At 49.9% G+C, this 56,614-nt stretch carries 58 protein-coding genes and 2 pseudogenes (2 of these 60 only partly in view); 31 read left to right on the top strand and 29 right to left on the bottom strand.

Translation table 11 applies throughout. The features are described from left to right. Positions 1 to 164: the 5' portion of a BCCT family transporter YeaV gene (gene yeaV / locus ACJHW7_RS09375; RefSeq protein WP_001537023.1), read on the bottom strand. Its footprint begins 1,447 nt before the window's first position; the window shows 164 of its 1,611 coding nt (coding positions 1–164); it begins with the start codon at positions 162 to 164; its stop codon lies off the left edge, out of view. Positions 165 to 414: 250 nt separating this feature from the next. After that, positions 415 to 1,500 (bottom strand): multifunctional D-malate/3-isopropylmalate/tartarate dehydrogenase, encoded by a 1,086-nt coding sequence (dmlA, locus tag ACJHW7_RS09370; RefSeq protein ID WP_021556887.1) that lies wholly within the window; start codon positions 1,498 to 1,500, stop codon positions 415 to 417. Between the two features lie 102 nt (positions 1,501 to 1,602). Between dmlA and dmlR the strand changes: the two genes are divergently transcribed. From dmlR to ACJHW7_RS09345, 5 genes are all read left to right on the top strand, one after another. Beyond that, positions 1,603 to 2,526 (top strand): DNA-binding transcriptional regulator DmlR, encoded by a 924-nt coding sequence (gene dmlR, locus ACJHW7_RS09365; RefSeq protein WP_001061578.1) that lies wholly within the window; start codon positions 1,603 to 1,605, stop codon positions 2,524 to 2,526. A 126-nt stretch (positions 2,527 to 2,652) separates the two neighbouring features. Next, positions 2,653 to 3,291, top strand: coding sequence for a leucine efflux protein LeuE (leuE, locus tag ACJHW7_RS09360; RefSeq protein WP_000457207.1), 639 nt, complete (start codon positions 2,653 to 2,655; stop codon positions 3,289 to 3,291). A 172-nt stretch (positions 3,292 to 3,463) separates the two neighbouring features. Further along, the gene (yeaR, locus tag ACJHW7_RS09355) at positions 3,464 to 3,823 is read left to right on the top strand and encodes a DUF1971 domain-containing protein YeaR (protein ID WP_000939317.1); all 360 of its coding nucleotides are present in this window, start codon (positions 3,464 to 3,466) and stop codon (positions 3,821 to 3,823) included. 3 nt (positions 3,824 to 3,826) lie between these two features. Continuing rightward, positions 3,827 to 4,009, top strand: a complete 183-nt coding sequence (locus ACJHW7_RS09350; RefSeq protein ID WP_000513737.1) for a DUF1869 domain-containing protein — start codon at positions 3,827 to 3,829, stop codon at positions 4,007 to 4,009. Between the two features lie 147 nt (positions 4,010 to 4,156). After that, entirely contained in the window at positions 4,157 to 4,405 is a 249-nt protein-coding gene (locus ACJHW7_RS09345; protein ID WP_000512153.1) for a GlsB/YeaQ/YmgE family stress response membrane protein, read from the top strand. Positions 4,406 to 4,463: 58 nt separating this feature from the next. Here the strand turns inward: ACJHW7_RS09345 and yoaJ are convergent, their stop codons facing one another. Genes yoaJ through dgcP form a run of 3 tightly spaced genes read right to left on the bottom strand, consistent with a single transcriptional unit; the run spans position 4,464 to position 5,697 of the window. Beyond that, a complete protein-coding gene (gene yoaJ, locus ACJHW7_RS09340) occupies positions 4,464 to 4,538 on the bottom strand; it encodes a protein YoaJ (protein WP_001386836.1) in 75 nt (24 codons plus the stop codon). Positions 4,539 to 4,540: 2 nt separating this feature from the next. Continuing rightward, positions 4,541 to 4,639 (bottom strand): YoaK family small membrane protein, encoded by a 99-nt coding sequence (locus ACJHW7_RS09335; RefSeq protein ID WP_001219350.1) that lies wholly within the window; start codon positions 4,637 to 4,639, stop codon positions 4,541 to 4,543. A gap of 32 nt (positions 4,640 to 4,671) precedes the next feature. Then, positions 4,672 to 5,697: a diguanylate cyclase DgcP gene (dgcP, locus tag ACJHW7_RS09330; RefSeq protein WP_001383245.1), complete on the bottom strand. Its 1,026-nt coding sequence runs from the start codon at positions 5,695 to 5,697 to the stop codon at positions 4,672 to 4,674. A gap of 182 nt (positions 5,698 to 5,879) precedes the next feature. Between dgcP and yoaF the strand changes: the two genes are divergently transcribed. Continuing rightward, the gene (yoaF, locus tag ACJHW7_RS09325) at positions 5,880 to 6,134 is read left to right on the top strand and encodes a DUF333 domain-containing lipoprotein YoaF (protein WP_000691930.1); all 255 of its coding nucleotides are present in this window, start codon (positions 5,880 to 5,882) and stop codon (positions 6,132 to 6,134) included. Between the two features lie 21 nt (positions 6,135 to 6,155). Here yoaF and ACJHW7_RS09320 read toward each other — a convergent pair whose 3' ends face one another. Then, positions 6,156 to 6,503, bottom strand: coding sequence for a DUF488 domain-containing protein (locus tag ACJHW7_RS09320; RefSeq protein WP_001025381.1), 348 nt, complete (start codon positions 6,501 to 6,503; stop codon positions 6,156 to 6,158). A gap of 55 nt (positions 6,504 to 6,558) precedes the next feature. Next, positions 6,559 to 7,740, bottom strand: a complete 1,182-nt coding sequence (nimT, locus tag ACJHW7_RS09315) for a 2-nitroimidazole transporter (RefSeq protein WP_000128483.1) — start codon at positions 7,738 to 7,740, stop codon at positions 6,559 to 6,561. A 96-nt stretch (positions 7,741 to 7,836) separates the two neighbouring features. Here nimT and nimR point away from each other — a divergent pair, with 96 nt between their 5' ends. Beyond that, the gene (nimR, locus tag ACJHW7_RS09310; protein ID WP_032154046.1) at positions 7,837 to 8,658 is read left to right on the top strand and encodes a DNA-binding transcriptional regulator NimR; all 822 of its coding nucleotides are present in this window, start codon (positions 7,837 to 7,839) and stop codon (positions 8,656 to 8,658) included. On the opposite strand, the gene ACJHW7_RS09305 is transcribed toward nimR, so the two are convergent. Further along, complete coding sequence (locus ACJHW7_RS09305; RefSeq protein ID WP_000460707.1) at positions 8,615 to 9,061, bottom strand: DUF441 domain-containing protein; 447 nt, start codon at positions 9,059 to 9,061, stop codon at positions 8,615 to 8,617. The genes nimR and ACJHW7_RS09305 overlap by 44 nt on opposite strands. Positions 9,062 to 9,230: 169 nt before the next feature. Between ACJHW7_RS09305 and yoaI the strand changes: the two genes are divergently transcribed. Beyond that, positions 9,231 to 9,335, top strand: coding sequence for a small membrane protein YoaI (yoaI, locus tag ACJHW7_RS09300; protein ID WP_000999630.1), 105 nt, complete (start codon positions 9,231 to 9,233; stop codon positions 9,333 to 9,335). Here the strand turns inward: yoaI and yeaK are convergent, their stop codons facing one another. From yeaK to yeaG, 5 genes are all read right to left on the bottom strand, one after another. Beyond that, entirely contained in the window at positions 9,336 to 9,839 is a 504-nt protein-coding gene (yeaK, locus tag ACJHW7_RS09295) for a mischarged aminoacyl-tRNA deacylase (RefSeq protein ID WP_000138043.1), read from the bottom strand. It abuts the gene before it with no gap. Between the two features lie 42 nt (positions 9,840 to 9,881). Further along, on the bottom strand, positions 9,882 to 11,372 hold the full coding sequence (gene dgcJ / locus ACJHW7_RS09290) for a diguanylate cyclase DgcJ (RefSeq protein ID WP_001295489.1): 1,491 nt from the start codon (positions 11,370 to 11,372) through the stop codon (positions 9,882 to 9,884). Positions 11,373 to 11,552: 180 nt separating this feature from the next. Beyond that, positions 11,553 to 13,028 carry a GGDEF domain-containing protein gene (locus ACJHW7_RS09285; protein ID WP_000616406.1) on the bottom strand — a complete coding sequence of 492 codons (1,476 nt, stop codon included), beginning with the start codon at positions 13,026 to 13,028 and terminating at the stop codon, positions 11,553 to 11,555. 146 nt (positions 13,029 to 13,174) lie between these two features. Beyond that, positions 13,175 to 14,458, bottom strand: a complete 1,284-nt coding sequence (locus ACJHW7_RS09280; RefSeq protein ID WP_000219686.1) for a YeaH/YhbH family protein — start codon at positions 14,456 to 14,458, stop codon at positions 13,175 to 13,177. 112 nt (positions 14,459 to 14,570) lie between these two features. After that, positions 14,571 to 16,505 (bottom strand): protein kinase YeaG, encoded by a 1,935-nt coding sequence (yeaG, locus tag ACJHW7_RS09275; RefSeq protein ID WP_001019882.1) that lies wholly within the window; start codon positions 16,503 to 16,505, stop codon positions 14,571 to 14,573. A 435-nt stretch (positions 16,506 to 16,940) separates the two neighbouring features. On the opposite strand from yeaG, the gene mipA reads away from it, so the two are divergent. Next, complete coding sequence (gene mipA / locus ACJHW7_RS09270) at positions 16,941 to 17,687, top strand: scaffolding protein MipA (RefSeq protein ID WP_000163771.1); 747 nt, start codon at positions 16,941 to 16,943, stop codon at positions 17,685 to 17,687. Between the two features lie 89 nt (positions 17,688 to 17,776). After that, positions 17,777 to 18,631, top strand: a complete 855-nt coding sequence (gene yeaE, locus ACJHW7_RS09265) for a methylglyoxal reductase YeaE (protein ID WP_001186346.1) — start codon at positions 17,777 to 17,779, stop codon at positions 18,629 to 18,631. A gap of 50 nt (positions 18,632 to 18,681) precedes the next feature. On the opposite strand, the gene ACJHW7_RS09260 is transcribed toward yeaE, so the two are convergent. Next, the gene (locus ACJHW7_RS09260; RefSeq protein ID WP_001537012.1) at positions 18,682 to 19,566 is read right to left on the bottom strand and encodes a D-hexose-6-phosphate mutarotase; all 885 of its coding nucleotides are present in this window, start codon (positions 19,564 to 19,566) and stop codon (positions 18,682 to 18,684) included. Between the two features lie 83 nt (positions 19,567 to 19,649). Next, positions 19,650 to 20,645, bottom strand: coding sequence for a glyceraldehyde-3-phosphate dehydrogenase (gene gapA, locus ACJHW7_RS09255; RefSeq protein ID WP_000153502.1), 996 nt, complete (start codon positions 20,643 to 20,645; stop codon positions 19,650 to 19,652). A 341-nt stretch (positions 20,646 to 20,986) separates the two neighbouring features. Between gapA and msrB the strand changes: the two genes are divergently transcribed. From msrB to ACJHW7_RS09205, 10 genes are all read left to right on the top strand, one after another. Beyond that, positions 20,987 to 21,400, top strand: coding sequence for a peptide-methionine (R)-S-oxide reductase MsrB (gene msrB / locus ACJHW7_RS09250; RefSeq protein WP_001284618.1), 414 nt, complete (start codon positions 20,987 to 20,989; stop codon positions 21,398 to 21,400). Positions 21,401 to 21,441: 41 nt separating this feature from the next. Beyond that, complete coding sequence (locus ACJHW7_RS09245) at positions 21,442 to 21,714, top strand: YeaC family protein (protein WP_001046791.1); 273 nt, start codon at positions 21,442 to 21,444, stop codon at positions 21,712 to 21,714. Between the two features lie 369 nt (positions 21,715 to 22,083). Beyond that, positions 22,084 to 23,160, top strand: a complete 1,077-nt coding sequence (locus tag ACJHW7_RS09240; protein ID WP_000645221.1) for a zinc-binding dehydrogenase — start codon at positions 22,084 to 22,086, stop codon at positions 23,158 to 23,160. A 26-nt stretch (positions 23,161 to 23,186) separates the two neighbouring features. Further along, positions 23,187 to 24,566: an MFS transporter gene (locus tag ACJHW7_RS09235; RefSeq protein WP_000435292.1), complete on the top strand. Its 1,380-nt coding sequence runs from the start codon at positions 23,187 to 23,189 to the stop codon at positions 24,564 to 24,566. Positions 24,567 to 24,582: 16 nt separating this feature from the next. After that, positions 24,583 to 25,626 carry an NAD(P)-dependent alcohol dehydrogenase gene (locus ACJHW7_RS09230; RefSeq protein WP_000798120.1) on the top strand — a complete coding sequence of 348 codons (1,044 nt, stop codon included), beginning with the start codon at positions 24,583 to 24,585 and terminating at the stop codon, positions 25,624 to 25,626. Positions 25,627 to 25,646: 20 nt separating this feature from the next. After that, on the top strand, positions 25,647 to 26,483 hold the full coding sequence (locus tag ACJHW7_RS09225) for a ketose-bisphosphate aldolase (protein ID WP_021556885.1): 837 nt from the start codon (positions 25,647 to 25,649) through the stop codon (positions 26,481 to 26,483). 4 nt (positions 26,484 to 26,487) lie between these two features. Further along, on the top strand, positions 26,488 to 27,435 hold the full coding sequence (locus tag ACJHW7_RS09220; protein WP_072847810.1) for a sugar kinase: 948 nt from the start codon (positions 26,488 to 26,490) through the stop codon (positions 27,433 to 27,435). Between the two features lie 9 nt (positions 27,436 to 27,444). After that, positions 27,445 to 28,425, top strand: coding sequence for an NADH-dependent methylglyoxal reductase (gene ydjG, locus ACJHW7_RS09215; protein ID WP_000723731.1), 981 nt, complete (start codon positions 27,445 to 27,447; stop codon positions 28,423 to 28,425). Positions 28,426 to 28,561: 136 nt separating this feature from the next. Continuing rightward, complete coding sequence (locus ACJHW7_RS09210; protein ID WP_000719088.1) at positions 28,562 to 29,320, top strand: DeoR/GlpR family DNA-binding transcription regulator; 759 nt, start codon at positions 28,562 to 28,564, stop codon at positions 29,318 to 29,320. A gap of 117 nt (positions 29,321 to 29,437) precedes the next feature. Further along, complete coding sequence (locus ACJHW7_RS09205) at positions 29,438 to 30,796, top strand: MFS transporter (RefSeq protein ID WP_000438810.1); 1,359 nt, start codon at positions 29,438 to 29,440, stop codon at positions 30,794 to 30,796. Positions 30,797 to 30,888: 92 nt separating this feature from the next. On the opposite strand, the gene pncA is transcribed toward ACJHW7_RS09205, so the two are convergent. The 3 genes from pncA to sppA form a co-directional block, all read right to left on the bottom strand. Further along, positions 30,889 to 31,530, bottom strand: coding sequence for a bifunctional nicotinamidase/pyrazinamidase (gene pncA / locus ACJHW7_RS09200; RefSeq protein WP_001135075.1), 642 nt, complete (start codon positions 31,528 to 31,530; stop codon positions 30,889 to 30,891). Positions 31,531 to 31,540: 10 nt separating this feature from the next. Further along, positions 31,541 to 32,557, bottom strand: a complete 1,017-nt coding sequence (gene ansA / locus ACJHW7_RS09195) for an asparaginase (RefSeq protein ID WP_001170162.1) — start codon at positions 32,555 to 32,557, stop codon at positions 31,541 to 31,543. Between the two features lie 153 nt (positions 32,558 to 32,710). Then, entirely contained in the window at positions 32,711 to 34,567 is a 1,857-nt protein-coding gene (gene sppA, locus ACJHW7_RS09190) for a signal peptide peptidase SppA (RefSeq protein WP_021556883.1), read from the bottom strand. 160 nt (positions 34,568 to 34,727) lie between these two features. Between sppA and ACJHW7_RS09185 the strand changes: the two genes are divergently transcribed. From ACJHW7_RS09185 to ACJHW7_RS09170, 4 genes are all read left to right on the top strand, one after another. After that, positions 34,728 to 35,279, top strand: a complete 552-nt coding sequence (locus ACJHW7_RS09185; protein ID WP_000339283.1) for an NAD(P)H nitroreductase — start codon at positions 34,728 to 34,730, stop codon at positions 35,277 to 35,279. 116 nt (positions 35,280 to 35,395) lie between these two features. After that, complete coding sequence (selD, locus tag ACJHW7_RS09180) at positions 35,396 to 36,439, top strand: selenide, water dikinase SelD (RefSeq protein WP_001298241.1); 1,044 nt, start codon at positions 35,396 to 35,398, stop codon at positions 36,437 to 36,439. A gap of 4 nt (positions 36,440 to 36,443) precedes the next feature. Further along, the gene (gene topB / locus ACJHW7_RS09175) at positions 36,444 to 38,405 is read left to right on the top strand and encodes a DNA topoisomerase III (protein ID WP_021556882.1); all 1,962 of its coding nucleotides are present in this window, start codon (positions 36,444 to 36,446) and stop codon (positions 38,403 to 38,405) included. Positions 38,406 to 38,531: 126 nt separating this feature from the next. Beyond that, positions 38,532 to 39,572 carry a DUF1266 domain-containing protein gene (locus ACJHW7_RS09170; RefSeq protein ID WP_021556881.1) on the top strand — a complete coding sequence of 347 codons (1,041 nt, stop codon included), beginning with the start codon at positions 38,532 to 38,534 and terminating at the stop codon, positions 39,570 to 39,572. A 116-nt stretch (positions 39,573 to 39,688) separates the two neighbouring features. On the opposite strand, the gene gdhA is transcribed toward ACJHW7_RS09170, so the two are convergent. After that, positions 39,689 to 41,032, bottom strand: a complete 1,344-nt coding sequence (gene gdhA, locus ACJHW7_RS09165) for an NADP-specific glutamate dehydrogenase (RefSeq protein ID WP_000373043.1) — start codon at positions 41,030 to 41,032, stop codon at positions 39,689 to 39,691. Between the two features lie 235 nt (positions 41,033 to 41,267). Here gdhA and ACJHW7_RS09160 point away from each other — a divergent pair, with 235 nt between their 5' ends. Continuing rightward, on the top strand, positions 41,268 to 41,540 hold the full coding sequence (locus ACJHW7_RS09160) for a YnjH family protein (protein WP_000085233.1): 273 nt from the start codon (positions 41,268 to 41,270) through the stop codon (positions 41,538 to 41,540). Here the strand turns inward: ACJHW7_RS09160 and nudG are convergent. After that, positions 41,506 to 41,913 carry a CTP pyrophosphohydrolase gene (nudG, locus tag ACJHW7_RS09155; protein ID WP_000781877.1) on the bottom strand — a complete coding sequence of 136 codons (408 nt, stop codon included), beginning with the start codon at positions 41,911 to 41,913 and terminating at the stop codon, positions 41,506 to 41,508. The two genes, ACJHW7_RS09160 and nudG, sit on opposite strands and share 35 nt — an antisense overlap. A gap of 86 nt (positions 41,914 to 41,999) precedes the next feature. Here nudG and ACJHW7_RS09150 point away from each other — a divergent pair, with 86 nt between their 5' ends. Further along, positions 42,000 to 42,620, top strand: a complete 621-nt coding sequence (locus tag ACJHW7_RS09150) for a CDP-alcohol phosphatidyltransferase family protein (RefSeq protein ID WP_001307836.1) — start codon at positions 42,000 to 42,002, stop codon at positions 42,618 to 42,620. A gap of 8 nt (positions 42,621 to 42,628) precedes the next feature. On the opposite strand, the gene ynjE is transcribed toward ACJHW7_RS09150, so the two are convergent. The 9 genes from ynjE to xthA all read right to left on the bottom strand — a co-directional run bounded on the left by ynjE (position 42,629) and on the right by xthA (position 50,975). Beyond that, positions 42,629 to 43,936, bottom strand: a complete 1,308-nt coding sequence (gene ynjE, locus ACJHW7_RS09145; RefSeq protein WP_001307835.1) for a thiosulfate sulfurtransferase YnjE — start codon at positions 43,934 to 43,936, stop codon at positions 42,629 to 42,631. Positions 43,937 to 44,002: 66 nt separating this feature from the next. Continuing rightward, a complete protein-coding gene (locus ACJHW7_RS09140) occupies positions 44,003 to 44,656 on the bottom strand; it encodes an ATP-binding cassette domain-containing protein (protein WP_004972005.1) in 654 nt (217 codons plus the stop codon). Then, complete coding sequence (locus ACJHW7_RS09135; RefSeq protein ID WP_021556880.1) at positions 44,656 to 46,191, bottom strand: ABC transporter permease; 1,536 nt, start codon at positions 46,189 to 46,191, stop codon at positions 44,656 to 44,658. Before ACJHW7_RS09135 ends, ACJHW7_RS09140 begins: the two co-directional genes overlap by 1 nt. Further along, entirely contained in the window at positions 46,164 to 47,330 is a 1,167-nt protein-coding gene (locus tag ACJHW7_RS09130) for an ABC transporter substrate-binding protein (RefSeq protein ID WP_001536993.1), read from the bottom strand. The genes ACJHW7_RS09135 and ACJHW7_RS09130 overlap by 28 nt, the downstream gene beginning before the upstream one ends. A gap of 9 nt (positions 47,331 to 47,339) precedes the next feature. Beyond that, the gene (locus ACJHW7_RS09125; protein WP_000524072.1) at positions 47,340 to 47,888 is read right to left on the bottom strand and encodes a carboxymuconolactone decarboxylase family protein; all 549 of its coding nucleotides are present in this window, start codon (positions 47,886 to 47,888) and stop codon (positions 47,340 to 47,342) included. Further along, complete coding sequence (locus ACJHW7_RS09120; protein WP_021556879.1) at positions 47,888 to 48,595, bottom strand: TVP38/TMEM64 family protein; 708 nt, start codon at positions 48,593 to 48,595, stop codon at positions 47,888 to 47,890. The genes ACJHW7_RS09125 and ACJHW7_RS09120 overlap by 1 nt, the downstream gene beginning before the upstream one ends. 14 nt (positions 48,596 to 48,609) lie before the next feature. Continuing rightward, on the bottom strand, positions 48,610 to 49,287 hold the full coding sequence (gene ydjY / locus ACJHW7_RS09115; RefSeq protein WP_001536989.1) for a lipoprotein YdjY: 678 nt from the start codon (positions 49,285 to 49,287) through the stop codon (positions 48,610 to 48,612). A 4-nt stretch (positions 49,288 to 49,291) separates the two neighbouring features. Beyond that, positions 49,292 to 50,002 carry a TVP38/TMEM64 family protein gene (locus ACJHW7_RS09110; protein WP_021556878.1) on the bottom strand — a complete coding sequence of 237 codons (711 nt, stop codon included), beginning with the start codon at positions 50,000 to 50,002 and terminating at the stop codon, positions 49,292 to 49,294. 166 nt (positions 50,003 to 50,168) lie between these two features. Further along, positions 50,169 to 50,975, bottom strand: coding sequence for an exodeoxyribonuclease III (xthA, locus tag ACJHW7_RS09105; RefSeq protein ID WP_000673927.1), 807 nt, complete (start codon positions 50,973 to 50,975; stop codon positions 50,169 to 50,171). A gap of 445 nt (positions 50,976 to 51,420) precedes the next feature. Here xthA and astC point away from each other — a divergent pair. The 5 genes and pseudogenes from astC to astE all read left to right on the top strand — a co-directional run. Continuing rightward, positions 51,421 to 52,641, top strand: a pseudogene (gene astC, locus ACJHW7_RS09100) (succinylornithine/acetylornithine transaminase). Continuing rightward, positions 52,638 to 53,672 carry an arginine N-succinyltransferase gene (gene astA, locus ACJHW7_RS09095; RefSeq protein WP_021556876.1) on the top strand — a complete coding sequence of 345 codons (1,035 nt, stop codon included), beginning with the start codon at positions 52,638 to 52,640 and terminating at the stop codon, positions 53,670 to 53,672. Before astC ends, astA begins: the two are co-directional and overlap by 4 nt. Continuing rightward, a pseudogene (gene astD, locus ACJHW7_RS09090) lies at positions 53,669 to 55,181 on the top strand (succinylglutamate-semialdehyde dehydrogenase). Before astA ends, astD begins: the two are co-directional and overlap by 4 nt. Next, positions 55,178 to 56,521 carry an N-succinylarginine dihydrolase gene (gene astB / locus ACJHW7_RS09085; RefSeq protein WP_021556874.1) on the top strand — a complete coding sequence of 448 codons (1,344 nt, stop codon included), beginning with the start codon at positions 55,178 to 55,180 and terminating at the stop codon, positions 56,519 to 56,521. The pseudogene astD and the gene astB overlap by 4 nt, the downstream one beginning before the upstream one ends. Continuing rightward, positions 56,514 to 56,614, top strand: partial view of a succinylglutamate desuccinylase gene (gene astE, locus ACJHW7_RS09080; RefSeq protein WP_000368529.1) — the beginning only. It continues 868 nt past the right edge of the window; the window shows 101 of its 969 coding nt (coding positions 1–101); the start codon lies at positions 56,514 to 56,516; its stop codon lies off the right edge, out of view. Before astB ends, astE begins: the two co-directional genes overlap by 8 nt.

Here is a 56,614-nt window from a genome sequence, read left to right as displayed (position 1 = left end):
ACCTGTACGGCGGAACCTAACGTACGCGTAACAAAAGTGTATATTGCGTTGGCCGCGTCGGCCGATTGTTGTGGGAAAAGGCTTAATGCAGCTGCGATGAAAAGAATGGCCACCAGGCTGATGCTTATCAGCGGCACATCTTTTTTCTTAACATTGCTCATCATGAGTCATCTCCTGGGCATAAAAGCCCGTCTCTGGCTTTTGCCAGTTGTAATTATTTGCAGGGTAATGAGTTGTATGTTGTGTTTAACAAATTGATTATTTGCATGTTACATAAATTAAACAATTAAGAATACGGAAAGCCATAAAACACGAAACGGAAACAATAAAAGGTGAAATGACGCAGGTTATTAACTGCAAAGAACGAATAAAAAAACCGCGTCAGTGACGCGGTTCAAATAAACTGGTTTGACCTTAACGCAAAATAATTTTGCAAATCGCGTCGGCAACCTGTGGCGTGGTGGCACTGCCTTTCATATCCGGTGTTTTCGGCCCGTGAGCAATCACTTCTTCAATCGCTGCCAGAATACCGTTATGCGCTTGCTGGAAACGCTCATCGCCATTGCCGAGAAAATCGAGCATCATTGCACCGGCCCAAATTGTGGCGATAGGGTTAGCAATATTTTTCCCGTAGATATCCGGCGCGGAACCGTGGACAGGCTCGAAGAGCGACGGGAAAGTGCGTTCCGGATTCAGGTTGGCGGATGGGGCAATGCCAATGGTGCCGGTGCAGGCCGGGCCAAGATCGGAAAGGATATCGCCAAACAAATTGGACGCCACCACCACATCGAAGCGTTCCGGCTGCATCACAAAACGCGCGCAGAGAATATCAATATGCTGCTTGTCACAGCGGATCTCCGGGTAATTCTCGGCCATTGCTTCCACTCGTTCATCCCAGTACGGCATGCTGATGGCTAAACCGTTTGATTTAGTGGCAGAAGTTAGCGTCTTACGTGGGCGGCTTTGCGCAAGTTCGAAGGCATAACGCAAAATGCGATCGACACCACGACGCGTAAATACCGATTCCTGAATGACGACTTCATGCTCTGTACCTTCATTCACTCTACCGCCGAGCGAGGAATATTCGCCTTCGGTGTTTTCCCTGACCACGTAAAAATCGATGTCGCCAGGCTGTTTTCCCGCCAGCGGGCAGGGAACGCCAGGAAAGAGACGAACCGGGCGCAGGTTGACGTACTGGTCGAATTCACGACGAAATTTCAGCAGCGAACCCCACAACGAAATATGGTCCGGAACGGTGTCCGGCCAGCCGACGGCACCAAAATAGATGGCGTCGAAACGGCTAAGTTGCTCATGCCAGTCGTCCGGCATCATTTTACCGTGATGGCTGTAATACTCGCAGCTCGCCCACTCCATTTGCTCAAAACTCAAGGCGAAGCCCCAGCGCTCAGCGGCAGCCTGTAACACGCGAATCCCTTCAGGAAGGACTTCTTTGCCAATCCCGTCTCCCGGGATCGCAGCAATACGCATCGTTTTCATCATTGGGTTCTCACTTCCTGACCATCAAAATTGACAACATCACCATCCTATAATTGACTGAAAAGGAATTAATCCCCGTAACTGGTGAAACATAAAACACGAATCATGAATAATTTACCGCTGCTGAATGATTTGCGCGTCTTTATGCTGGTGGCTCGCCGGGCTGGTTTTGCCGCCGTGGCGGAAGAACTGGGCGTTTCACCGGCGTTCGTCAGCAAGCGCATCGCCTTGCTGGAGCAAACGCTAAACGTGGTGTTGTTACACCGCACCACCCGCCGCGTCACCATTACCGAAGAAGGAGAGCGGATTTATGAATGGGCGCAGCGGATTTTGCAGGATGTCGGTCAGATGATGGACGAACTTTCTGACGTGCGTCAGGTGCCACAGGGGATGCTGCGTATTATCAGCAGCTTTGGTTTTGGACGACAGGTGGTGGCTCCGGCGTTATCAGCGCTGGCGAAGGCGTATCCGCAACTGGAATTACGTTTTGATGTGGAAGACCGGCTGGTCGATTTGGTCAATGAAGGTGTCGATCTCGATATTCGCATTGGCGATGACATCGCCCCTAATTTAATCGCCCGCAAACTGGCGACCAATTACCGCATTCTCTGCGCGTCGCCGGAATTTATTGCGCAACATGGCGCGCCGAAACATTTAACCGATCTTTCTGCATTGCCGTGCCTGGTCATTAAAGAGCGCGATCATCCTTTTGGTGTCTGGCAATTACGCAATAAAGAAGGCCACCATGCGATTAAAGTCACCGGCCCACTGTCGTCTAATCATGGAGAAATTGTCCATCAGTGGTGTCTCGATGGGCAGGGGATTGCTCTGCGTTCCTGGTGGGATGTTAGCGAAAACATTGCCAGTGGTCATTTAGTGCAAGTGCTACCGGAATATTACCAGCCAGCGAACGTCTGGGCCGTTTATGTTTCAAGGCTGGCGACGTCAGCGAAAGTGCGGATAACGGTAGAATTTTTACGCCAGTATTTTGCCGAGCACTACCCGAATTTTTCACTGGAGCATGCCTGATTAATGATTCAATTATCGGGTTGATATCAGGTTAAAACCTGATTTTCTCCTTTCTAAGCCGCTACAGATTGGTTAGCATATTCACCTTTAATCGCGCATGATCGAAAGATAATTAAAGAGGTTAATGTGTTCGCTGAATACGGGGTTCTGAATTACTGGACCTATCTGGTTGGGGCCATTTTTATTGTGTTGGTGCCAGGGCCAAATACCCTGTTTGTACTCAAAAATAGCGTCAGTAGCGGTATGAAAGGCGGTTATCTTGCGGCCTGCGGTGTATTTATTGGCGATGCGGTATTGATGTTTCTGGCATGGGCTGGAGTGGCGACATTAATTAAGACCACCCCGATATTATTCAACATTGTACGTTATCTTGGTGCGTTTTATTTGCTCTATCTGGGGAGTAAAATTCTTTACGCGACCCTGAAGGGTAAAAATAGCGAGGCCAAATCCGATGAGCCCCAATACGGTGCTATTTTTAAACGCGCGTTAATTTTGAGCCTGACTAATCCGAAAGCCATTTTGTTCTATGTGTCGTTTTTCGTACAGTTTATCGATGTTAATGCCCCACATACGGGAATTTCATTCTTTATTCTGGCGACGACGCTGGAACTGGTGAGTTTCTGCTATTTGAGCTTCCTGATTATATCTGGTGCTTTTGTCACGCAGTACATACGTACCAAAAAGAAACTGGCTAAAGTTGGCAACTCACTGATTGGTTTGATGTTCGTGGGTTTCGCTGCCCGACTGGCGACGCTGCAATCCTGATGCTTTCAGCCCGCGTTGTCGCGGGCTTCCCATCTATAATCCTCCCTGATTCTTCTCTGATATGGTGCTAAAAAGTAACCAATAAATGGTATTTAAAATGCAAATTATCAGGCGTACCCTGAAACGGCTGGAATAAACCGTTTTCAGCGCATTCACCGAAGGAGGGAAAAGGATGCTTCAAATCCCACAGAATTATATTCATACGCGCTCAACGCCTTTCTGGAATAAACAAACTGCGCCTGCCGGAATATTCGAACGTCATCTTGATAAAGGAACGCGCCCGGGGGTTTACCCACGCCTTTCCGTTATGCATGGGGCGGTCAAATATCTCGGCTACGCTGATGAACACAGTGCAGAGCCTGATCAGGTGATCCTTATCGAAGCGGGGCAGTTTGCGGTGTTCCCTCCAGAAAAGTGGCACAACATTGAAGCCATGACTGACGATACTTATTTCAACATTGACTTCTTCGTGGCTCCTGAAGTCCTGATGGAAGGTGCGCAACAACGGAAAGTCATTCATAACGGGAAATGAATCATGGGCAAAGCAACGTATACCGTGACCGTCACCAATAACAGCAATGGCGTTTCTGTCGATTATGAAACAGAGACGCCGATGACTTTGCTGGTGCCAGAAGTGGCGGCTGAAGTGATAAAAGATCTGGTGAATACCGTGCGTTCTTATGACACGGAAAACGAACATGATGTTTGTGGTTGGTAATTATCACTGATCGTTGATGGCGCAATTTCTGCGCCATCGCAAAAAAATCCTCCGTGATGCTCGTCACAAATCTTGCCCTCCCGATGTTGTGCTATGCTTTTTATCAGCGACTAACCCGCTAATGCAAAACAGATAAGTGAGGAAACAATGGGCATTCTGTCATGGATTATTTTTGGGCTTATTGCCGGTATTCTGGCGAAGTGGATCATGCCAGGTAAAGATGGTGGTGGATTCTTTATGACTATCCTGCTGGGGATAGTCGGTGCCGTAGTCGGCGGTTGGATCAGCACGCTGTTTGGCTTTGGTAAAGTCGATGGCTTCAATTTTGGCAGCTTCGTGGTTGCCGTTATTGGTGCGATTGTCGTGCTATTTATCTACAGGAAGATTAAAAGTTAACGCGTAAATTGCACAAAGGCTGCACACAGGCAGCCTTTGCTATTTTTTAGATGTGACGTTACCACCATCCCAGCTCAGTGCCGAGTACGACAATAATCGCCACACCCATCATAATGATCGTTGTTTTTTTCATCTTTATGCTCCCGGGGCAGCATAGCCGCCAATAAAAAACCATGCTAAAAATACGACCGCTGTAATGAAGATTACAACCGGAAAAATAATACCGATTCGCATGTTATCACCAATCAAAAGGATGTGAATACGCCTCAGGAATGTGGCGCTGAATGCGCGACAAAAGGTGTTTTCTGTTTGTGTTTTTTCTCCTGATACATCGCGATATCGGCAGCATGCAGCGCACTGTCTGCATCGGTCGTTTCAGGATCGACTTCTACTATGCCAAGACTGGCACCAGGATAATACAAATCAACATCACCTAAGTGATATTCTCCGCGTATTTGCTGCTGAATGCGTTCTCGCAGCGACGAAATATCCGCATTCTCGTTGTTTAGTGAAACAACCAAAAACTCATCACCGCCGAGACGACCAATAACTTCGCCATTTTGCTGGAGCGTATTAAGGCGCTCGCCAACCTGAATGAGAAACAGATCGCCACTATTATGACCAAAACGATCATTGATTAATTTGAAGTTATCCAGATCGATAAACGCGATCATTATCTTTTGGCTAAGATGCCGGGCGAGGGAAAACAGCGTCGTCAGATTTTCAAAAATCGCCCGCCGATTCGGTAGCCCGGTTAACGAGTCGGTATACGATTGCGCAATCAGCGCAGCATTGGCTTCGCGCAGCTGTTCTACCAGCGCCTCTTTTTGAATATATTGTGCAATCAGTCCGGCGAATAACTGCAAAACCTGTTCCGCGCGTTCACTCCACTGGCGCTTCTCACTGCTGGCGGCGCAAAGCGTGCCATAGAATGATCCATCCGGTAAGTGAATTGGCGTGCTCAGAAATGTGGTGATGCCAAGATTGCGTGCCGCAATACAGTCGCCCCAACGGTCGGGGACTTCATCGCTGAAAAAGCAGTTTTCATCAATGGCGCGTTTGCATAACGAGTAATCCCACGAGACGGTAAAATTCTCCGGGATGTGCATTTTCTGGCTGTTACGGGCAAACATTATATGCTGCAGGCGCGCTTCGACATCCACTTTGGTCAGGTAGGTTGATTCCATATCAGTGACCATTTCCAGCATCTCCAGAAGCTGTCGGACCAGGCTTTCCAGTGACTGTTCTTTGGCAAGGGATTGCGAGACGCGGGCGATAATCTGATCTGACACGAAACAACTCCAGGATACGGCGGGTAAATGCTGATTATTTAATCTTTGCAGGCATGATAAAACATCATCAACAAAGATGAAACAAGGCGTAATATGATTTGAGTGAATGTAATAAAAATAGTGCTGCAAAACAAAACGATACCGCGATACTCTAAGCTTGGATACATATGTGAGATCAATAAATGAAAATTATCAGTTTTGTTCTGCCTTGCTTGCTGGTCCTGGCTGGTTGTTCAACCCCTTCTCAGCCAGAAGCACCTAAACCGCCGCAGATTGGTATGGCAAATCCGGCGTCGGTCTATTGCCAGCAGAAGGGCGGGACGCTCATTCCAGTGCAGACAGCGCAAGGGGTCAGCAACAATTGCAAATTACCGGGCGGTGAAACGATTGATGAATGGGCATTGTGGCGACGGGACCATCCGGCTGGTGAAAAATAACCGCCGGATGCTGTACTAAAATCACAAGCTACGTAGCCAGTCGGCCAGCACCAGCGCATGGTTCTGCGTGGTGTTTTTTGCTGAGTAGAGCAGGGTCAGCGGCTGTTTTTTGGCGATGTCCGCCAGCCGCTTTCCTTCTTGCTCGTGTTGTGCCAGTTCTGCAAGATATTGCTCGCGAAAGGTTGCAAAATCGACGACTTCGCCGTGAAAGGCTTTGCGCAGTTCCGTTGACGGCGTGATTTCTTTATCCCACTCATCAAGGGCTAAATCGGTTTTTTTGATACCGCGCGGCCAGAGGCGGTCGACCAGTACGCGATAACCATCGCTCTGTTCTGCCGGATCATAAACGCGTTTGCACTGAATATTCATCGTGTTTGTTTCTCCCTTTCACGCATGATTTGTCACGTCACTATAGCACCGGATATTAGCGAATTTCTTTGTCTCTCCCGGCGCAAAGTCCGAAAATCGCCATCAGTAGTGAAAGTATTGCAACACCCATTAGTGGTACGGACCAGTCACCGTTAGCATCGTGTATTTTACCCATCAGCGGCGGTCCACAGGCTGCCAACAAATACCCGACGGATTGTGCCATCCCCGAGAGTGCCGCCGCCTGATGCGCAGAACTAGCCCGCAGACCAATGAACGTCAACCCCAGTATCATTGTTGCGCCGGAACCAAAACCGAAAAGCAGAGTCCAGGTGATCGCGTGCGCTGGCATGAAGCAGAGCCCAACCGCGCCCACTGCGCACATCAAGGCAACGAACGCTGCAATACCACGCTGGTCTTTCACATGATGTAAGAAAAGTGGGATCAGCAAACCGGGAGCTGCTGTGGCTAGTTGCAGCAAACCATGCAGTGAACCCGCCTGTGCTTCGCTATAGCCGTGACTGATGAGGATCGCCGGAAGCCAGCCAATAATTACGTAATAGATCAGTGAGTTGATCCCAAGAAACAATGTTACCTGCCAGGCAAGCGGCGAACGCCAGATACCCCGAGTATGTAAGGCGCGCGAGGTACTCAAATTTGCATGTTGTTGGCTTCGCCACTGTGGCAGCCATAAAAAAAGAGCCAGCAGAGGAAAACACATCAGCATGAGCAACGCGCCTTGCCAGCCAAAACCATTCAAAGCCAGCGGCACTACCATAGCCGATCCCAGGGCCGCCGCAGCTCCCATTGTCAGGGAATATGCGCCGGTAAGTCTGGCGACGGAATGAGGGAAATCGCGTTTAATTAATCCTGGCAGTAAGACATTACCTAATGCAATCCCACCGCCAATGACCGCTGTACCGCCAAATAATAAGTAAGGCGAAGGGAGAGAGCGAATTGCGATACCTGCACAGATCAAAAGTAACGCGGCAAACAGGCTACGTTCCATACCAAAACGTCGAGCCACCGGGGCAGCCAGAGGTGAGATTAGCGCAAAGGCCAATAATGGCAGGGTGGTCAATAAGCCGGTTTGCGCTGTCGTTAGCGAGTAAGCGGAACGAATCGTATCCAGTAACGGTGCTGCGCCGGTAAAGGTGACGCGTAATGTTGTGGCAATCATCAGAATGCCAGCGATAAGGACAATCCTGTTTTTGCCGCTTAATGAAGTTGAACAGGTCATATGCTTCTCATTGTTACAAACGAGGCTGTACCTTACCGTTTTTATTGTTATGTTGAATCAAGCTAAAATGACAAATTATCGCTAAATTCGGACAAAATGATGCACAGGTTGAATCTCAATGGCTATGAACCCGACCGACACCATGAAGCCGCGGTCGCATTTTGTATTCACGCCGGAACGGATGAGTTAACCAGTCCTGTACATCAGCACCGCAAAGGACAGCTGATACTGGCATTACATGGTGCAATTACCTGTACGGTGGAAAATGCTTTGTGGATGGTGCCGCCACAATATGCGGTTTGGATACCGGGCGGGGTGGAACATAGCAATCAAGTGACAGCTAACGCTGAACTCTGTTTTCTGTTTATCGAACCCAGCGCAGTGACAATGCCGACAACATGTTGCACATTGAAAATATCGCCCTTATGCCGGGAATTAATTTTAACTCTGGCAAACAGGACGACGACTCAGCGTGCTGAGCCGATGACCCGCAGATTAATTCAGGTCCTGTTTGATGAACTCCCTCAGCAGCCACAACAACAGCTGCACCTACCCGTTTCTTCTCATCCTAAAATCCGCGCGATGGTGGAGATGATGGCGAAAGGGCCCGTCGAGTGGGGGTCATTGGGGCAATGGGCTGGCTTTTTTGCGATGAGTGAACGCAATCTTGCCCGACTGATAGTAAAAGAGACGGGGTTGAGTTTTCGCCAGTGGCGTCAGCAGTTACAGCTGATTATGGCGCTTCAGGGATTAGTGAAAGGCGATACTGTACAGAAAGTTGCTCATACGCTGGGGTATGATTCAACAACGGCCTTTATTACTATGTTTAAGAAAGGCCTGGGGCAAACGCCAGGCCGATATATTGCGGGATTAACTACTGTTTCCCCACAATCAGCGAAACCAGACCCGCGGCAATAAGCGGGCCAACCGGTACGCCGCGAAACAGCGCAACGCCTAAAACAGTGCCCACCAGCAGCCCAGCAACCAGTTGCGGCTGGCTGCCCATTAACGTCACGCCGCGCCCACCCAGCCAGGAGACAATAACGCCTACTGCAATTGCCACCAGCGATTTCCAGTTCAGAAACGAGTGAATCAAGGTTGAGGGCGGTAGCGTCCCGCTGGCGATGGGGGCCATAACGCCAATCGTCAGAATGATTATCCCGATACTTAGCCCCTGTTTTTCAATCCACGGGAAAAAGGTGCTTAACGGTGTGACGCGGACAATGATCAACACCAGAATTGAAACGGCGACAGTGGTGTTATGACTGATAAAGCCCAGCGCAGCTAACCCGAGCAGGATCAGCAAAGTGACATCAAACATCGTGGTTTCCTTGCCAAAAAATAATAAGCCTGCTTACTTTACGCTTGCTGCAGGAAGGAAGTAGAAAATCTTTACGTTTTTTGCATAAAAAATCAGGCGAACTGTCATCAAACTGCCATTTGTGCACGCTAACAATAACGTGAAAACAGCTATCTCCCGGGGGCATGCTATGAACGATCAAATGTTCGTCGAGACACTGATTATCACGTCATCGTTTTTTGCCATTGCTGTTGTGCTGGTTTTGTCCGTTCTGCTTATTGAACGGACAGGCTAGTTACGCAGTGCGGCGGAAATTGACCAGTTCTGGTTGCGCAATGCGCAAATAATCCGCGGTTTTCAAAATAACGGATTTATCCAGCATGCCTGCATTGAAGGCGATTTCATCAAATCGTTCGAAGAGTAGGGGGTCGGCAACCAGTTTGAGTTTTGGATGGAAGCTGAAAGGGGGGATCGCGCCGAAGACACAGCCTGTGAGTTCATCGACTTCCGCCGGGCTGGCCAACGAAGCGCGTAATCCGCCTATATGGCTGGCGAGTTGGCTCAGATCGGCCTGTTGATCGGCAGCGAGGATCGCCAGAACATGTTGATTTACGCCATTGCCTTTGACCTTACATACCAGTGCCTTAGCTCCCTGGCCTAAAGCGGTGCCACGAATTTCTGACACCGCTTCACATTTACCTACCGCTTCATGGGTAACGACGCGGAAGTCAGCACCTTCTTGTGATAATAAAGCGATTAACCGCTGATGCGTCACGCTTCCTTTAGCCATTTCAGTCATTTCATGCTCCTGAGATTACAAGCAAACAACCACAGAAGGTTATCATGAACGGCTGTTTTTGTTCTGCTTATTGACATATAAACGCTCATCGGAAGCTTTATACGCATCATGTAACGTATCGTTTTCTTTCATCGCGTAAATACCGGAAGAGAAGCCGATCTCTTTCTGCGGCGCGATATGTTGCAGACGTTTTTCGATACGTTCAGGCAGTTGTGCTGCAATTTGCGGCGTCGAATCGACAAGAATGATGCAGAATTCATCGCCACCGAGTCGGATGGCATAATCACTTTTACGAATCGATTGTTTAATCGCCTGAGCTAACAACGTAATCGCTAAATCCCCTTCCTGATGACCGAGGGTGTCATTTATTAGCTTTAACTTGTCCATGTCAATTGCAATAAACATCACCGAAGAACCGGATTGCACCAGTTTCTGCAACCGCTGCTCCAGTTCAGGGGTTAAAATTTTGCGATTATACAGTCCAGTCATCGCATCACTAATATTTTCTCGCGACACATTTTGGTATAAGCGGAAGTGCATCCGCACCATATTCAGCAAAATTAACGCCGTCAAAATCCAGAACAGAACGCTTTTCCACGAAGACGTGATAAAGTAAAGAATATCAATGGATAACGAGACACGAATGCCGCCCGGTAAGTCATGGACGTAACTGACATACTGGAACAGATTATCTTCGCTCTGGTTGATGATAATGTCGCGCCCCGAATCTGTATCGGTTAGCGTGACATTGAGAAAACGCCAGAGGAGAGGGCGGTCATGAGTGTAAAAGATATTCCGCAGATTGTTTTTGTTAATATCCAGCAGCACAATCCCTTTTAGCTGCCCTGCAACATACACCGGCGTCAGCAAACTCATCACGTTCTGTTTAGTACGCTGATCCTGGTAAATGCTCGACAATACGGTACGCCCGGTAAATACCTTTTCAATATCTTTGCGATCGATGCCAATACTTCCTGACTGCAGGAAGGACCAGTTATTCATCGCAAAGTATTCAACATTAACCGGCTCATAAAAATAGACATAGCGGTCATTGAGATCGAGATAATAGTGAAATTTCTCTTCGGCCATCCCAAGACCTGAACCGTAATCATCCTGGTGGCGGTTGCCTTCCACTGCCTGATCAAAAGCGGGTAATAGTGCTGCAGCTTCCACAATTGTGTCGCAGTCAGTGGATGCGGTTTGTAGTGTGCCGCGTAAGCCCGGGTATTTATGGGCAGTCAGGTTTAAGCCATGGGTATTATTGGCAGACTCAAAAGCCTCGCAGATGGCGCGCCGCTGTTCTGGCGACACTTCCGACTGCTCAGCAGCGAGAGCGCGCATCACATGCGCGGCAATACTCTGATTCTGATACTTATCATAAAGAAAGGAGGAGTCTGCTTTCTGCACGATATAGCGCAGATAGGCACTCATTGCTCTGTCGCTGGCGACAAGTTCAAAAATAAGGAAGGAAGATGTCAGCACAATGACACTTGCGGCGATAAAATGCCGGAGCATTCTATGGTGCAATTTCATGATAAATGGCACTCCTTCGGTTAGTGAAACGAGAAAACCAGATAAAGTTCGATTGCGGCCTGGCACAGGGGCGCTAATTATACTCATCTCTGCGCCGCTGGGGAGGGGAAATTTAGGGGTAATAGTAATAAATTGTATGCAAAAGCCACGCAAAAAGCATGGCTCTGAATATTTTTGCACTTAAATATGATGAATAATCACTTTGTTGCCCCCCTCGCTTTTCGCTTCGCGTAAGGCTTTATCTGCTTCCGTCATGACAAGCGAGATATTACGCGTGTCACCCGTTGAAAAAACCGTGCCAATACTGATGGTCATTTGTTCAGGAACATCATATCTGTTACTAAAGCCGGTCAGGAGTTCGACATTTTTACGCATACGTTCCGCAATGATTTTTGCCTGGGCACTATTGAGTTCGGTAAATAGCAAGCCAAACACCTCACCCTCCAGTCGCGCTAAAATATCATCGGGGCGGATGCTTTGCTGGATAATATCGACAATTGAAACCAGCACTTTATCACCCACACGATGTCCCCATTGGGCATTGATGCGTTTGAACTGATTAATATCAACCAGCATGACACAGAAGTCCTTAACAACAGGTCGCGACAATAATGACTCTACGCTGTTGAAAAAGTAGCGCCGATTATAAATATTGGTCAGCACATCATGAACTGCCAGTTTGCTGGAGAGTTGCAGTTCCTGAAAAATGTTATAAATCAGAAAAGACACAACAAACAGTTTACTAGAGACTTCAATCCCGCGACTGATATACCAGATGGTATAATTATACTCATCCAGAGTCAGTAGAAGTAAGTTGCAGCATAGCGATGCCAGACATAATAATGCTATTAACGGCCATAGTTCGCTGGCTAATCGTGTACGCATGATAATAAAGAACAGTAAAAATGCCCACAGACAAACCAATATTTTTGTATAGTTGATTCCCCAGGTCGCAGTATGGTTGTCCGGACAGTAATCGACGACATACAAAGAATAGTCAGCGTTATAACTGCTCAGATTGTGTGCCAGAAGGGGAAAAACTAAAAAAGGAATCAGCGCCAGCAACAGAATGCCAGTTTTTTTCTTATTGTTGTCAAGGATGTTGTCTTTTCCATAACAAAAGAGCGCCAGCGAGGTTAAACAAATAAAACTGAGTTGGCGGAAAATATAGAAAATAGAAACATCGTTCGACTTTGTCTGGATCAGTGTACTGCCGTTAATTGGTTTATGGATAATTACAATGGTTTCAACTAAATAGATAAGGCCACTTAAAAATGCAAGGCTTAAAATGAGTGTTGGTAAAATTTGTTTGTTAGTGAAATATTTCATTAACATGAAAAGAAAAATGACGGCGTTAAGGAAAAACAAAGCCACAACAACCATCAGGTAATTCATCTGTGGGATGAGTTTTACATTTGTGTTTTCGTTATATAAGGTAGTAATGCAAAATAAAATTAACGTCAGCAATAAACTGAAAATAAAAAAGCTTTGAGCTTTTAATTTTTGTGTACCCATAGAAACCATAAAAAGGAGAGCAATGTGAGTGCTGGATTTTATTGATGGCAGAGATATATAGTTTTGACCAGGATCAATTTTCGTTAACGATAAAAAACATTTAAAGAATAACCCCATGGAAATACGTGTTGACTGAATCATTTTTCCGAATGATTGTTTTCTGGAACTAAATTATGTAAAGGTTATGCTGTCATATTTAAAGCGATTGTAAGCTAATGTATGTAATAAATGAGATAATTTACAGTAAGCTAAAAATCAGCCAGGAGATAATGACCCGGCTGATAGTTTTAGTCTTTAGCTGTTGCATTTTGTTTATGAAACAGTTCACGGAACACCGGATAAATATCATCCTGGTCGCGGATGTGCTGCATCGCAAAGTTGTCGAAAGTAGATTGCAGATGCTCATATTCTCGCCACAATGTCTGATGTGCACGACGAGTAATTTCGATATAGCTGTAATAACGAACAACAGGTAATAATTTTTTCGCCAGGATTTCATGGCAAAGCGGAGAGTCATCGGCCCAGTTATCGCCGTCCGATGCTTGTGCAGCGTAAATATTCCACTGTGCCGGGTTATAACGCTCTTTCACTACCTCATCCATCAGTTTCAGGGCGCTGGAAACAATGGTGCCGCCAGTTTCCTGCGAGTAGAAAAACTCATGTTCATCGACTTCTTTCGCCTGGGTATGATGGCGGATGTATACGACTTCCACGTTCTTATACGTTCTGCTGAGGAACAGATACAGCAGAATATAAAAACGCTTAGCCATATCTTTAGTGGATTGATCCATTGAACCGGAAACGTCCATCAGGCAAAACATCACTGCCTGGCTGGAGGGATCGGGCCGCTTCTCGTAGTTCTTGTAACGTAAATCGAAGGTGTCAATAAAAGGGACGCGTTCAATTTTGGCACGTAATTCTGCAATTTCTTTGCGCAGACGTTCCTCTTCCAGCAGCTGCGCAGGTTCACTGTTGCTGATGATGGCCAAATTCTCTTCCAGTGCATGAAGTTCCCGCCGCTTGCCTGCCGTCATGGCTGTGCGTCGCGCCAGTGAGTTCTGCAATGAACGCACAACGCTGATATTGGCCGGAACGCCGTTAGCGGTATAACCCGCCCGATGCGTTTTATATTCGGTCAGCTGGCGTTGTTGGTTTTGTTTCAGATTCGGTAAGGCCAAATCTTCAAAGAGCAGATCAAGATACTCATCTTTCGAAATCTGAAAGACGAATTCATCCTGACCTTCACCATCCTGGCTGGCCTGGCCCTGACCACTGCCGGAACCTCCGCCGCCACCCTGGGGACGTTCAATTCGGTCGTTCTGGACGAAATGGTCATTGCCCGGATGTACGCGGTGGCGCAGGCCGCCACGCCCCTGATGAAACATCGGTTCGCTAATATCTTCCGTGGGAATGGATACGGATTCGCCGCTGTCGACGTCAGTCACCGAACGCTTATTAATGGCCTCGGAGATCGACTGTTTAATTTGCGCTTTATAACGGCGTAAAAAACGCTGGCGATTCACCATGCTTTTGTTTTTGCCGTTCAGACGCCGGTCAATAAACCAGGTCATATGCCCCCCGTACTACATTTGCCAACTGTATGCTACGCCTGTGTTGCCATTTCTCTGGCCCACGGTTCGCTGTCGTTGTAGGCCCGGTAGCATGTGTACCGGGCCAGGGTTGTTAAGACGATTTACGTACGCGCAAATACCATTCGCACAGTAAACGCACCTGTTTACGGGTGTAGCCTTTTTCCATCATACGGTCGACAAAGTCGTCGTGTTTCTTCTGCTCGTCGGTTGACGTTTTGGCGTTAAACGAGATAACCGGCAACAGCTCCTCGGTATTGGAGAACATTTTCTTCTCGATAACCGTGCGCAGTTTTTCATAGCTGGTCCAGTTCGGATTGCGTCCGCTGTTATTGGCTCTGGCGCGCAGTACGAAGTTAACAATCTCGTTGCGGAAATCTTTTGGATTACTGATCCCCGCCGGTTTCTCGATTTTCTCCAGCTCGGCGTTAAGAGACTCGCGGTCAAACAGCTGCCCGGTATCCGGATCGCGATACTCCTGATCCTGAATCCAGAAATCCGCGTAGGTAACATAACGGTCGAAAATGTTTTGCCCATATTCGGAATAGGATTCAAGGTAGGCCGTCTGGATCTCTTTGCCAATAAACTCGGCATATTTCGGGATCAGATAACCTTTCAGGAACTCCAGATAGCGTTCTGCCTGCTCTTGTGGGAACTGCTCGCGCTCGATCTGCTGTTCCAGGACGTAGAACAGATGGACCGGGTTTGCCGCCACTTCTACATGATCGAAGTTGAACACGCGGGAGAGGATCTTAAACGCAAAACGCGTCGACAGACCGTTCATCCCTTCATCGACACCGGCGTAGTCACGATATTCCTGATACGACTTGGCTTTGGGATCGGTGTCTTTCAGACTTTCGCCATCATAAACACGCATCTTTGAATAAATGCTGGAGTTTTCTGGCTCTTTCAGGCGCGAAAGAATGGAAAAACGTGACAGTGTTTCGAGAGTGCCAGGGGCGCATGGGGCGTGAGTCAATTCACTGTGATTAAGCAATTTCTCGTAGATTTTGATCTCTTCGGAAATGCGCAAGCAATACGGCACCTTCACGATGTAAACACGATCGAGGAAGGCTTCGTTGTTTTTGTTATTACGGAAAGTGACCCATTCGGACTCGTTCGAGTGGGCAAGAATAATCCCGTTGAACGGCAGGGCGGAGATACCTTCCGTCCCGTTGTAGTTACCTTCCTGAGTGGCGGTTAACAAGGGATGCAGCACTTTAATCGGTGCTTTAAACATCTCAACGAATTCCATGATCCCCTGGTTGGCGCGGCACAGTGCGCCGGAATAGCCATAGGCGTCTGGGTCATTCTGCGCGTAGTGTTCGAGTTTACGAATATCGACTTTCCCTACCAGCGCGGAGATGTCCTGGTTGTTCTCATCACCGGGCTCTGTTTTGGCGATAGCAATTTGTTGCAGAATGGACGGCCAGACCTTCACTACCCGGAACTTAGTAATATCGCCACCAAATTCATGCAGACGTTTTGCCGCCCACGGCGACATGATGGTGCCGAGATAACGGCGAGGAATGCCATACTCTTTTTCCAGAATCTGCGCATCTTCCTGCGGATTGAAAAGACAGAACGGATGATCGTTGACCGGGCTACGCTCACCGTTGGCGCTCAATACATAAATCGGTACGAGCTGCATTAATGATTTCAGTCGCTCAGCAAGCGATGATTTACCCCCACCCACAGGCCCCAGCAGATACAGGATTTGTTTCTTCTCTTCCAGCCCCTGAGCCGCGTGTTTCAGATAAGAGACAATCTGTTCAATCGCGTCTTCCATGCCGTAAAACTCTTCAAACGCCGGATAACGTGCAATGACCCGGTTAGAAAAGAGTCGAGAAAGTCTGGGTTCCTGGGCTGTATCGACCATGACAGGCTCACCGATAGCCATCAATAGCCGCTCAGCCGCGTTGGCATAAGCACTGCGATCTTGCCGACAAGTGGTAAGAAACTCCTGCAGTGTGAACTCTTCGTCCTTGGCAGCTTCATATCGCTGGCGATAGTGATCGAATATATTCATGGTATGCCGTCCTTTCGTTTTTTAGCACAGGTTAAGAGCCGTTCATATGAATAGTAGAGGCTCCCGGAAGAGGTAAACTGAACGACGTCTCTTGCTAAAACACAGCAACTCTCATGCCATTTTATCGACGATGAGAACAACGTGCCCGGTGATACACCTTCAAAATTAAGCGTAGATGGCAAATGGAAAACTTGCCTGCACGGCTTTCTTAATTTCAATGGCATATCAACAACTCATCCATAAATTTTGCATAATTAATGTAAAGACCAGGGTCGCCAGTAACGTTAAATTCATTTGGCTGTAAGCGCGGTGTCATCCGCGTCAGGAAAATTAAACAGTTACTTTAAAAAATGAAAACGTAAAAAGGTTGGGTTTCGATGTATTGACGGGTAAACTTTGTCGCCCGCTAAACATTTGTTTAAGGAATGATTAATTGTGACCAAACTCAAACTTCTGGCACTTGGAGTGCTTATCGCAACGTCTGCAGGCGTAGCGCACGCTGAAGGTAAATTTTCCCTGGGCGCAGGCGTAGGTGTCGTTGAACACCCATATAAAGATTACGATACCGATGTTTACCCAGTACCGGTAATCAACTATGAAGGCGATAACTTCTGGTTCCGTGGCTTAGGTGGTGGTTACTACCTGTGGAATGACGCAACGGATAAACTTTCAATTACCGCTTACTGGTCGCCGCTTTACTTCAAAGCTAAAGACAGTGGCGATCACCAAATGCGTCACCTGGATGACCGTAAGAGCACCATGATGGCTGGTCTGTCTTATGCTCACTTTACCCAGTACGGTTACCTGCGTACCACCCTGGCTGGCGATACCCTGGATAACAGCAACGGCATCGTCTGGGATATGGCCTGGTTGTATCGTTACACCAACGGTGGCCTGACCGTGACTCCGGGTATTGGTGTGCAGTGGAACAGCGAAAACCAGAACGAATACTATTATGGCGTATCGCGCAAAGAGTCCGCTCGCAGCGGTCTGCGTGGCTATAACCCGAACGACAGCTGGAGCCCTTACCTGGAGCTGAGCGCCAGCTACAACTTCCTCGGCGACTGGAGTGTTTACGGTACCGCGCGCTACACCCGTCTGTCTGATGAAGTTACTGACAGCCCGATGGTGGATAAATCCTGGACTGGCCTGATTTCTACCGGGATCACCTACAAATTCTGATAATGCATCTTTCCAGGGCATTTTGTGCATAAAAACAGGGCGTCACGCCCTGTTTTGCATTACGGTGGTGCAATACCTGGGAGGAAACAATGCAACAAAAAATGATTCAATTTAGTGGCGATGTCTCACTGCCAGCCATAGGGCAGGGAACATGGTATATGGGCGAAGATGCCAGTCAGCGCAAAACAGAAGTTGCTGCACTACGCGCGGGCATTGAGCTCGGTTTAACCCTCATTGATACCGCCGAAATGTATGCCGATGGCGGTGCCGAAAAGGTGGTTGGGGAAGCATTAACCGGTCTGCGCGATAACGTCTTTCTCGTCTCTAAAGTCTATCCGTGGAATGCTGGCGGGCAAAAAGCGATAAATGCATGCGAAGCCAGTTTACGCCGTCTCAATACTGATTATCTCGATCTCTACTTATTACACTGGTCTGGCAGTTTCGCTTTTGAAGAGACTGTTGCAGCGATGGAAAAATTGATCGCCCAGGGAAAAATCCGCCGCTGGGGCGTTTCTAACCTTGATTATGCTGATATGCAGGAACTCTGGCAGCTGCCGGGGGGAAATCAGTGTGCCACTAATCAGGTGCTTTACCATCTCGGTTCACGAGGGATTGAGTACGATCTACTCCCCTGGTGCCAGCAACAGCAGATGCCGGTGATGGCTTACAGTCCGTTAGCCCAGGCCGGGCGGTTGCGCAATGGACTGTTAAAAAACGCGGTAGTCAACGAAATTGCACATGCTCACAATATCAGCGCGGCACAAGTATTGTTGGCGTGGGTAATCAGCCATCAGGGTGTGATGGCGATTCCAAAAGCGGCCACGATTGCCCATGTCCAACAGAATGCGGCTGTGCTTGAGGTCGAACTTTCGTCAGCGGAATTAGCCATGCTGGACAAAGCGTATCCGGCACCAAAAGGAAAAACTGCGCTGGATATGGTGTGATGTTGATACGTGCCGGATGCATCGCACCCGGCACACAACATTGACGCAAATTAACGTTTGGCAACGCGAATGGATTGCGCCAGATGTGCAGGTTTTTCTTTGGTCACTTTTTGCATTTCTGAGGCGTAAGCTGTTTCTACACAAACAAAGGTCTTGTAGCCATCATCCGGCATATCGCCCATGCTAACTGAAAGCGCCGGTCCCGGGTTCCAGCCTACAACGTTCAGATGATGCTGGTGGCCTACGGCGATAATACGATTCAGCGCTTCATCATTAATCACGCTGCAATCTTGCGGATTCAGATACACGCGATCGGTACGGTCAGGGAAGGTCTGAATACCGTCGGTCAGTACATCTTCTTTCGCGTCATTTACTTTATCAATGAAGCGATCGCCCAGCCCACTGACGCTTACCTTAGCGATATCACCCACGTTAAAGTAGGTATGCAGGGCAGAGGTGGTTTCAAATTCGCCGTGTGCTTCAAGATCGATTTCACAGGTTTTACCCACGCGGAAATGCGCTAACAGCGTAAAGTCGTGCGGCCAGAATTTTTTCGTCTCTTCGCTTTGTGTCAATTCAAAAGTCAGCGCTACGCCATCAGCATCTTCACGATGTGATTTCAGCGTCCACGGCAGGTTGCGGGCAAAACCGTGCGCAGGCAGGCCTCGTTGTGCCGCCGGACCAAACCACGGCCAGCAAACCGGTACGCCACCGCGAATAGCGACGCCATTTTTGAACGGTGTGTTGTTGCTCAACCACAGAACTTCTTCTTCACCCGCAGGTTTCCACGAGAGAAGGTGTGCGCCCTGTAATGCAAAAGAGGCTTTTACCTGGGGATGATCGACCACAATGAGGTCCAGTTCATCCAGTTTACGACGGGAGAGGACAGGGGAGATTTGTTCGATGACCGGAAGGGCAAAAATTTTCTTAATCATGACGCAGTCCTTTAACTTCATTTTATCAGGTAAAAAAAAGAGCGACCGAAGTCGCTCTTTTTAGATCACAGTGTCATCTCAACTTATTTGGAGATGTGAGCGATCAGGTCCAGAACTTTGTTGGAGTAACCGGTTTCGTTGTCGTACCAGGATACCAGTTTCACGAAGTTGTCGTTCAGAGCGATACCAGCTTTAGCATCGAACACGGAAGTGCAAACTTCGCCGTTGAAATCGGTAGATACTACGTCATCTTCGGTGTAGCCCAGAACGCCTTTCATTTCGCCTTCAGCAGCAGCTTTAACGGCAGCTTTGATCTGCTCGTAAGTTGCAGCTTTTTCCAGACGAACGGTCAGGTCAACTACGGATACGTTCGGGGTCGGAACGCGGAACGCCATACCAGTCAGTTTGCCATTCAGTTCTGGCAGTACTTTACCTACAGCTTTAGCAGCACCGGTAGAGGACGGGATGATGTTCTGGGAAGCGCCGCGGCCACCGCGCCAGTCTTTGTGAGACGGGCCATCAACGGTTTTCTGAGTAGCGGTAGTAGCGTGAACGGTGGTCATCAGACCTTCGATGATGCCGAAGTTATCGTTGATAACTTTAGCCAGCGGAGCCAGGCAGTTGGTGGTGCAGGAAGCGTTGGAAACGATGTCCTGGCCAGCATATTTGTCGAAGTTAGCGCCTTTAACGAACATCGGAGTGTTGTCTTTAGACGGACCAGTCATAACCACTTTCTTCGCACCAGCGGTGATGTGTTTACGAGCAGTTTCGTCAGTCAGGAACAGACCAGTTGCTTCAGCGACAACGTCAACACCAACTTCGTCCCATTTCAGGTTAGCCGGATCACGTTCAGCGGTAACACGGATTTTTTTACCGTTAACGATCAGATGACCGTCTTTCACTTCAACGGTACCGTCGAAACGGCCGTGAGTGGAGTCATATTTCAGCATGTATGCCATGTAATCAGCGTCTAACAGGTCGTTGATTGCAACGATCTCGATGTCAGAACGTTTCTGAGCAGCACGGAAAACAATGCGACCGATACGGCCAAAACCGTTGATACCTACTTTGATAGTCATATATTCCACCAGCTATTTGTTAGTGAATAAAAGGTTGCCTGTAAAATTACAAAAACCTTACGCAGCGTCAAGCGGAATCGTGTCAATCATTGCGACAAATCAATCCTGTGCCTAAGCATAACGCGACTGACTCGCCTCACTCTTCCTTTGGGCTTGAGACCACATGGGGTCGGCGCCCCGAATTTTAAAGGGCAATTAAGATAAAAATGTGATTTTCATCACGATTTAGGTGCAGCCATTTCGTCGAGATCAAGTTTAGGACAAAATTTTGCCAGTTGGTGTTAATGTTTTGTTAGAATCAGTCACGTAATGTGAGCACGATTAAAGTGAGATGTGAGCAAATGGCTAATAAACCTTCGGCAGAAGAACTGAAAAAAAATTTGTCCGAGATGCAGTTTTACGTGACGCAGAATCATGGGACAGAGCCGCCATTTACGGGTCGTTTACTGCATAACAAGCGTGACGGCGTATATCACTGTTTGATCTGCGATGCCCCGCTGTTTCATTCCCAAACCAAGTATGATTCCGGCTGTGGCTGGCCCAGTTTCTACGAACCGGTGAGTGAAGAATCCATTCGTTATATCAAAGACTTGTCACATGGAATGCAGCGCATAGAAATTCGTTGCGGTAACTGTGATGCCCATCTGGGGCATGTCTTCCCCGACGGGCCGCAGCCAACGGGCGAACGTTATTGTGTTAACTCTGCTTCTTTACGCTTCACTGATGGCGAAAACGGCGAAGAAATCAATGGTTGAAAAAACGATTCAGCAACTTATTCCACAGGAGCGGAAAAATTATGAATCTTGATGACATTATCAACAGCATGACGCCTGAGGTATACCAGCGTTTGTCGACCGCCGTTGAACTGGGGAAATGGCCTGATGGCGTTGCGTTGACCGAGGAACAAAAAGAGAACTGCCTGCAACTGGTGATGCTGTGGCAAGCCCGCAATAATACCGAAGCACAGCATATGACAATTGACACAAATGGTCAGATGGTCATGAAGAGCAAACAACAGTTAAAAGAAGATTTTGGTATCTCAGCAAAGCCTATTGCCATGTTTAAGTAAGTGGTTTGTCCCCTTTTTGCCGCGGTTATAAAGGGGATAGCCAACAATAACCCCACGACTCATCTCAATTATCTCGTCACGACCAGGCAAAGCCCCAGCCCGGTCTCTTGCCGTCGCGTTCACGCCTGAATGACTTCTCCTGAACTTAAGTCTCAGACCTATTTGGCCGGTAATCCCTCTCAAATTTGCTCCTTTTGCGTTCAGCCTTCCATCAACCTGTAACAGAACCAGCCATTTTCTGCGTAATTGTGATCTGAGTTGTAAAACGCAGATCATTATCTGTGTTTTACAGATTTAATGTTGACCTCAAAAATCATGTGGGTAAGTATGATGACCATCTAAGCAAAACAAAACACAGAGGATGACGCAATGAAAGCACTGGCTCGGTTTGGCAAAGCCTTTGGCGGCTACAAGATGATTGATGTCCCACAACCCATGTGTGGCCCGGAAGATGTAGTGATTGAAATTAAAGCCGCGGCAATCTGCGGCGCAGACATGAAGCACTACAATGTCGATAGCGGTTCTGATGAGTTTAACTCTATCCGCGGCCATGAGTTCGCAGGTTGTATTGCGCAGGTTGGTGAAAAAGTCAAAGACTGGAAAGTGGGGCAACGCGTCGTATCGGATAACAGCGGTCACGTTTGCGGCGTTTGTCCGGCCTGTGAACAAGGTGATTTTCTGTGTTGTACAGAAAAAGTAAACCTTGGTCTGGATAATAATACCTGGGGCGGTGGTTTTTCCAAATATTGTCTGGTTCCTGGTGAAATTCTCAAAATTCATCGTCATGCGTTGTGGGAAATCCCTGATGGTGTTGATTATGAGGACGCAGCCGTACTTGACCCTATCTGTAATGCCTACAAATCCATCGCGCAGCAATCGAAATTCCTTCCTGGTCAGGATGTGGTCGTCATCGGCACTGGCCCACTCGGGCTGTTCTCCGTACAAATGGCGCGAATTATGGGGGCGGTAAATATCGTCGTCGTTGGTCTGCAAGAAGATGTGGCGGTCCGCTTCCCGGTTGCAAAAGAACTGGGTGCGACGGCAGTAGTAAATGGTTCTACCGAAGATGTGGTGGCGCGCTGCCAGCAAATTTGTGGCAAAGACAATCTGGGACTGGTGATTGAATGCTCCGGTGCCAATATCGCACTGAAACAAGCCATCGAAATGCTCCGCCCGAACGGGGAAGTGGTACGCGTTGGAATGGGCTTCAAACCTCTTGATTTCTCGATTAATGACATTACCGCCTGGAACAAAAGCATCATTGGGCATATGGCCTATGACTCCACCTCATGGCGTAACGCTATCAGGCTATTAGCCAGCGGCGCTATCAAAGTCAAACCGATGATCACGCATCGTATCGGCCTGTCGCAATGGCGCGAAGGGTTTGATGCGATGGTCGATAAAACCGCAATCAAAGTGATCATGACTTACGACTTTGATGAATAACCACTCTCCTGAAGGAACGTTATCGCATGGAACAGATAACAAAACCGCATTGTGGTGCACGGCTGGATCGCTTACCGGATTGCCGCTGGCATTCATCAATGTTTGCCATCGTCGCGTTTGGCTTGCTTGTCTGCTGGAGTAATGCCGTTGGTGGCTTGATCCTCGCGCAGCTGAAAGCGTTGGGCTGGACAGATAATTCCACCACAGCCACATTCTCAGCAATCACGACCGCCGGAATGTTTCTCGGTGCGCTGGTGGGCGGCATCATTGGCGACAAAACCGGTCGCAGAAATGCGTTCATCCTCTATGAGGCCATTCATATTGCCTCGATGGTTGTCGGTGCTTTCTCACCGAATATGGATTTCCTTATTGCCTGCCGTTTTGTGATGGGAGTTGGGCTGGGAGCTTTACTGGTTACGCTGTTTGCTGGTTTCACCGAATATATGCCCGGTAGAAATCGTGGAACGTGGTCAAGTCGGGTTTCCTTTATTGGCAACTGGTCATATCCGCTCTGTTCATTGATAGCGATGGGACTCACGCCGCTGATTAGTGCAGAGTGGAACTGGCGGGTACAACTGCTTATCCCTGCAATATTGTCGCTTATCGCTACGGCGCTGGCCTGGCGCTACTTTCCTGAATCCCCGCGCTGGCTGGAATCGCGCGGACGGTATCAGGAAGCCGAGAAAGTCATGCGGAGTATAGAAGAAGGCGTCATACGCCAGACAGGTAAACCTTTGCCGCCCGTGGTTATTGCTGATGACGGTAAAGCACCACAAGCGGTGCCATATTCAGCCTTACTGACAGGAGTATTACTGAAACGCGTGATATTAGGCTCTTGTGTGCTGATTGCCATGAACGTTGTGCAGTACACACTAATTAACTGGTTGCCAACGATATTCATGACCCAGGGGATTAATTTAAAAGACTCGATTGTTTTAAATACCATGAGTATGTTTGGCGCGCCATTTGGCATTTTTATTGCCATGCTGGTGATGGATAAAATTCCGCGTAAAACAATGGGTGTGGGGCTATTAATCCTGATTGCGGTGCTCGGATATATCTATTCACTGCAAACCAGCATGTTGCTCATAACGTTGATTGGTTTCTTCCTGATTACTTTCGTCTATATGTACGTTTGCTATGCCTCGGCAGTGTATGTCCCTGAGATCTGGCCGACAGAGGCCAAACTCCGTGGCTCCGGTCTGGCGAATGCGGTAGGGCGAATCAGTGGTATTGCCGCACCTTATGCCGTTGCAGTGCTGCTCAGTAGTTATGGCGTTACGGGAGTCTTTATTCTTCTGGGGGCGGTTTCAATTATTGTCGCAATTGCTATCGCCACCATTGGAATCGAAACCAAAGGTGTCTCCGTTGAAAGTTTAAGTATTGATGCAGTAGCCAATAAATAATACGGGTGGATTCAAAATGAAAAATTCAAAAGCAATATTGCAGGTGCCGGGCACAATGAAAATTATTTCAGCAGAAATACCAGTGCCTAAAGAAGATGAAGTTTTGATTAAAGTAGAATATGTCGGTATTTGTGGTTCAGATGTACATGGTTTTGAATCAGGTCCGTTTATTCCGCCTAAAGACCCAAATCAAGAAATTGGCCTGGGTCATGAATGCGCCGGGACGGTTGTGGCTGTGGGAAGCCGCGTGCGCAAATTTAAACCGGGGGATCGGGTAAATATCGAACCTGGCGTTCCTTGCGGTCACTGTCGTTACTGTCTGGAAGGCAAATATAACATCTGCCCGGACGTTGATTTTATGGCGACACAACCCAACTACCGCGGCGCATTAACGCACTATCTGTGTCATCCGGAGAGCTTTACTTACAAACTGCCCGACAATATGGACACGATGGAAGGGGCGCTGGTGGAGCCTGCCGCAGTCGGGATGCATGCCGCGATGCTGGCAGATGTTAAACCGGGTAAGAAGATAATTATTCTGGGAGCGGGTTGTATTGGTTTGATGACGTTGCAAGCGTGCAAATGCCTGGGAGCAACGGAAATTGCCGTCGTTGATGTGCTGGAAAAACGTCTGACAATGGCGGAACAGCTTGGTGCGACAGTGGTTATTAACGGCGCAAAAGAAGACACTATTGCACGCTGTCAGCAATTTACCGAAGACATGGGCGCAGATATTGTTTTCGAAACAGCGGGTTCTGCGGTCACCGTTAAACAGGCACCTTATCTGGTAATGCGCGGCGGTAAAATTATGATTGTTGGTACTGTACCCGGCGATTCGGCAATCAATTTCCTCAAAATCAATCGCGAAGTCACTATCCAGACGGTATTCCGCTATGCCAATCGTTATCCGGTCACGATTGAAGCTATTTCTTCAGGGCGATTCGATGTGAAATCGATGGTGACACATATTTACGATTACCGTGATGTACAACAGGCATTTGAAGAGTCGGTTAACAACAAACGCGACATTATTAAAGGCGTTATTAAGATTAGCGATTAATTAATACGGGAGAACAGAACATGCTCGCAGATATCAGATATTGGGAAAACGATGCCACAAATAAACGTTATGCTATTGCCCATTTTAATGTATGGAATGCAGAAATGTTGATGGGCGTTATCGACGCAGCCGAAGAAGCGAAATCACCGGTTATTATTTCTTTTGGCACAGGTTTTGTCGGCAACACCTCATTTGAAGATTTCTCTCACATGATGGTATCAATGGCACAAAAAGCAACGGTGCCGGTAATAACTCATTGGGATCATGGTCGGAGTATGGAGATTATTCATAACGCCTGGGCTCATGGTATGAATTCATTAATGCGTGATGCTTCCGCATTTGATTTCGAAGAAAATATTCGCTTAACCAAAGAGGCTGTCGATTTCTTCCATCCGCTGGGTATTCCGGTAGAGGCGGAATTAGGGCATGTCGGTAATGAAACCGTTTATGAGGAAGCGCTGGCGGGCTATCACTATACCGATCCTGACCAGGCGGCTGAATTTGTTGAACGTACGGGCTGTGACTCATTGGCTGTCGCCATCGGCAACCAGCATGGGGTTTATACGTCAGAGCCACAATTGAACTTTGAGGTCGTCAAACGCGTACGCGATGCCGTGTCTGTTCCGCTGGTTTTGCATGGCGCATCGGGGATCAGTGATGCCGACATTAAAACTGCAATTTCGTTGGGTATCGCGAAAATCAACATCCATACGGAGCTCTGTCAGGCCGCAATGGTCGCAGTGAAAGAAAACCAGGATCAGCCTTTCCTGCATTTAGAACGTGAAGTACGTAAAGCTGTAAAAGAACGGGCATTGGAAAAAATTAAACTGTTCGGTTCTGATGGCAAAGCGGAATAATGATATGGATAATCTCGACGTTATTTGTATAGGTGCCGCTATTGTTGATATTCCATTGCAACCGGTCAGTAAAAATATCTTTGATGTGGATTCTTATCCTCTTGAAAGAATCGCAATGACCACCGGGGGTGATGCAATAAATGAAGCAACAATTATTTCTCGTCTGGGCCATCGTACAGCATTAATGAGGCGTGTTGGTAAAGATGCCGCAGGACAATTTATTCTCGACCATTGCCGCAAAGAGAATATTGATATTCAAAGCCTGAAACAGGACGTCAGCATAGATACCTCTATTAATGTTGGACTGGTGACGGAGGATGGCGAGCGGACGTTTGTCACAAACCGTAACGGCAGTCTGTGGAAATTGAATATTGACGATGTTGATTTTGCTCGGTTTTCCCAGGCAAAATTATTATCACTGGCCAGTATTTTCAACAGTCCACTATTGGATGGTAAAGCGCTAACAGAAATTTTTACGCAAGCTAAAGCCCGGCAGATGATTATCTGTGCCGATATGATCAAACCGCGGTTGAATGAAACGCTGGATGATATTTGCGAAGCATTGAGTTATGTCGATTATCTGTTTCCTAATTATGCCGAGGCAAAATTACTCACCGGGAAAGAGACACTGGATGAAATTGCTGACTGCTTTCTTGCGTGCGGCGTAAAAACGGTGGTGATTAAAACGGGTAAAGACGGCTGCTTTATCAAGCGTGGTGACATGACGATGAAGGTGCCGGCGGTCGCAGGAATAACCGCCATCGACACCATTGGCGCGGGCGATAACTTTGCTTCAGGTTTTATTGCGGCACTGTTAGAAGGCAAAAATCTGCGTGAATGCGCACGCTTTGCCAATGCAACGGCGGCTATCTCGGTTCTAAGCGTCGGTGCCACCACCGGCGTAAAAAACAGAAAGCTGGTCGAACAATTGCTGGAAGAATACGAAGGATAATGAAGGCAAATGAAAAAGATACCTTTAGGCACAACGGATATTACGCTTTCGCGAATGGGGTTGGGGACATGGGCCATTGGCGGCGGTCCTGCATGGAATGGCGATCTCGATCGGCAAATATGTATTGATACGATTCTTGAAGCCCATCGTTGCGGCATTAATCTGATTGATACTGCACCAGGATATAATTTTGGCAATAGTGAAGTTATCGTCGGTCAGGCGTTAAAAAAACTGCCCCGTGAACAGGTTGTAGTAGAAACCAAATGCGGCATTGTCTGGGAACGAAAAGGAAGTTTATTCAACAAAGTTGGCGATCGGCAGTTGTATAAAAACCTTTCCCCGGAATCTATCCGCGAAGAGGTAGAAGCCAGCTTGCAACGTCTGGGTATTGATTACATCGATATCTACATGACGCACTGGCAGTCGGTGCCGCCATTTTATACGCCGATCGCTGAAACTGTCGCAGTGCTTAATGAGTTAAAGGCTGAAGGGAAAATTCGCGCTATAGGCGCTGCTAACGTCGATGCCGACCATATCCGCGAGTATCTGCAATATGGTGAACTGGATATTATTCAGGCGAAATACAGTATCCTCGACCGGGCAATGGAAAACGAACTGCTGCCGCTATGTCGTGATAATGGCATTGTGGTTCAGGTTTATTCCCCGCTAGAGCAGGGATTGTTGACCGGCACCATCACTCGTGATTACGTTCCGGGCGGCGCTCGGGCAAATAAAGTCTGGTTCCAGCGTGAAAACATGCTGAAAGTGATTGATATGCTTGAACAGTGGCAGCCACTTTGTGCTCGATATCAGTGCACAATTCCCACTCTGGCACTGGCGTGGATATTAAAACAGAGTGATTTAATCTCCATTCTTAGTGGGGCTACTGCACCGGAACAGGTACGCGAAAATGTCGCAGCACTGAATATCAACTTATCGGATGCAGACGCAACATTGATGAGGGAAATGGCAGAGGCCCTGGAGCGTTAAATACTCAACACGATTCACCTCTGTTTCTGTGAAAACTGTGATGAAAATCTGTGATTCAAACAGGTTATTTTGAAAGTAAACATCGGTTATGCGATAATCGCGCTAATGTGATGTAAAAAGATACAGGGGTGTAATCGTGGCGGCAAAAGACAGGATTCAGGCAATTAAGCAAATGGTTGCCAACGATAAAAAGGTGACAGTCTCAAATTTGAGTGGGATTTTTCAGGTAACCGAAGAAACCATTCGCCGCGATCTTGAGAAGCTGGAAGATGAAGGCTTTTTGACCAGAACCTATGGTGGTGCTGTTTTAAATACAGCGATGTTGACGGAGAATATCCATTTTTATAAGCGCGCTTCATCGTTTTATGAAGAGAAGCAGCTTATTGCACGCAAGGCACTACCCTTTATCGACAATAAAACCACCATGGCAGCCGATTCCAGTAGTACCGTAATGGAATTGCTCAAATTGTTACAGGACCGTAGTGACCTGACGTTGCTAACCAACTCGGCGGAAGCGATTCATGTTCTGGCTCAGTCAGAAATTAAAGTCGTTTCAACGGGTGGGGAACTAAACAAAAATACACTTTCACTGCAAGGAAGAATTACTAAAGAGATCATCAGCCGCTACCATGTCGATATCATGGTAATGAGTTGTAAAGGTCTTGATATTAACAGCGGCGCGCTGGACTCTAATGAAGCGGAAGCTGAAATCAAAAAGACAATGATCCGTCAGGCGACAGAAGTTGCGTTATTGGTTGATCACTCTAAGTTTGATCGCAAAGCTTTTGTCCAGTTAGCTGACTTTAGTCATATTAATTACATAATAACTGATAAATCACCGGGTGCAGAGTGGATAGCATTTTGCAAAGACAATAATATCCAGCTGGTGTGGTAATTTAAGCACACGTTGTCAATATTATTTGTTCCTGCGCCTGGAAATAAAATGATGATAAAGATGCGGCAAGTGAATTTGCCGCAATTGCTACCTTTTTTAGCAAATCCGAGGCACCCAATGGAACAATATGATCAAATTGGCGCAAGACTGGACCGCTTGCCTTTGGCCCGGTTTCATTATCGTATATTTGGTATTATAAGCTTTAGTCTGTTATTAACAGGGTTTTTGAGTTACTCCGGTAATGTCGTCTTAGCAAAGCTGGTAAGCAATGGATGGTCAAATAATTTCCTCAATGCCGCCTTTACCTCGGCATTAATGTTTGGTTATTTCATCGGCTCTCTTACCGGTGGGTTCATCGGTGATTACTTTGGGCGGCGCAGGGCGTTTCGCATAAATCTTCTCATCGTCGGTATTGCTGCAACAGGGGCCGCTTTTGTCCCTGATATGTACTGGCTCATCTTCTTTCGCTTCCTGATGGGAACAGGAATGGGGGCGCTGATTATGGTTGGCTATGCCTCATTTACGGAGTTTATCCCCGCGACGGTGCGTGGAAAATGGTCCGCGCGGCTCTCATTTGTTGGTAACTGGTCGCCCATGCTGTCTGCGGCGATAGGTGTGGTGGTTATCGCTTTTTTTAGTTGGCGGATAATGTTTCTGCTGGGTGGTATTGGCATACTGTTAGCCTGGTTTCTTTCAGGTAAATACTTTATTGAGTCGCCACGATGGCTGGCAGGGAAAGGGCAAATCGCAGGTGCAGAAAGCCAACTTCGTGAAGTAGAGCAGCAAATTGAAAGAGAGAAGAGTATTCGTTTACCCCCGCTTACTTCGTATCAGAGCAACAGCAAGGTTAAAGTAATCAAGGGTACTTTCTGGCTCCTGTTTAAAGGTGAAATGTTACGACGTACATTAGTCGCGATTACTGTTTTAATTGCAATGAACATTTCGCTTTATACCATCACCGTATGGATACCGACCATATTTGTTAACTCCGGCATTGATGTCGATAAATCAATATTAATGACCGCTGTTATTATGATTGGCGCTCCGGTAGGAATATTTATTGCGGCATTAATTATTGATCATTTTCCTCGTCGGTTATTTGGCTCCACCTTACTTATTATTATTGCCGTGTTAGGCTATATCTATTCAATTCAGACTACAGAGTGGGCGATTTTAATCTATGGCCTGGTGATGATATTCTTTTTATACATGTATGTTTGCTTCGCGTCGGCGGTTTATATCCCGGAGCTTTGGCCAACGCATTTACGCCTGCGCGGTTCGGGTTTCGTTAATGCCGTCGGACGGATCGTCGCAGTCTTCACGCCCTATGGCGTTGCGGCATTATTAACACATTATGGGTCGATCACGGTGTTTATGGTACTTGGTGTCATGTTATTGCTCTGTGCGCTGGTTCTCTCCATTTTTGGCATCGAAACGCGAAAGGTGTCGTTGGAAGAGATTTCTGAGGTGAATTAAATCTTTCGTTGATGGCATCAATTGCCAGATGTGCCACTGACGTGTTTTATTTGGCCTACAATGCCAGTACAGAATTGTAGGCCAGCGTAAAATTACCCCTGCGTCTCTTCCCAGTCTGCCAGCGTATATAGCGTTGCCCCAGCTGCTGACATCTCCATAAACGCGTGCGCACTGTCCTGGGGCTGGATATTCACGCCACGACAACCATCGGTAATCACGTTTACCTTATAACCTAACTGTAACGCGTCCAGCACGGTAAACTTCACGCAATAGTCAGTAGCCAGGCCCATAACGATCAATTCATCGATTTCATGATCGCGTAACCAGTCATCGAGAGAGGTTTTCTGCCGACGGCCGTTATCAAAAAAGGCACTGTAACTGTCAACTAAAGGATTTTCGCCTTTATGGAACACCGCTGCGATCGCTTTTTGGTTCAGTAACGGATGTAATTGTGCGCCTTCACTGTTCTGCACACAGTGATCTGGCCAGAAGGTTTGTGGCAAACCGTCGAGTTGGCCTGGCGTATAAGGCTCTACACCGTGCTGGCTGGCAAAACTGCCGTGATTCGCCGGGTGCCAGTCCTGACTGGCGATAACCGCTTCACCGCGCGACTGGCACCAGTCAATCAGGCGGTTAGCGACATCCACCGTACTGTCACCTTCCGGCACGGCGAGCGCGCCACCAGCACAGAAATCATTTTGTAAATCGACCAGTAACAGGGCGCGAGGGGGCATTGCAGTCTCCTTAATCATCTGGCGTCAGTTCGCCGCGCAGGTTTTGGCTCATGGCCTTGCGAATGGTTTCAGTATCCAGTTCCTGGCTAAGCAGGTAATGCAGTTTGGTTAGCGTGGCTTCTACAGTCATATCTGCACCGCCAATAACGCCAGCATGGGCGAGGGCGTTACCGGTGGCATAACCACCCATATTCACTTTACCGGACATACATTGTGTCAGGTTGACCACCACAATACCGCGATCGCTGGCTTCTTGTAATTCCTGCAGGAAGGCTTTGTTTTGTGGCGCATTACCCACGCCATATGAGCGCAGAATCAATGCTTTCACCGGTTGGCGCAGAAAATTGCGCACGACGTCAGCAGAAATCCCTGGATAAATCGTCACTACGCCAATTGGTTGTGGGGTGATTGGATGAACGATTAATTCCCCTTCACCGTGCGGGGCGGGTGGCGTATTCAAACGACGAATATGGATACCTGCTTCCAGTAACGGAGGAAGGTTTGGAGAGGCAAACGCATCAAAACCATCGGCATGGGCTTTGGTAGTGCGGTTGCCGCGATACAATCGGTTATTGAAAAAGAGCGTTACTTCGTTGATCGGATAATTCGCCGCAACGTACAACGCATTCAGCAGATTAATTTGTCCGTCAGAGCGTAACTCAGCCAGCGGGATTTGTGACCCTGTCACAATGACCGGTTTACCGAGATTTTCGAGCATGAACGACAGCGCAGAGGCGGTATATGCCATCGTATCGGTGCCGTGCAGAATGACAAAACCATCATAGTCGTCATAGTGCGCTTTAATATCTTCAGCAATATGCTGCCAGTCTTCCGGCGTCATGTCTGAAGAATCCATCAGCGGCGTATATTCATGAATGGTGAAATCTGGCATCTCCGGACGATGGAATTCCGGCATCAGCGCCAGTTGGCGTTGTAGATGACCTGACACCGGTATATAACCCTGCTCGGAACGCTGCATCCCGATGGTCCCGCCCGTGTAGGCGACGTAAATTGATTTCTTTTGCATGATATTGATATGAATGATATCGAAAGAGCAAAAGTATATACGTGAGGCAGGGGGAGCGCACCTGATACTATGCGGATAAGGAAATATGGGGCGAGACAGCGGGAAGAGGATTAAAAATATGGCCGACGATCTGTCGGCCACTCAGTACAAGACTTAACGCACGTTGGCGCAGGTCAGGCAAAACGCATAACGGTTTTGTGGGTCGTTAAACGCCGCCAGCTTGTCGCTTTCACTTTTAACGGTAGAGGCTACCGAGGCCAGCGGTGCAGGTAACATGGCCTGGAACGCATCTGGCAACATTGCCCGGACAGAACCAGACATGTTGTCCATCACTTTGTCGAAGAAGGTCGGTTCATCAACGTAGTATTCCAGATGCCACTGTTTCACTTTTGCCAGCTCTGCTGCTTTGGCAACCGCATCATCGAAATCCCCGAGACTATCGACCAGCCCGTTAGCTTTTGCGTCCTGACCGGTCCAGACGTGGCCCTGGGCGATTTTATCAATCTGCTCCGGCGTCGAATGACGCGCATCAGCAACCAGCGTGATAAAGCGTTTATAGCCATTCTCAATGCTTAACTGCATCATCTGCTGCGCTTCCGGCGGCAGTGCCTTGGTGATAGAAACATCCGCCAGCGGTGAAGTTGAGACACCATCAGTATGAACACCAATCGAATCCAGACTATTTTCTACGGTGGTGATCACGCCGAAGATACCGATAGAACCGGTCAGGGTGCTGGGGTTAGCCACAATGTAATTAGCTGGCGTGGAAATCCAGTAACCACCAGATGCCGCCATGCCGCCCATCGATACAACCACAGGCTTACCCGCTGCCCGGGCTGCTGCCAGTTCAGCGCGAATCACTTCAGACGCGGTAACGCTGCCGCCTGGGCTATTAACACGCAGGACAATCGCTTTCACTTTCGGGTCAAGGCGAGCGTCGCGGATTTGTGCCGCAGTGGTATCACCGCCAACATTCCCCTGAGTTTCCTCGCCATCCATAATTGCGCCATTAGCGAAGACGACACCGATGCTGTCACCGGTATCTGCCGGCGTTTTCAATGCGTAATCGTAATAACTGATGGCGCGATAATTTTTATCAGCCTTGCTCCAGCCAAACTCTTTGGTCAGGGCTTTTTCAATTTCGGCATTCGTTGCCAGCGCGTCGACCAGTTTGTTTTCCAGCGCGTACTTCGCAGTATCGCCACCCGTTTTGGTTAAGCCAGCCAGTAGCCCTTGCGCCCCAGGGAATACCTGCTGAGCAGGGATCTGCCGGTTAGCGGCAACAGTATTCAGATAGTTTTGCCACAGCTCACCAATCCAGCGGCTGTCAGCTTCGCGGGCTGCCGGTGACATATCATCACGAATAAATGGTTCAACGGCAGATTTATACGTACCCACACGGAACACATGGGTGGAAACTTTCAGCTTATCCAGCAACGATTTGTAGTACAGACCGTTGGTAGCAAAACCGTGCAGATCAACCACGCCTTGCGGTGACAGCCAAATTTTATTGGCGAAACTGGCGAGATAATATTGCCCCTGGCTGTAGTTCTCGCCAACGGCATAAACCGGTTTCCCGCTGTCACGAAACTCTTTCAGGGCTTTGCCGATGTACTGCATAGACGGCTGGTCGCCGCCTGCGAAGTTTTTCAGATCCATCACGATACCGGTGATATTGCGGTCGTCCTTCGCCTGGCGAATGGTGTTGACGATATCAAACAGTGAGTTTTCCTGCAGACGATCGGAACTGGCACCAAGTAGTTGGCGGCTTAATTTACTAAACCGCTGAGAACTGTCGGGTTTATCGACGATCACACCAGAAATGTCCAGCAGCAGTGCACAACGACTGGCCGTTTCTTTCGAATCACCACCACTGACCTGCATCCAGATCCCCACACCAACCAGCACGAGAAAAATAAAGAACAGGTTAAGTACCATTTCACGGACGAAATTCAGCAGACGCCACGTCCATTTAAAAAATCCGGCAATAAATCGCCAAAGGGTTCGCATGTATTCTCCCAACTTAAGGTCACACCTGTCACAGGCGCAATAGATGTGGTTATCGTAATGACCCAACCGACACTTGTCAGCAGGAATTGCGGACTGTGCTGTAACAAAATCCACTCTCGTGTTAATTTTGTGAATAAATATCATGACAGGAGTTAATCAAATGGATGCACTCGAACTATTGATCAATCGCCGTAGCGCCTCCCGCCTGGCTGAACCCGCGCCAACGGGTGAACAACTGCAAAACATCCTGCGTGCGGGTATGCGTGCGCCGGACCATAAGTCCATGCAACCGTGGCATTTTTTTGTGATTGAAGGGGAAGGGCGCGAGCGTTTCAGCGCCGTACTGGAGCAGGGGGCGATTGCTGCCGGTAGTGATGACAAAGCCATCGACAAAGCGCGTAATGCGCCGTTCCGCGCACCGCTCATCATCACGGTGGTGGCGAAATGCGAAGAAAATCATAAAGTCCCGCGCTGGGAACAGGAAATGTCTGCCGGATGCGCGGTCATGGCGATGCAAATGGCAGCCGTTGCCCAGGGTTTTGGCGGCATCTGGCGCAGTGGCGCATTAACTGAAAGCCCGGTAGTGCGTGAAGCATTCGGTTGCCGTGAGCAGGATAAAATTGTCGGTTTTCTCTACCTCGGTACGCCGCAGTTGAAAGCATCTACGTCGATAAACGTCCCGGACCCGACGCCGTTTGTGACTTATTTCTGATAATTGTCGCGAAACTGTCTGGATTGTGAGCAAAGGCGCAGGAATTCAGACACTCTCACTTATCACTTCACGGAATGAGGGTTACCATACCCGGATTGCATTGACAGGAGATGTCCATGAGCGAGAACTCGATTCGTTTGACCCAATACAGCCACGGAGCTGGTTGCGGCTGTAAAATTTCCCCAAAAGTGTTGGAAACCATCCTGCACAGTGAGCAGGCGAAGTTTGTTGATCCGAATTTGCTTGTGGGTAATGAAACCCGCGACGATGCGGCGGTGTACGATCTGGGCAATGGCACCAGCGTTATCAGTACTACCGACTTCTTTATGCCGATCGTTGATAATCCTTTCGATTTTGGCCGCATTGCGGCGACTAACGCCATCAGCGATATCTTCGCGATGGGGGGCAAACCGATTATGGCGATTGCGATCCTCGGCTGGCCGATTAACAAACTTTCCCCAGAAATTGCCCGCGAAGTAACCGAAGGTGGACGCTATGCATGCCGTCAGGCGGGTATTGCGCTGGCTGGCGGTCACTCCATCGATGCGCCGGAGCCGATTTTTGGTCTGGCGGTAACGGGGATCGTACCGACCGAGCGGGTGAAGAAAAACAGTACCGCACAAGCCGGATGCAAACTGTTCCTGACGAAACCGCTGGGGATCGGCGTTCTTACCACGGCTGAGAAAAAATCACTGCTGAAACCAGAACATCAGGGACTGGCGACGGAAGTGATGTGCCGGATGAACATCGCAGGCGCGTCCTTTGCCAACATTGAAGGCGTAAAAGCGATGACCGACGTAACGGGCTTTGGCCTGCTGGGCCATTTGAGCGAAATGTGTCAGGGCGCAGGTGTGCAGGCGCGTGTTGACTATGACGCGATCCCGAAATTGCCGGGGGTTGAAGAGTACATTAAGTTGGGTGCAGTGCCTGGCGGCACCGAACGTAACTTTGCCAGCTACGGTCATCTGATGGGTGAAATGCCGCGTGAAGTGCGCGATTTGCTGTGCGATCCGCAAACTTCTGGCGGTTTGCTGCTGGCGGTCATGCCGGAAGCAGAAAATGAGGTTAAAGCTACAGCCGCCGAGTTTGGCATTGAACTGACGGCGATTGGCGAACTGGTGCCAGCGCGCGGCGGTCGTGCCATGGTTGAGATCCGTTAATTCAATGCGGTTGTTTATTGCCGAAAAACCGAGTCTGGCGCGCGCCATTGCTGATGTCCTGCCCAAACCGCACCGTAAAGGCGATGGCTTTATCGAGTGCGGTAATGGTCAGGTGGTGACCTGGTGTATCGGTCACCTGCTTGAGCAGGCGCAGCCAGACGCCTACGACAGCCGCTATGCGCGCTGGAATCTTGCGGATTTGCCGATTGTCCCGGAAAAGTGGCAATTACAGCCCCGACCCTCCGTGACCAAACAACTTAACGTCATCAAACGGTACCTGCATGAAGCCAGCGAAATCGTTCACGCCGGGGACCCGGATCGCGAAGGGCAACTGCTGGTGGATGAAGTGCTGGACTATCTACAACTGGCACCGGAAAAGCGCCAGCAGGTGCAGCGTTGCTTGATAAACGACCTGAACCCGCAGGCGGTTGAGCGGGCGATCGACCGTCTTCGTTCCAACAGTGAGTTTGTACCGCTGTGCGTTTCTGCGCTGGCGCGAGCGCGTGCCGACTGGCTGTACGGCATCAATATGACCCGTGCGTATACCATTCTCGGTCGCAATGCCGGTTATCAGGGCGTACTTTCTGTGGGACGCGTGCAGACGCCCGTGCTTGGGCTGGTGGTGCGCCGCGATGAAGAGATTGAAAACTTCGTGGCGAAAGACTTCTTTGAAGTCAAAGCACATATCGTGACACCTGCCGATGAGCGGTTTACCGCTATCTGGCAACCGAGCGAAGCGTGTGAACCGTACCAGGATGAAGAAGGGCGCTTGTTACATCGTCCACTGGCAGAACATGTGGTTAACCGCATTAGTGGTCAACCGGCTATTGTCACCAGCTATAACGATAAACGGGAATCAGAATCCGCGCCGCTGCCGTTTTCGCTTTCGGCGTTGCAGATTGAAGCGGCAAAACGTTTTGGTCTGAGTGCGCAGAACGTGCTTGATATCTGCCAGAAGCTGTACGAAACGCACAAGCTAATCACTTATCCGCGTTCCGATTGTCGCTATTTGCCAGAAGAACATTTTGCCGGACGCCACGCGGTGATGAATGCCATCAGCGTTCATGCACCAGATCTGTTGCCGCAGCCAGTGGTAGATCCAGATATACGCAACCGCTGTTGGGATGACAAAATGGTCGATGCGCACCACGCCATCATCCCGACCGCACGGAGTTCTGCGATCAACCTGACGGAGAACGAAGCGAAGGTCTATAACCTTATTGCCCGTCAGTACTTGATGCAGTTCTGCCCGGATGCGGTGTTCCGCAAGTGTGTTATCGAACTGGACATTGCCAAAGGCAAATTTGTCGCTAAAGCGCGTTTTCTTGCTGAAGCAGGTTGGCGCGCGCTGTTAGGCAGCAAAGAGCGCGATGAAGAAAACGACGGCACGCCACTGCCTGTGGTGGCGAAAGGCGATGAGTTGCTGTGTGAAAAAGGTGAAGTGGTAGAGCGGCAAACCCAGCCGCCTCGCCATTTTACCGATGCAACACTGCTTTCGGCGATGACCGGGATCGCGCGCTTTGTGCAGGACAAAGATCTGAAAAAGATCCTTCGTGCGACCGATGGCCTGGGGACAGAAGCAACGCGTGCCGGGATTATTGAACTGTTGTTCAAGCGTGGTTTCCTGACCAAAAAAGGGCGCTATATCCACTCTACCGACGCCGGAAAAGCGCTATTCCATTCGCTGCCGGAGATGGCTACGCGACCGGACATGACCGCGCACTGGGAATCAGTGCTGACGCAAATCAGCGAAAAGCAGTGTCGCTATCAGGACTTTATGCAGCCGCTGGTGGGGACGCTATATCAGCTTATTGATCAAGCCAAACGTACTCCGGTGCGGCAGTTTCGCGGCATTGTGGCTCCGGGCAGTGGTGGCAGTGCTGATAAGAAAAAGGCTGCACCGCGTAAACGTAGTGCGAAAAAAAGTCCGCCAGCAGATGAAGCCGGAAGCGGGGCGATAGCGTAAGCGAGCGAATCTTTCGTGCTATTCGAGTCATATTCTGAAATATCCAGCGGATCAAGAAAATTCGTTGGATATTTTTTTGCATGGATAAAATTATCGCCTCTAAAGTATGTAATAACAGGGAATGTGATGAAAAAAGTTTTATTACAAAACCATCCTGGGAGCGAGAAGTATTCTTTTAATGGCTGGGAAATATTTAATAGTAATTTTGAACGGATGATTAAAGAAAATAAGGCCATGCTGCTTTGTAAGTGGGGAGGTTATTTAACATGTGTTGTCGCTGTAATGTTTGTATTCGCAGCGATAACATCCAACGGTTTGAATGAAAGAGGCCTGATTACTGCGGGATGCTCTTTTCTTTATCTATTAATTATGATGGGGCTTATTGTTCGGGCCGGTTTTAAAGCAAAAAAAGAACAACTGCATTATTATCAGGCTAAAGGTATTGAGCCGCTCAGTATCGAGAAGTTACAGGCGCTACAATTGATCGCACCTTATCGATTCTATCATAAGCAATGGTCTGAAACGCTGGAGTTCTGGCCGCGAAAGCCTGAACCTGGCAAAGATACCTTCCAATATCATGTGCTTCCTTTTGACTCGATCAATATCATTAGTAAAAGACGCGAGTCTTTAGAGGATCAATGGGGTATCGAAGATAGCGAAAGTTATTGTGCCTTAATGGAGCATTTTCTTTCTGGCGACCATGGAGCCAATACCTTTAAAGCAAACATGGAGGAAGCCCCAGAGCAGGTTATCGCCTTGTTGAATAAATTTGCTGTTTTTCCCTCAGATTATATCTCTGATTGCGCTAATAATCGCTCCGGTAAATCCTCGGCGAAGCTAATATGGGCGGCGGAATTATCATGGATGATCTCGATATCAAGCACAGCTTTTCAAAACGGGACAATTGAAGAAGAACTGGCCTGGCATTATATAATGCTTGCTTCTCGAAAGGCGCACGAGTTGTTCGAAAGCGAAGAAGATGATCAAAAAAATAGTCTAATGGGATTTCTTTACTGGCATATCTGCTGCTATCGCAGAAAGTTAACGGATGCTGAACTTGAAGCGTGTTATCGTTACGACAAGCAGTTTTGGGAGCACTACAGTAAGAAATGCCGTTGGCCCATAAGAAATGTTCCCTGGGGAGCATCATCCGTTAAATACTCATAAACGCCTGAAATTTTGCCGGGGGCGCTGCGCTTGCCCGGCCTACATTAGAGCGTAACTGCAATGAATTGTGCCCATTTGTAGGCCTGATAAGCGTAGCGCCATCAGGCATTTACAACTTAAATCACACCCTGCGCCAGCATCGCATCGGCAACCTTCACAAAACCGGCAATGTTCGCGCCCTGCACGTAGTTGGTTTGCTCACCTTCACCACCATGCTCAACACAGGCATGGTGGATATCCAGCATGATGTGATGCAAACGTGCGTCAACTTTCTCGGCTTTCCAGCCCAGGCGCGCAGCGTTTTGTGCCATTTCCAGGCCTGACGTTGCTACACCGCCAGCATTAGCCGCTTTACCCGGTGCAAACAGTACGCCTGCCTGCTGGAACAGTTCAGTCGCTTCGATGGTGGTCGGCATATTTGCCCCTTCGGCGACGGCTTTAACGCCATTGGCGATAAGCTGATGCGCGGCGTCAACATCCAGTTCGTTCTGGGTAGCGCAAGGCAGGGCGATATCAACCGGTACAGACCACGGCTGTTGGCCTTCGAGATAGACCAGACCAAATTCTTTGGCGTAATCTGCCACTCGACCATCGCGGCTGGCTTTGATTTCGATAAGACGTGCCAGTTTCTCTTTCGTGAATCCGCTTTCATCAACTACAGTGCCGCTGGAGTCTGACGCAGTGATCACACGAGCACCAAATTCCATCGCTTTTTCGATAGCGTACTGGGCGACGTTGCCGGAGCCAGAAACGGAAACGCGCATCCCTTCAAAACCCATACCGTGGCGTTTTAGCATTGCTTCTGTGAAATAAACCAGACCGTAGCCGGTAGCTTCCGGGCGAATAAGACTGCCGCCAAATGAAAGGCCCTTACCGGTGAAGACGCAGGCGGTATTGTTGGAGAGCTTTTTCATCATCCCCGCCATAAAGCCGACTTCACGACCACCAACCCCGATATCACCTGCCGGAACGTCGGTATCCGCGCCCAGGTGGCGATACAGTTCAGTCATCAGCGCCTGGCAAAAACGCATCACTTCACCTTCGCTTTTTCCTTTCGGATCGAAATCGCTGCCGCCTTTACCACCGCCCATCGGCAGAGTAGTCAGGGCATTTTTGAAGGTTTGTTCAAAGCCGAGGAATTTGAGAATGGAAAGGTTAACTGACGGATGGAAGCGCATACCGCCTTTGTACGGGCCGATGGCAGAGCTGAACTGCACACGCCATGCACGGTTGACCTGTACCTGATTGCGATCATCAACCCATACCACGCGAAACTGGATCACGCGCTCCGGTTCAACCAGACGCTCCAGTAATGACATCTGGCGATATTTTGGATTTTGTTCAAGAAAAGGCCAGAGTGTGGTCATTACTTCACGAACGGCTTGCGCGAACTCGGTTTGATTCGGGTCGCGCTTTTGGACATGGTTGAGGAATGACTCCAGAGAATATGTCTGATCCATAGATATAAAACCCTTATATATTAATACGATTGTGCTTATGTTGTTTATGTGATGTGCTTTTGCAGTTTTCGACTATACCATCAAGAATGTGACGGTAAGCAAGAAAAAAATGACCCAGGAAAGCAAATTAATAACGAGAGTAATCTCATAACCAAATGCGATAACTCAGACGCTAAAGTTTTGCCACCCGGCTACCGTTATCAGTAGCAGAGACAATAACGTTAAGGAGTTCCCTGTGAGTCGAGCATTGTTCGCCGTAGTATTAGCATTTCCATTAATTGCACTGGCTAACCCGCATTATCGTCCGGACGTGGAGGTAAACGTACCGCCAGAAGTGTTCAGTTCAGGCGGGCAGTCAGCGCAGCCCTGTACTCAGTGCTGCGTTTATCAGGATAAAAATTATTCTGAAGGGGCGGTAATTAAAGCCGAAGGAATACTGCTGCAATGCCAGCGGGATGACAAAACCCTTAGCACTAATCCGCTGGTCTGGCGGCGCGTAAAGCCATAAACGCCTCTAATAATGGAATGTCAGCAGGAGCCAGCGGATATTGCAGCGCCTCTTCAGGTGAGCACCAGACCAGCGCCTGATGTTCATGTGCCTGTAACGTCCCGTGGAAGTCGGGTACGTGCCAGGCATGAAGATGGATAATCCGCCCCGAAACTTCTCGCTGATGGCTGGCAACATACTCACCCACAGTTGCTTCGATGCCCAATTCTTCGTTTAACTCACGCACCAGCGCCTGCTGCTGGCTTTCATCCAGCTCGACTTTACCACCGGCAAACTCCCATAATCCCGCCTGATCGCTCTGGGCGGGGCGTTGCGCGAGTAAAATTTTGCCATCACGTTCAATGATGGCGGCAACAACTTCAATCATTTTCATAAATTACACACGGGCAGATAAGCGAAAAATGCCATAATATCCGCACTGTTGCTCAATTAGAAAGGCTTTATATTTAAGGAGTGCCTGTGCTAGACCGCCATCTTCATCCCCGGATTAAACCGTTGTTGCATCAGTGCGTGCGGGTTCTTGATAAACCGGGCATTACGCCAGATGGTTTAACATTAGTGGGATTTGCCATCGGCGTGCTGGCTCTGCCGTTTCTGGCTCTGGGCTGGTATCTGGCGGCGCTTGTCGTCATTTTGTTGAATCGTCTGCTTGATGGTCTGGATGGCGCACTGGCGCGGCGCAGAGGGCTTACCGACGCGGGCGGCTTTCTTGATATTTCTCTCGATTTTCTCTTTTACGCGCTGGTGCCGTTTGGTTTTATTCTTGCTGCACCGGAGCAAAATGCGCTGGCAGGCGGCTGGTTGTTGTTTGCGTTTATCGGTACGGGCAGCAGTTTTCTCGCCTTTGCTGCGCTGGCGGCGAAACATCAGATTGATAATCCCGGTTATGCGCATAAATCGTTTTATTATCTGGGGGGATTAACCGAAGGCACAGAAACGATCTTACTGTTTGTGCTGGGATGTTTATTCCCTGCATGGTTTGCGTGGTTTGCGTGGATCTTCGGTGCGTTGTGCTGGATGACGACCTTTACGCGGGTGTGGAGTGGGTATCTGACGCTGAAGTCGCTCCAGCGTCAGTAATTGCAATGTTATTTGCTGCTGTCCGGGCCGCGTTCACCGGTTGCTACCGGATTTTTTGGATCGCTGCTCCATTCGTACCAGCCGCCGTCGTAAACGGAGACGTTATTCCAGCCCATTGCTCGTGCGTACATAAAGGTTTCGGACGCGCGCCAGCCGGTGCCGCAGTAGAATGAAACTTGCTGATCTGGTTTGATATTCCATGCTTTCCACATAGCGGTAATATCATCGGCGCTACGCATGGTGCCATCCGGGTTATGGAAATCTTCCATATGCGTCGAGTCGCTACCAGCGTGTCCCCAACGTGCTCCGGCTATTTCACCTTTTGGTTTAATATAGCTGTAACCGCTGGTCGTACCGATAAACTCCGGCCACGAACGAATGCTCACCAGCGATGCATCCTGGCGATGCAGCAGTCCACGGGCCTGTTCCATATCGAGCATCAACTGCGGTTGTGCCGGGATCTTCACGCCGAAATCCGGTTCCGCTTTCACTTTCGGTGGCGTTCCTCGCTCAACAGGCAGTCCCGCGTCGGACCAGGTTTGCCAGCCGCCATCCAGCAGGCGCACATCTTTCACGCCTGCATACAGCATAATCTGCGCCACACGCGCTGCAGCGTATACGTCACGCCCGTACAGAATGACCGTGGTGTCATGGCGAATGCCGTGTTTTGCCAGCATCGCTTTTAGTTGTTCATCAGAAACTTTGTTCCACAGCGGTTCGCTTTCCACTTCGTTGGTATCGATGTAGTCAGCACCGGGAATATGGCTGATAAGGTAAAGCTTAGGAGCGCCCCAGGCCGCTTCAATGACTTTCCAGTCTCCGGCAGGTTTCGCCGTAACCTCTTTACCTTGTTGCAGGTCGTGCAGCCATTGCGGATAAACCAGCTGCTCAAAGTGCGGCAGTTTTTGTAGACGGGAAGGTTCGCTTAGCGCGTCACTCAGAATGGAGATATGCGTAAAACCTGCTTTTTGCAGTCGCGTTTTGACGGCGTCGACATCTTTGCCATTACCGTACAGCGCCACCGGGGCATCGGCTTTCAGGTTATGTTGCTTGATCCACGCGTTGAGCTGTTCGGTGCTCATTTTGTCAAGCCAGCTAGCAGAGAGGTTTAAGGCGGCAGGTTCATGACCAGAAGGGCCATTTAAGGTTTGTGGCCAGCCGTTATAAAACGCGCTGGGGCGAGTATCTATCGCTTTGCCATTTTGTTGTTGAAGCTGGTCAAGTGTAAGAGGCTTCGCCAGTTCAGCGGCCCACGAAGAAGCGCAAGCCAGCCCTAAAGCCATTGCCAGCGCGGTCATTTGAGAAACACGTTTCATCGAAAATCCCGACATTGTAGTTTTGAGTGCGCCATTCTGAACTGACGCATTGAGAAAAACTTTGCGTTATCGCAGTTTGTTGTAATTTTCTGACCACTGAGCCATATCCAGAACAGAACTATCAGCAGGAACATCCTGGAGATCGTGCGTTACCTGAACGACGGGGATCGCCAGGGCGCGAACTTCGCTGAACACCCACTGGCGAAAATTATCGCGCAGAGCCACATCAAGACGGCTGAATGGCTCATCCAGTAGCAACGCTTTTGGCTGAGCGAGAAGGGCGCGAAGCAGAGCAACGCGCGCTCGCTGACCGCCAGACAAAGTGGCAGGATCCTGATGGAAAGCTCCGTCAAGGCCTGAACGCTCAAGTGCATCATTCACGGCATTACGTCGGGCATTCCCCTTAAGTGTCGCCGGTAGCGCCAGCAGTAAATTTTGCCCGACACTGAACTGGTCAAATAACAGTGCATCCTGAAAAAGAATGCCAATCTGACGCTGTGCGGTGGGTAGCATGTCAATCCGTTGCTCATTGAGCCATAGCTCACCTGTACAAGAAAACTGTCCGGCCAGTGCACCAATCATCCATGAAAACAGAGTGGATTTTCCACAGCCAGACGGCCCCATTAACGTGACAATGTCACCTTTATCCACCGTAAAGTTAACGTTTGTCAGCAAGCGGCTTTCTGGTAAACGTAGCGAAACATTTTTCACGCAGAGCATTAGCGGAGTCCTTGTCTGACATAACCTACCCATTTTGCGACTAACGCGGTCAGGGCAAAAATAATAAGCGGTAATAGCAGTTGCCATAAAGCCTGGGCGGCGAGAATACCGTTGCTGCCGCCGCTGCTTAATGCCACCGCCTCAGTGGTGAGCGTCGGAAAACGCCCCGCGCCCAGCCACAGCGTCGGCATATACTGCGCAATACTGACTGAAAATCCCACTGCGAAGGCAATCAGCGTAGGGCGTAGCATAAACGGACATTTCACGTAAAAGAAGATTTTGACACGCGACCAGCCCAGCGTTTGCGCAATCAAAATTAACCGTGAATCAATGCGCTGCCAGGCGGGTTGCAGGATAAACAGCATCCACGGTATTACCCACAGCAGATGCCCCCAGACCACCGCCGTCCAGCTCCCATCCAGGTTCAGCCAGAGCGCCAGCGTGTACTGGCCCGCCACCAGCGGCAGTGCCGGTAATAAAATGGGCAACCATAACCACAACTGGCGACGCTGTGGCCCCCATTCCAGCCACAGCAGTAACAGGAGCAAAGCGATGAATGTCGCCACCAGCCCCATTGTCAGGCTGTTGATGAGCGCTTCACTATTGATCGTTGATTGATCCGCGAGGATCGCCAGCAGAACCACACACAGCACACCGGTCAAGGGTAAAAAACTCGCCAGCGTAATGCCTGGCAATAAAGGCGTGGCAAGCTTGCGAACGCCATCTACGCGGGGAATAGTACGCCGCCAGCTACGCCATAGCAGATAGCCCAGCAAAACGTAGGCGGCGAGTAACAGCATCAGCAGCAGGCTGGCGAGTGCGCCTTTAATCTGTTGATCGGTATCGCCCTGGGTTAACCACTGCCAGCTAATTACCGCAAGCGTCGGTGGATTACCTGGCCCAAGAATAATCGCCACATCCACGACCGACAGCGACCAGGCAACAATCGCCAGCATCGCCATTGCAAGTGCAGGAGCAACGGAGGGCAACAGCAGCCAGTTCAAACATTGCCAACGGCTGTAACCCAGCGAATCCAGCACAATGACCTGCTGCAACAGCCGTTTTTCACTCAATACCGCTGCTAAGATCCACAGCAGAAATGCGCTTTCTTTCACCGCCAGCGTGAAGCCCAGCCCAATACCCAATTTGTCCATTGGCGGAGTGAAATACGGGAAATAGTCATAAAGCAGCCCTCCGTCAGCAAAGAGCAGAAGGGCGCTGGTGGCAAAAGCCACATGGGGAATGGCGAGCAGCCACGGCAGACGGGTGCACATACGCTGCCATTTCGGCCCAGGCCACAGCGCCACAATCACCAGCAGGGCAATCAACAACGCCCCGACCGCCGCGATGGTTGTCGACACCAGCGTTGCCAGTAATGCCTGCGGTAACTGTGGATCGGCAAATAACGCCTGCCAGTGTGTCAACGACAAAGCAGGCGATATCAGCGTGAGAGCTGCCGGGATCAGCGGTGCATAAATCACCGCCACCATCGCCCACAGCAAAAAGATTAATGCGTACCGTAACGGTGTAGCCATTCTTGTTCCAGCGCATTTACCCAACCTGCGTGCGGTTCAGCCAGTACTGGCGGCAGATCTTGAGGCATTCTTGATTGCAATGTTTCGCGCTGCCCATCAGGCAGTTTTTGCGGATCGAGAACAGAAGGATCGCCCCAGACAGCGGGATCTGCTTTACGCAATTGCGCATCGGGTGAGAGCAAGAAATTGGCAACTACCTTCGCCGCAGCACTGGCATTCGCGTTGGCAGGAATGGTGACGAAATGCACGTTGCCAATCATCCCCTCGCGAAAGCCAAAACTGTAACTGCTTGCAGGCAAATCGCCGCTGGCGATTTTTTGCTGCGCATGCGCGGGGTTAAAGGTCAGCGACAGGCGCAATGTGCCGGATTTCAGCAGAGCATCCATCCGCGCGGGCGAAGGCGGGAAATCCTTTCCTTCGCGCCACAAATACGGATGCAGCGCATCAAGATATTGCCACAAGGGAGCAGTGACACGGGCGAAAGTCGCATCGTCCGGCGCTTCTTTTAATGCGGCGGGATCGGGCGTCAGCATAATCAGCAACTGTTCAAGAAACGCCGTGCCGGTAAAGTCCGGTGGGCGCGGATAGGTAACCGTGCCGGGATTGGCTTTAGCAAACTCCAGTAAGGCTTGCGGCGTTTGTGGTGGCTGTGGCGTAACATCGCGGCGGGCGATAAATGTCAGTTGTGCGCCCCCCCAGGGCGATTCAGCCCCTTCTGTAGGCACTGAAAAATCTTCCCGCACCGGCAGCTGTGTGTCGACATAGCGCCAGTTGGGCAGAGTCTCTGCCCAGTCGGTTTGCAGTAAATTGGCCTCTTTTAAGGTGCGGAAGTTTTCGCCGTTCACCCAGAGCAGATCCACCGAGCCGCCCGTTTTACGTCCGGCAGCAGCTTCGGTCTGAATGCGCTTCACCGCGTCTGCGGCATCCGCCAGACGAACAATCTTCAGGTTTATAGCGTAATGGGTTTTCATCTCGCCGCTCACCCAGTCGAGATAGCGGTTAATTGCGGTATCGCCGCCCCAGGCGTTAAACCAGACAGTTTGCCCTTTGGCCTCATTATTAATTTCTTGCCAGTCACTGGCATGTGTTGCCAGAGAAAACAGCGAGAACAATCCCAGCAACCACCCACAATGGCGCATCATCTCTCCTTAAGAACGTTTTTCCGGAATACGGCACAGCCCCTGAGCGGGAATGTCCATGGCAGAATTAAAACGGGCTGACAGATTTTGCAGGCCGATCAATGCCGTCAGTTCGGTGAGCGCCTGAGCGTCAAAATGCGCAGCCAGTCGGGTGCGCAGGGCATCATCGACCGTTGGCGGTGTGACGCTTGCGGCTTCGGCGTACTCCAGCGCCAGCCGTTCTTCATCGCTGAAGAGCGGGCTTTGCCGCCAGTCAGCCACTGCCAGCAGTTTATCGCTGCTGCCGGTGCGCTCGGCGACTTTCATACTGGTGATATCCACGCAAAACTCACACAGGCACATTTGCGCAATGCGCGCGCTGACAAGCGATCGTACTACCGGATCGAGCGGTGAGCGTTTGCGCTCCAGCCAGCCAACAAACATCGACACCAGATAAAAGATAAACGGGATCCGCCCCCACCAGCGAATGGGGCTTAGCACCTCGCCGTAATGGCGACGATGCAGCCACGCCTGCGGACGTAAAATGAAAGGAATTTTGCTAAGCGGCGGTAAACCCATCAGGCATTCCTCTTCTGGCGCTCAAGCCATATTTTCTTCGCCATAAAAATCACCACGCTCAGGGCAAACAGAATAAACAGTCCGGTGACAAACCAGAAGGTACCGCCTGTTAACATGCTGCCCGCCCAGGAATAAACAATAGTCGCCGGTAACTGACCAAGCCCGGTGGCGATAAAAAACGAGCGAAAACGGATTGAAGTCAAACCGGCAGCATAGCTGATTGGATCGAAAGGGACAAAAGGCAATAACCGACAGACCAGGATAGTGTGTTTGCCGTAGCGAGTGAAAAAGCCGTCCATACTGTCAAGTACGGTTTTGCCGGTTAATTTTTCCACCACTTCGCGGCCCATCACTCTGGCGATAAAAAAGCACAGCGCCGCGCCGGCCATCGAACTGGTCCACGACAGCAAGCCGCCCCAGAGCGCGCCAAACAGCGACGCATTGGCAAAGGTGATCAAAAACGCAGGTAGCGGTGCAGCAATGGCCTGCAAAATCATCAACAAGAACGAGACAACTGCCGCCAGTGCGCCGTAAGACTGAATAAAGCGTTCTATACCCTGTTGGTCCACGGCGGCAAACGCCGCAACGCTGCGATTGATAAACTCATGGACGCTGGGAAGCAGCGCCCATGCCAGCAGCATAGCGAACAACAGGATGATGAGGGTTATACGGTAGTACCAGATTTTTCGCGATTGCATCTTCATCATCCTTTATCCTGGCTTTATTCGGTGATTTTAAAGGTAACCGTTGCCAGCGTGTTATCCGCCGGGAGAACCGAGGCATTGCCTTTGAATTTAACTTCACCTCGTTTTTCAACCGCACCATAAGTGTATGTTGCATTGCTGACGATGCCGACCGGGCAGCTATCCAGACACACCAGGCAACCCGTTTTCTTCTCTTCTGCTGCCGTTAAATTACCGCCAAAGCGCATGTCCAGTTTCTTGCCATTACTGTCAACAATCACTTCATCGAAGGAATACGTTTTTGCCGCCCCTTGCCAGTTGACCGAAATATCCAGTTTGCTGCCCGTGACATGAGTCGTTTCTTTATTATCCATCGTCATGTTTTCGCCCGGCGTACCACCTGCCTCTTTCAGGGCTTCATAAAATGCTTTCGGGGTCGCATAACCCATAAACAGCGATTTATGTCCGTTGGAGCCATCTTTAAACACAATACCGTGACGAGTGTCGTCGGTGAGGAAACGACCATTAATTTGCACCAGCATGGTTACCGTATGGTTATTGGCATCGACGCGCAGCGGTTGGCTGTTCGAAAGTCCGTCGTATTCCACTTTTGCCGCCGCATTCTCTTTTTGATCACAGCCGCTAAGCCCAGCAACAGCCAGTAAGCAGAGTGCAGTCAGTCCTTTTTTCCATGACACTGAATAATGTTGCAACATCGTTCTATCCTTCATTTTTTGGGTGAGTAAGTGGGTTGCGGCGCGAAGCAGACAGATCCACATGTTTGTGTCGGGCGTAGAGTTTGGCGAGCTGGACGAGAATAAACAGCGCCAGGCCCGCCAGACAGAGTTGTAAAATAAAGCGCAGCGTAATGCCTTCATTGGCGAGATCGCTTGCCATCACGGTATAAATAACAATACCGGGCAGGGTCGTGAGTGCCGAAATAAGGATATAAGGCCAGAAGGCGATTGTGGTTAATCCGTAAGCGTAATTTTGAATATTGTAAGGAAACAACGGGATTAAGCGGGTCAGAATAAGAAAATCAATACCGTTACGCGCAATGCCTTTTTCAATGGCCTGGAAGGTATGGCTATGGCCAACGTATTTCAGCAGTAAATCACGTCCCAGCCAGCGCGCCAGCAGGAATGAGCACGAGGAGGCCAGCGTAGCGGCAATTAATGAGAGTAGTGTCCCTAAGAGCGGGCCAAAAACTATTCCTCCCGCGATCACCAGTATGCTTCCTGGTAACAGAAAGAGGGTGGCAATAATGAATAACAGAATATAGAGGCTATAACCGAACAATCCGCTCTGGCGAATGAGTGTCTGTAAGTGGGGTAAATCGGTGAGCAGATCGAATAAACCGAAAGCGTGGATAGCGTAAATGACCAGCGCAAAAATAAGACAGGCAAAAAGAAATTTACGCTCAGCGTTCATCGTGGAGTTTCCTATATCAAACTTGATAATAGAGAAGTGGTCAGACAACTAAAAACGCAGAGACGGTATAACAAAGGACGGCAGGCAACAAATCATTACTGACAGTTTGTTGATTTTTCTCAAGGTTAATTCTCCTGGCCCAGTTTGAGCCAGGAGAGCTGCTAAATTAGCGGCGGAAGGTCGCCCAGACGGGGGCGTGATCGGACGGTTTTTCCATGCTGCGAATTTCATAGTCGATGCCGGTTTCTACGCAACATTCTGCCAGCGGTTGGCTGGCGAGCAGCAGGTCGATGCGCAGACCACGGTTATCGTCAAAACCTTTTGAGCGGTAATCAAACCATGAGAAACGATCTGCTGTTTGCGGATTCGCATGGCGGAAGGTATCGACCAACCCCCAGCTCATCAGTCTCTCCATCCATTCGCGTTCCTCCGGAAGGAAAGAACATTTTCCGGTACGCAGCCAGCGCTTACGGTTCTCTTCGCCAATGCCAATATCCAGGTCGCCAGGACTGATATTCATATCGCCCATAATCAGCACCGGATTTTCACGCTTGAGTTCGGTTTCCAGGTAGTTTTGCAGGTTCTGATAAAACTGCGCTTTTGCCGGGAATTTTATCGGATGGTCGCGGCTTTCACCCTGCGGGAAGTAACCGTTGATCACGGTGACATTACCCAGCGGTGAGGGGATTTCCGCCATAATAATCCGCCGCTGCGCCTCTTCGTCGTCACCGGGAAAGCCGCGACGCACGGCAATCGGCGTCTCTTTGGTCAGCAGCGCCACGCCATAATGGCCTTTCTGCCCGTGATAAAACACGTTGTAGCCGAGCTTCGCCACCTCTTCGAGCGGAAACATATCGTCATGAACTTTTGTCTCCTGCAGGCCAATCACATCCGGTTGGTGCTTTTCGACGATGGCTTCAAGCTGGTGGGGCCTGGCGCGCAGGCCGTTGATATTAAAAGAGACAAATTTCATAGTCGCTGCCATTTATTCAGATAAAGAGTGCGTGGATGGTAGCAGAATTTCGCTTTGCTTACCGCCTGTTGTTAAGTGATTTGATCGATGGTTGTTAATGATGTCAACGATGGCGCAAAAAATGCCCGCTTTTGGTGCGCGCTGCGTCAGAATGGCGCAGTAATTTCCAGTAAATTTCGTCAATGATCACAATTCCAGAATTATATTTTACTTCTGCATAACATTGCGTTTTTTATTCTTTTTATTCACCCACATCGCAAACGTATTCACTTAATATGCACTTTAAATGCATATGGTTTGGTTATAACTCCTTGATTTCCAGTTAGCCTCCGCGGTTTATGCACTTTTATCACTGGCTGGCACGAACCCTGCAATCTACATTTACAGCGCAAACATTACTTATTATTAACATATAAATAACGAATTATTTACTGTAGAGGTCGCTATGTCTCAGCCAATTACGCGTGAAAACTTTGATGAATGGATGATACCTGTTTACGCTCCGGCACCGTTTATACCGGTACGTGGCGAAGGTTCGCGCTTGTGGGATCAGCAGGGGAAAGAGTATATCGACTTCGCGGGTGGCATTGCGGTGAACGCGCTGGGCCATGCGCATCCGGAACTGCGTGAGGCGCTGAACGAACAGGCGAGTAAGTTCTGGCATACCGGCAACGGTTACACCAACGAGCCGGTACTGCGACTGGCGAAAAAATTGATCGACGCCACGTTTGCCGATCGCGTCTTCTTTTGTAACTCCGGTGCGGAAGCCAATGAAGCGGCGCTAAAACTGGCGCGTAAATTCGCTCACGACCGCTACGGCAGCCATAAGAGCGGTATCGTGGCGTTTAAAAATGCGTTTCATGGTCGCACGCTGTTTACTGTTAGTGCGGGTGGGCAGCCAGCCTATTCACAGGATTTTGCGCCACTGCCACCAGATATCCGTCATGCTGCATATAACGATATTAACTCTGCCAGCGCGCTGATTGACGACTCTACCTGTGCGGTGATTGTCGAACCCATCTAGGGGGAAGGCGGTGTGGTGCCAGCCAGCAACGCATTTTTACAAGGTCTGCGTGAATTGTGTGATCGCCACAATGCGCTGTTGATTTTTGATGAAGTACAAACCGGCGTCGGGCGCACCGGGGAACTGTATGCCTATATGCACTACGGCGTGACGCCTGATCTGTTAACTACCGCCAAAGCGCTGGGCGGCGGTTTCCCGGTCGGTGCGTTGTTAGCAACCGAAGAGTGCGCCAGCGTGATGACCGTTGGCACTCATGGCACCACCTATGGCGGCAATCCGCTGGCCTCGGCGGTGGCAGGCAAAGTGCTGGAGCTCATCAATACGCCAGAGATGCTTAACGGGGTTAAGCAACGTCACGACTGGTTTGTTGAGCGTCTTAATACCATTAATCACCGCTACGGTTTGTTCAGTGAAGTTCGCGGCTTAGGTCTTTTGATTGGCTGTGTACTGAATGCCGATTACGCCGGGCAAGCGAAACAGATCTCTCAGGAAGCGGCGAAAGCAGGCGTGATGGTACTGATTGCGGGTGGCAACGTGGTGCGTTTTGCGCCTGCGCTCAATGTCAGCGAAGAAGAGGTGACGACCGGACTGGATCGCTTTGCTGCGGCCTGTGAACGCTTTGTGAGCGGAGGTTCATCATGATGGTCATCCGTCCCGTTGAACGCTCAGATGTCTCGGCGCTGATGCAGCTTGCCAGCAAAACGGGCGGCGGCCTGACGTCGCTTCCCGCCAATGAAGCCACGCTTTCGGCGCGTATCGAAAGGGCAATCAAAACCTGGCAAGGCGAACTGCCCAAAAGTGAGCAGGGCTATGTGTTCGTGCTGGAAGATAGCGAGACAGGCACCGTGGCGGGGATTTGTGCCATTGAGGTGGCAGTTGGGCTGAACGATCCCTGGTACAACTATCGCGTCGGCACGCTGGTTCACGCTTCGAAAGAGCTGAATGTCTATAACGCGCTGCCGACGCTGTTTCTCAGTAACGATCACACCGGCAGCAGCGAGCTGTGCACGCTGTTTCTCGACCCGGACTGGCGCAAAGAGGGCAACGGCTATTTGCTGTCGAAATCGCGCTTTATGTTTATGGCGGCTTTTCGCGACAAGTTTAATGACAAAGTGGTTGCTGAAATGCGCGGGGTGATTGACGAACACGGCTATTCACCGTTCTGGCAAAGCCTCGGTAAACGCTTCTTTTCGATGGATTTTAGCCGCGCCGATTTTCTCTGCGGCACCGGGCAAAAGGCATTTATTGCAGAACTGATGCCGAAACATCCGATCTATACGCACTTTTTATCCCAGGAAGCCCAGGACGTCATCGGTCAGGTACATCCGCAAACCGCGCCTGCCCGCGCGGTGCTGGAGAAAGAAGGTTTTCGTTACCGCAACTATATCGACATCTTCGACGGTGGGCCGACGCTTGAGTGTGACATCGACCGCGTGCGCGCCATCCGTAAAAGTCGGCTGGTGGAAGTGGCAGAAGGGCAGCCTGCGCAGGGCGATTTTCCGGCCTGCCTGGTCGCCAATGAAAATTATCACCATTTCCGCGTGGTGCTGGTGCGTACCGATCCGGCAACCGAGCGTTTGATTTTAACCGCCGCACAACTCGATGCCCTCAAATGCCACGCAGGGGATCGCGTTCGTCTGGTGCGCCTGTGCGCAGAGGAGAAAACAGTATGACTTTATGGATCAACGGTGACTGGGTAACGGGCCAGGGCGCACAGCGCGTGAAGCGTAATCCGGTATCTGGCGAGGTGTTATGGCAAGGCAATGATGCCGATGCCGCTCAGGTCGGGCAGGCTTGTCGCGCAGCCCGTGCGGCGTTTCCGCGCTGGGCGCGGCTCTCATTTGCTGAACGTCAGGCCGTTGTCGAACGCTTTGCCGGATTGCTGGAAAGGAATAAAGGCGAATTAACCGCAATCATTGCCCGAGAAACCGGCAAGCCGCGCTGGGAAGCGGCAACCGAAGTGACGGCGATGATCAATAAAATCGCGATATCAATTAAGGCGTATCACGTTCGTACCGGCGAGCAGCGTAGTGAAATGCCGGACGGCGCGGCGAGCCTGCGACATCGCCCGCACGGCGTGTTGGCGGTGTTTGGGCCGTATAATTTCCCTGGTCATTTGCCGAACGGACATATCGTTCCGGCATTGCTGGCAGGTAACACCATTATCTTTAAACCCAGCGAACTGACACCGTGGAGTGGCGAAGCGGTAATGCGTTTATGGCAGCAGGCTGGCTTGCCGCCGGGCGTGCTGAACCTGGTGCAGGGCGGGCGTGAAACGGGTCAGGCGCTGAGTGCGCTGGAGGATCTCGACGGTTTGCTGTTTACCGGCAGCGCCAATACCGGCTACCAGTTGCATCGCCAGCTCTCCGGTCAGCCGGAGAAAATTCTTGCCCTTGAGATGGGTGGTAATAATCCGCTAATTATCGATGAGGTGGCGGATATTGATGCCGCTGTCCATCTGACCATTCAGTCGGCGTTTGTCACAGCCGGGCAACGCTGCACCTGCGCCCGCCGTTTATTGCTGAAAAGTGGAGCGCAGGGCGATGCATTTCTTGCCCGCCTGGTTGCCGTCAGCCAAAGGTTAACGCCGGGCAACTGGGACGACGAACCGCAGCCGTTTATTGGCGGGCTAATTTCTGAACAGGCCGCACAGCAGGTGGTTACTGCCTGGCAGGTACTGGAAGCGATGGGCGGACGAACCCTGCTTGCGCCGCGCTTATTACAAGCAGGGACATCGTTGCTGACGCCGGGGATCATTGAAATGACAGGCGTTGCTGACGCCGGGGATCATTGAAATGACAGGCGTTGCTGGCGTACCAGATGAAGAGGTGTTCGGGCCGCTATTGCGCGTCTGGCGTTATGACACCTTCGATGAGGCGATCAGGATGGCTAATAACACTCGCTTTGGCCTCTCTTGTGGGCTGGTTTCCCCCGAGCGGGAAAAATTCGAACAACTGTTGCTGGAGGCGCGGGCGGGGATTGTTAACTGGAACAAACCGCTTACCGGCGCTGCCAGTACCGCGCCATTCGGCGGCATTGGTGCATCCGGTAACCATCGCCCCAGCGCCTGGTATGCCGCAGATTACTGCGCATGGCCTATGGCGAGCCTGGAGTCGGACTCGTTAACTTTGCCCGCAACGCTTAACCCCGGACTGGATTTTTCCGATGAGGTGGTGCGATGAACGCCTGGGAAGTTAATTTCGACGGGCTGGTAGGGCTGACGCATCATTACGCGGGCCTGTCGTTTGGTAATGAAGCCTCTACCCGTCACCGTTTTCAGGTGTCTAACCCGCGACTGGCGGCAAAACAGGGCTTACTGAAAATGAAAGCCCTTGCCGATGCGGGATTCCCCCAGGCCGTGATCCCGCCGCACGAGCGTCCGTTTATTCCGGTGTTGCGTCAGTTGGGATTCAGTGGTAGCGATGAGCAGGTACTGGAAAAAGTTGCACGCCAGGCACCGCACTGGCTTTCCAGCGTCAGCTCCGCTTCGCCAATGTGGGTAGCCAATGCGGCAACGATCGCGCCATCTGCCGATACGCTGGATGGCAAAGTGCATCTCACCGTTGCCAACCTGAACAATAAATTTCACCGTTCGCTGGAAGCGCCCGTCACTGAATCGCTGTTAAAAGCGATTTTTAACGACGAAGAGAAATTTAGTGTCCATTCGGCGTTGCCGCAGGTAGCCTTGCTCGATGATGAGGGGGCGGCAAACCACAATCGTCTCGGCGGTCATTACGGTGAACCGGGTATGCAACTTTTTGTCTACGGGCGAGAAGAAGGCAATGATACCCGGCCTTCCCGTTATCCGGCGCGACAGACTCGCGAAGCCAGCGAGGCGGTGGCAAGGCTGAATCAGGTGAATCCCCAACAGGTGATTTTCGCCCAGCAAAACCCGGACGTTATCGACCAGGGCGTTTTTCATAATGACGTGATTGCCGTGAGTAACCGCCAGGTGCTGTTTTGTCATCAACAGGCGTTCGCTCGACAGGCGCAGTTACTGGCAAACCTGCGTGCTCGGGTCAATAGCTTTATGGCAATAGAGGTGCCCACGGCGCAGGTTTCCGTGTCGGATGCGGTGTCTACATATCTGTTCAACAGCCAACTGTTGAGCCGCGATGATGGTTCCATGATGTTGGTGCTGCCACAGGAGTGTCGGGAACACGCCGGAGTATGGTGTTATCTCAATGAACTCCTTGCCGCTGACAACCCGATCAGCGAACTAAAAGTCTTTGATTTACGTGAAAGCATGGCGAATGGCGGTGGCCCGGCGTGCCTGCGGTTGCGGGTGGTATTGACACAAGAAGAACGCCGGGCGGTGAATCCGGCGGTGATGATGAACGATACCTTGTTTAATGCGCTCAATGACTGGGTGGATCGTTACTACCGCGATCGTCTTACTGCTGCCGATCTGGCCGACCCGCAATTGCTGCGCGAAGGGCGGGAAGCACTGGATGTATTGAGCCAATTACTGAATCTCGGTTCGGTTTATCCGTTCCAGCGCGAGGGAGGGGGCAATGGATAATTTTCTTGCTCTGACCTTAACGAGTAAAAAACCGGTTATCACCGAGCGAGAAATCAACGGTGTTCGCTGGCGCTGGCTGGGCGATGGTGTGCT

The sequence above is a fragment of the Escherichia sp. WS1152 genome (assembly GCF_046487665.1).
Lineage (GTDB): Bacteria > Pseudomonadota > Gammaproteobacteria > Enterobacterales > Enterobacteriaceae > Escherichia > Escherichia coli.
The sequence above is the reverse complement of the archived record's forward strand: the minus strand, read 5'-3'. Positions and strand labels throughout refer to the sequence as shown.

What these genes read in the sequence shown, in the direction of transcription:
- nimR (WP_032154046.1), top strand. Translation starts at nt 7,837, where the DNA reads ATGATGCACAGGTTGAATCTCAATGGCTATGAACCCGACCGACACCAT.
- astB (WP_021556874.1), top strand. Translation starts at nt 55,178, where the DNA reads ATGAACGCCTGGGAAGTTAATTTCGACGGGCTGGTAGGGCTGACGCAT.
- nudG (WP_000781877.1), bottom strand. Translation starts at nt 41,913, where the DNA reads ATGAAAATGATTGAAGTTGTTGCCGCCATCATTGAACGTGATGGCAAA.
- dmlA (WP_021556887.1), bottom strand. Translation starts at nt 1,500, where the DNA reads ATGATGAAAACGATGCGTATTGCTGCGATCCCGGGAGACGGGATTGGC.
- ACJHW7_RS09350 (WP_000513737.1), top strand. Translation starts at nt 3,827, where the DNA reads ATGGGCAAAGCAACGTATACCGTGACCGTCACCAATAACAGCAATGGC.
- ACJHW7_RS09120 (WP_021556879.1), bottom strand. Translation starts at nt 48,595, where the DNA reads ATGATGAAGATGCAATCGCGAAAAATCTGGTACTACCGTATAACCCTC.
- yoaF (WP_000691930.1), top strand. Translation starts at nt 5,880, where the DNA reads ATGAAAATTATCAGTTTTGTTCTGCCTTGCTTGCTGGTCCTGGCTGGT.
- ACJHW7_RS09345 (WP_000512153.1), top strand. Translation starts at nt 4,157, where the DNA reads ATGGGCATTCTGTCATGGATTATTTTTGGGCTTATTGCCGGTATTCTG.
- nimT (WP_000128483.1), bottom strand. Translation starts at nt 7,740, where the DNA reads ATGACCTGTTCAACTTCATTAAGCGGCAAAAACAGGATTGTCCTTATC.
- pncA (WP_001135075.1), bottom strand. Translation starts at nt 31,530, where the DNA reads ATGCCCCCTCGCGCCCTGTTACTGGTCGATTTACAAAATGATTTCTGT.
- dmlR (WP_001061578.1), top strand. Translation starts at nt 1,603, where the DNA reads ATGAATAATTTACCGCTGCTGAATGATTTGCGCGTCTTTATGCTGGTG.
- dgcJ (WP_001295489.1), bottom strand. Translation starts at nt 11,372, where the DNA reads ATGAAATTGCACCATAGAATGCTCCGGCATTTTATCGCCGCAAGTGTC.
- yeaG (WP_001019882.1), bottom strand. Translation starts at nt 16,505, where the DNA reads ATGAATATATTCGATCACTATCGCCAGCGATATGAAGCTGCCAAGGAC.
- ACJHW7_RS09240 (WP_000645221.1), top strand. Translation starts at nt 22,084, where the DNA reads ATGAAAGCACTGGCTCGGTTTGGCAAAGCCTTTGGCGGCTACAAGATG.
- topB (WP_021556882.1), top strand. Translation starts at nt 36,444, where the DNA reads ATGCGGTTGTTTATTGCCGAAAAACCGAGTCTGGCGCGCGCCATTGCT.
- ACJHW7_RS09320 (WP_001025381.1), bottom strand. Translation starts at nt 6,503, where the DNA reads ATGAATATTCAGTGCAAACGCGTTTATGATCCGGCAGAACAGAGCGAT.
- ACJHW7_RS09335 (WP_001219350.1), bottom strand. Translation starts at nt 4,639, where the DNA reads ATGCGAATCGGTATTATTTTTCCGGTTGTAATCTTCATTACAGCGGTC.
- selD (WP_001298241.1), top strand. Translation starts at nt 35,396, where the DNA reads ATGAGCGAGAACTCGATTCGTTTGACCCAATACAGCCACGGAGCTGGT.
- yeaE (WP_001186346.1), top strand. Translation starts at nt 17,777, where the DNA reads ATGCAACAAAAAATGATTCAATTTAGTGGCGATGTCTCACTGCCAGCC.
- yeaK (WP_000138043.1), bottom strand. Translation starts at nt 9,839, where the DNA reads ATGACTGAAATGGCTAAAGGAAGCGTGACGCATCAGCGGTTAATCGCT.
- ACJHW7_RS09140 (WP_004972005.1), bottom strand. Translation starts at nt 44,656, where the DNA reads ATGCTCTGCGTGAAAAATGTTTCGCTACGTTTACCAGAAAGCCGCTTG.
- ACJHW7_RS09110 (WP_021556878.1), bottom strand. Translation starts at nt 50,002, where the DNA reads ATGAACGCTGAGCGTAAATTTCTTTTTGCCTGTCTTATTTTTGCGCTG.
- ACJHW7_RS09220 (WP_072847810.1), top strand. Translation starts at nt 26,488, where the DNA reads ATGGATAATCTCGACGTTATTTGTATAGGTGCCGCTATTGTTGATATT.
- ydjG (WP_000723731.1), top strand. Translation starts at nt 27,445, where the DNA reads ATGAAAAAGATACCTTTAGGCACAACGGATATTACGCTTTCGCGAATG.
- ACJHW7_RS09135 (WP_021556880.1), bottom strand. Translation starts at nt 46,191, where the DNA reads ATGGCTACACCGTTACGGTACGCATTAATCTTTTTGCTGTGGGCGATG.
- sppA (WP_021556883.1), bottom strand. Translation starts at nt 34,567, where the DNA reads ATGCGAACCCTTTGGCGATTTATTGCCGGATTTTTTAAATGGACGTGG.
- ydjY (WP_001536989.1), bottom strand. Translation starts at nt 49,287, where the DNA reads ATGTTGCAACATTATTCAGTGTCATGGAAAAAAGGACTGACTGCACTC.
- msrB (WP_001284618.1), top strand. Translation starts at nt 20,987, where the DNA reads ATGGCTAATAAACCTTCGGCAGAAGAACTGAAAAAAAATTTGTCCGAG.
- ACJHW7_RS09235 (WP_000435292.1), top strand. Translation starts at nt 23,187, where the DNA reads ATGGAACAGATAACAAAACCGCATTGTGGTGCACGGCTGGATCGCTTA.
- gapA (WP_000153502.1), bottom strand. Translation starts at nt 20,645, where the DNA reads ATGACTATCAAAGTAGGTATCAACGGTTTTGGCCGTATCGGTCGCATT.
- ACJHW7_RS09130 (WP_001536993.1), bottom strand. Translation starts at nt 47,330, where the DNA reads ATGCGCCATTGTGGGTGGTTGCTGGGATTGTTCTCGCTGTTTTCTCTG.
- ACJHW7_RS09170 (WP_021556881.1), top strand. Translation starts at nt 38,532, where the DNA reads ATGAAAAAAGTTTTATTACAAAACCATCCTGGGAGCGAGAAGTATTCT.
- ACJHW7_RS09125 (WP_000524072.1), bottom strand. Translation starts at nt 47,888, where the DNA reads ATGGGTTTACCGCCGCTTAGCAAAATTCCTTTCATTTTACGTCCGCAG.
- ACJHW7_RS09230 (WP_000798120.1), top strand. Translation starts at nt 24,583, where the DNA reads ATGAAAAATTCAAAAGCAATATTGCAGGTGCCGGGCACAATGAAAATT.
- ACJHW7_RS09185 (WP_000339283.1), top strand. Translation starts at nt 34,728, where the DNA reads ATGGATGCACTCGAACTATTGATCAATCGCCGTAGCGCCTCCCGCCTG.
- astA (WP_021556876.1), top strand. Translation starts at nt 52,638, where the DNA reads ATGATGGTCATCCGTCCCGTTGAACGCTCAGATGTCTCGGCGCTGATG.
- ACJHW7_RS09285 (WP_000616406.1), bottom strand. Translation starts at nt 13,028, where the DNA reads ATGATTCAGTCAACACGTATTTCCATGGGGTTATTCTTTAAATGTTTT.
- ACJHW7_RS09305 (WP_000460707.1), bottom strand. Translation starts at nt 9,061, where the DNA reads ATGTTTGATGTCACTTTGCTGATCCTGCTCGGGTTAGCTGCGCTGGGC.
- ansA (WP_001170162.1), bottom strand. Translation starts at nt 32,557, where the DNA reads ATGCAAAAGAAATCAATTTACGTCGCCTACACGGGCGGGACCATCGGG.
- xthA (WP_000673927.1), bottom strand. Translation starts at nt 50,975, where the DNA reads ATGAAATTTGTCTCTTTTAATATCAACGGCCTGCGCGCCAGGCCCCAC.
- ACJHW7_RS09225 (WP_021556885.1), top strand. Translation starts at nt 25,647, where the DNA reads ATGCTCGCAGATATCAGATATTGGGAAAACGATGCCACAAATAAACGT.
- yeaR (WP_000939317.1), top strand. Translation starts at nt 3,464, where the DNA reads ATGCTTCAAATCCCACAGAATTATATTCATACGCGCTCAACGCCTTTC.
- ynjE (WP_001307835.1), bottom strand. Translation starts at nt 43,936, where the DNA reads ATGAAACGTGTTTCTCAAATGACCGCGCTGGCAATGGCTTTAGGGCTG.
- ACJHW7_RS09245 (WP_001046791.1), top strand. Translation starts at nt 21,442, where the DNA reads ATGAATCTTGATGACATTATCAACAGCATGACGCCTGAGGTATACCAG.
- ACJHW7_RS09205 (WP_000438810.1), top strand. Translation starts at nt 29,438, where the DNA reads ATGGAACAATATGATCAAATTGGCGCAAGACTGGACCGCTTGCCTTTG.
- yoaI (WP_000999630.1), top strand. Translation starts at nt 9,231, where the DNA reads ATGAACGATCAAATGTTCGTCGAGACACTGATTATCACGTCATCGTTT.
- ACJHW7_RS09260 (WP_001537012.1), bottom strand. Translation starts at nt 19,566, where the DNA reads ATGATTAAGAAAATTTTTGCCCTTCCGGTCATCGAACAAATCTCCCCT.
- gdhA (WP_000373043.1), bottom strand. Translation starts at nt 41,032, where the DNA reads ATGGATCAGACATATTCTCTGGAGTCATTCCTCAACCATGTCCAAAAG.
- ACJHW7_RS09280 (WP_000219686.1), bottom strand. Translation starts at nt 14,458, where the DNA reads ATGACCTGGTTTATTGACCGGCGTCTGAACGGCAAAAACAAAAGCATG.